General features: G+C 66.0%; 55 protein-coding genes and 1 pseudogene (1 of these 56 running past the window's edge). 33 read left to right on the top strand and 23 right to left on the bottom strand.

Annotated features, from left to right (window positions below; genetic code table 11):
• The 3 genes in view from DD559_RS12180 to DD559_RS12170 are tightly spaced (at most 9 nt apart) and all read left to right on the top strand, a layout consistent with a single transcriptional unit that may run on beyond the window.
• Positions 1-451 carry the 3' portion of a glutathione S-transferase family protein gene (locus DD559_RS12180; protein WP_116469414.1) on the top strand. The gene continues 302 nt to the left of window position 1, outside the view, so the window shows 451 of its 753 coding nt (coding positions 303-753); its start codon lies off the left edge, out of view; the stop codon is at positions 449-451.
• A 1-nt stretch (position 452) separates the two neighbouring features.
• A complete protein-coding gene (locus DD559_RS12175; RefSeq protein ID WP_116469413.1) occupies positions 453-2,015 on the top strand; it encodes an AMP-binding protein in 1,563 nt (520 codons plus the stop codon).
• A gap of 9 nt (positions 2,016-2,024) precedes the next feature.
• Positions 2,025-2,897 (top strand): amidohydrolase family protein, encoded by an 873-nt coding sequence (locus tag DD559_RS12170; protein ID WP_116469412.1) that lies wholly within the window; start codon positions 2,025-2,027, stop codon positions 2,895-2,897.
• Between the two features lie 68 nt (positions 2,898-2,965).
• Here DD559_RS12170 and DD559_RS12165 read toward each other — a convergent pair whose 3' ends face one another.
• Together DD559_RS12165 and DD559_RS12160 are read right to left on the bottom strand one after the other, a co-directional pair.
• Positions 2,966-4,633, bottom strand: a complete 1,668-nt coding sequence (locus tag DD559_RS12165) for a GMC family oxidoreductase (RefSeq protein WP_116469411.1) — start codon at positions 4,631-4,633, stop codon at positions 2,966-2,968.
• A gap of 39 nt (positions 4,634-4,672) precedes the next feature.
• Complete coding sequence (locus tag DD559_RS12160) at positions 4,673-5,335, bottom strand: glutathione S-transferase family protein (RefSeq protein WP_116469410.1); 663 nt, start codon at positions 5,333-5,335, stop codon at positions 4,673-4,675.
• 146 nt (positions 5,336-5,481) lie between these two features.
• On the opposite strand from DD559_RS12160, the gene DD559_RS12155 reads away from it, so the two are divergent.
• The 7 genes from DD559_RS12155 (at position 5,482) to DD559_RS12125 (ending at position 14,236) form a co-directional block, all read left to right on the top strand.
• Positions 5,482-6,252 carry a glutathione S-transferase family protein gene (locus tag DD559_RS12155; protein ID WP_116469409.1) on the top strand — a complete coding sequence of 257 codons (771 nt, stop codon included), beginning with the start codon at positions 5,482-5,484 and terminating at the stop codon, positions 6,250-6,252.
• The gene (locus tag DD559_RS12150; RefSeq protein WP_240610231.1) at positions 6,249-7,070 is read left to right on the top strand and encodes a glutathione S-transferase family protein; all 822 of its coding nucleotides are present in this window, start codon (positions 6,249-6,251) and stop codon (positions 7,068-7,070) included. Before DD559_RS12155 ends, DD559_RS12150 begins: the two co-directional genes overlap by 4 nt.
• A 22-nt stretch (positions 7,071-7,092) precedes the next feature.
• Complete coding sequence (locus DD559_RS12145; protein ID WP_116469408.1) at positions 7,093-8,547, top strand: aldehyde dehydrogenase family protein; 1,455 nt, start codon at positions 7,093-7,095, stop codon at positions 8,545-8,547.
• Between the two features lie 95 nt (positions 8,548-8,642).
• Positions 8,643-11,159, top strand: a complete 2,517-nt coding sequence (locus tag DD559_RS12140) for a TonB-dependent receptor (protein WP_116470881.1) — start codon at positions 8,643-8,645, stop codon at positions 11,157-11,159.
• Between the two features lie 58 nt (positions 11,160-11,217).
• Positions 11,218-12,123 carry a VOC family protein gene (locus DD559_RS12135; protein WP_116470880.1) on the top strand — a complete coding sequence of 302 codons (906 nt, stop codon included), beginning with the start codon at positions 11,218-11,220 and terminating at the stop codon, positions 12,121-12,123.
• Positions 12,124-12,152: 29 nt separating this feature from the next.
• Positions 12,153-13,265, top strand: a complete 1,113-nt coding sequence (locus DD559_RS12130) for an FAD-dependent oxidoreductase (RefSeq protein WP_240610230.1) — start codon at positions 12,153-12,155, stop codon at positions 13,263-13,265.
• An 11-nt stretch (positions 13,266-13,276) separates the two neighbouring features.
• Complete coding sequence (locus DD559_RS12125) at positions 13,277-14,236, top strand: fumarylacetoacetate hydrolase family protein (RefSeq protein ID WP_116470879.1); 960 nt, start codon at positions 13,277-13,279, stop codon at positions 14,234-14,236.
• 591 nt (positions 14,237-14,827) lie between these two features.
• On the opposite strand, the gene DD559_RS12120 is transcribed toward DD559_RS12125, so the two are convergent.
• The 5 genes from DD559_RS12120 to DD559_RS12100 form a co-directional block, all read right to left on the bottom strand.
• A complete protein-coding gene (locus tag DD559_RS12120) occupies positions 14,828-15,568 on the bottom strand; it encodes an HvfC/BufC N-terminal domain-containing protein (RefSeq protein ID WP_116469406.1) in 741 nt (246 codons plus the stop codon).
• Complete coding sequence (bufB, locus tag DD559_RS12115; protein WP_116469405.1) at positions 15,565-16,392, bottom strand: MNIO family bufferin maturase; 828 nt, start codon at positions 16,390-16,392, stop codon at positions 15,565-15,567. The genes DD559_RS12120 and bufB overlap by 4 nt, the downstream gene beginning before the upstream one ends.
• Positions 16,393-16,446: 54 nt before the next feature.
• Positions 16,447-16,707, bottom strand: a complete 261-nt coding sequence (gene bufA2, locus DD559_RS12110) for a BufA2 family periplasmic bufferin-type metallophore (protein WP_116469404.1) — start codon at positions 16,705-16,707, stop codon at positions 16,447-16,449.
• Positions 16,708-16,781: 74 nt separating this feature from the next.
• A complete protein-coding gene (locus DD559_RS12105; RefSeq protein ID WP_240610229.1) occupies positions 16,782-17,447 on the bottom strand; it encodes a DUF1109 domain-containing protein in 666 nt (221 codons plus the stop codon).
• Positions 17,444-17,977, bottom strand: a complete 534-nt coding sequence (locus tag DD559_RS12100; protein ID WP_116469402.1) for a sigma-70 family RNA polymerase sigma factor — start codon at positions 17,975-17,977, stop codon at positions 17,444-17,446. Before DD559_RS12100 ends, DD559_RS12105 begins: the two co-directional genes overlap by 4 nt.
• A gap of 221 nt (positions 17,978-18,198) precedes the next feature.
• Between DD559_RS12100 and DD559_RS12095 the strand changes: the two genes are divergently transcribed.
• The 3 genes from DD559_RS12095 (at position 18,199) to DD559_RS12085 (ending at position 19,984) form a co-directional block, all read left to right on the top strand.
• A complete protein-coding gene (locus tag DD559_RS12095; RefSeq protein WP_116469401.1) occupies positions 18,199-18,459 on the top strand; it encodes a BufA1 family periplasmic bufferin-type metallophore in 261 nt (86 codons plus the stop codon).
• A 55-nt stretch (positions 18,460-18,514) separates the two neighbouring features.
• Complete coding sequence (locus DD559_RS12090; protein WP_116469400.1) at positions 18,515-18,982, top strand: DoxX family protein; 468 nt, start codon at positions 18,515-18,517, stop codon at positions 18,980-18,982.
• Positions 18,983-19,223: 241 nt separating this feature from the next.
• A protein-coding gene (locus DD559_RS12085) for an IS5 family transposase (protein WP_116469399.1) occupies positions 19,224-19,984 on the top strand; the annotation gives its coding sequence in 2 pieces (ribosomal slippage) (positions 19,224-19,542 and positions 19,542-19,984; 762 coding nt in all).
• A 38-nt stretch (positions 19,985-20,022) separates the two neighbouring features.
• Here the strand turns inward: DD559_RS12085 and DD559_RS12080 are convergent.
• On the bottom strand, positions 20,023-20,238 hold the full coding sequence (locus DD559_RS12080) for a helix-turn-helix transcriptional regulator (protein WP_116469398.1): 216 nt from the start codon (positions 20,236-20,238) through the stop codon (positions 20,023-20,025).
• 311 nt (positions 20,239-20,549) lie between these two features.
• Between DD559_RS12080 and DD559_RS12075 the strand changes: the two genes are divergently transcribed.
• Genes DD559_RS12075 through DD559_RS12065 form a run of 3 tightly spaced genes read left to right on the top strand, consistent with a single transcriptional unit; the run spans position 20,550 to position 21,535 of the window.
• Positions 20,550-20,750, top strand: coding sequence for a hypothetical protein (locus tag DD559_RS12075; protein ID WP_116470878.1), 201 nt, complete (start codon positions 20,550-20,552; stop codon positions 20,748-20,750).
• A 10-nt stretch (positions 20,751-20,760) separates the two neighbouring features.
• Positions 20,761-21,219, top strand: coding sequence for a hypothetical protein (locus DD559_RS12070; RefSeq protein WP_116469397.1), 459 nt, complete (start codon positions 20,761-20,763; stop codon positions 21,217-21,219).
• Position 21,220: 1 nt separating this feature from the next.
• Positions 21,221-21,535 (top strand): hypothetical protein, encoded by a 315-nt coding sequence (locus DD559_RS12065; protein ID WP_116469396.1) that lies wholly within the window; start codon positions 21,221-21,223, stop codon positions 21,533-21,535.
• On the opposite strand, the gene DD559_RS12060 is transcribed toward DD559_RS12065, so the two are convergent.
• Entirely contained in the window at positions 21,532-22,203 is a 672-nt protein-coding gene (locus DD559_RS12060; protein WP_438270407.1) for an SOS response-associated peptidase, read from the bottom strand. The two genes, DD559_RS12065 and DD559_RS12060, sit on opposite strands and share 4 nt — an antisense overlap.
• 43 nt (positions 22,204-22,246) lie before the next feature.
• On the opposite strand from DD559_RS12060, the pseudogene DD559_RS12055 reads away from it, so the two are divergent.
• The 3 genes and pseudogenes from DD559_RS12055 to DD559_RS12045 form a co-directional block, all read left to right on the top strand.
• Positions 22,247-22,531 (top strand): annotated as a pseudogene (locus tag DD559_RS12055) (methyl-accepting chemotaxis protein); the annotation flags it as partial.
• A gap of 445 nt (positions 22,532-22,976) precedes the next feature.
• Entirely contained in the window at positions 22,977-23,681 is a 705-nt protein-coding gene (locus DD559_RS12050) for an SDR family NAD(P)-dependent oxidoreductase (protein WP_116469395.1), read from the top strand.
• Positions 23,671-24,612, top strand: coding sequence for a 50S ribosomal protein L11 methyltransferase (locus DD559_RS12045; protein ID WP_116469394.1), 942 nt, complete (start codon positions 23,671-23,673; stop codon positions 24,610-24,612). Before DD559_RS12050 ends, DD559_RS12045 begins: the two co-directional genes overlap by 11 nt.
• A 9-nt stretch (positions 24,613-24,621) precedes the next feature.
• On the opposite strand, the gene phhA is transcribed toward DD559_RS12045, so the two are convergent.
• Entirely contained in the window at positions 24,622-25,488 is an 867-nt protein-coding gene (gene phhA / locus DD559_RS12040; protein ID WP_116469393.1) for a phenylalanine 4-monooxygenase, read from the bottom strand.
• Positions 25,489-25,659: 171 nt separating this feature from the next.
• Here phhA and DD559_RS12035 point away from each other — a divergent pair, with 171 nt between their 5' ends.
• Positions 25,660-25,992 (top strand): hypothetical protein, encoded by a 333-nt coding sequence (locus tag DD559_RS12035; protein ID WP_240610228.1) that lies wholly within the window; start codon positions 25,660-25,662, stop codon positions 25,990-25,992.
• 200 nt (positions 25,993-26,192) lie between these two features.
• On the opposite strand, the gene DD559_RS12030 is transcribed toward DD559_RS12035, so the two are convergent.
• Entirely contained in the window at positions 26,193-26,441 is a 249-nt protein-coding gene (locus DD559_RS12030; protein WP_116469391.1) for a hypothetical protein, read from the bottom strand.
• A gap of 12 nt (positions 26,442-26,453) precedes the next feature.
• Complete coding sequence (locus DD559_RS12025; protein ID WP_240610227.1) at positions 26,454-27,455, bottom strand: glycerophosphodiester phosphodiesterase; 1,002 nt, start codon at positions 27,453-27,455, stop codon at positions 26,454-26,456.
• 123 nt (positions 27,456-27,578) lie between these two features.
• Between DD559_RS12025 and DD559_RS12020 the strand changes: the two genes are divergently transcribed.
• Together DD559_RS12020 and DD559_RS12015 are read left to right on the top strand one after the other, a co-directional pair.
• Positions 27,579-28,490: an XdhC family protein gene (locus tag DD559_RS12020; protein WP_116469389.1), complete on the top strand. Its 912-nt coding sequence runs from the start codon at positions 27,579-27,581 to the stop codon at positions 28,488-28,490.
• Entirely contained in the window at positions 28,477-29,091 is a 615-nt protein-coding gene (locus DD559_RS12015; RefSeq protein WP_116469388.1) for a nucleotidyltransferase family protein, read from the top strand. Before DD559_RS12020 ends, DD559_RS12015 begins: the two co-directional genes overlap by 14 nt.
• Here the strand turns inward: DD559_RS12015 and DD559_RS12010 are convergent.
• From DD559_RS12010 to DD559_RS11995, 4 genes are read right to left on the bottom strand one after another with little or no spacing between them, the layout of a single operon-like run.
• Entirely contained in the window at positions 29,060-30,259 is a 1,200-nt protein-coding gene (locus tag DD559_RS12010; protein WP_116469387.1) for an ABC transporter permease, read from the bottom strand. The two genes, DD559_RS12015 and DD559_RS12010, sit on opposite strands and share 32 nt — an antisense overlap.
• Positions 30,260-30,263: 4 nt before the next feature.
• A complete protein-coding gene (locus DD559_RS12005) occupies positions 30,264-30,974 on the bottom strand; it encodes an ABC transporter ATP-binding protein (RefSeq protein WP_116469386.1) in 711 nt (236 codons plus the stop codon).
• Positions 30,974-32,296 carry an efflux RND transporter periplasmic adaptor subunit gene (locus tag DD559_RS12000; RefSeq protein WP_116469385.1) on the bottom strand — a complete coding sequence of 441 codons (1,323 nt, stop codon included), beginning with the start codon at positions 32,294-32,296 and terminating at the stop codon, positions 30,974-30,976. Before DD559_RS12000 ends, DD559_RS12005 begins: the two co-directional genes overlap by 1 nt.
• Positions 32,286-33,767, bottom strand: a complete 1,482-nt coding sequence (locus tag DD559_RS11995) for an efflux transporter outer membrane subunit (protein WP_116469384.1) — start codon at positions 33,765-33,767, stop codon at positions 32,286-32,288. Before DD559_RS11995 ends, DD559_RS12000 begins: the two co-directional genes overlap by 11 nt.
• 135 nt (positions 33,768-33,902) lie before the next feature.
• Between DD559_RS11995 and acs the strand changes: the two genes are divergently transcribed.
• The 3 genes from acs to DD559_RS20295 all read left to right on the top strand — a co-directional run bounded on the left by acs (position 33,903) and on the right by DD559_RS20295 (position 38,379).
• Positions 33,903-35,840: an acetate--CoA ligase gene (gene acs, locus DD559_RS11990; protein WP_116469383.1), complete on the top strand. Its 1,938-nt coding sequence runs from the start codon at positions 33,903-33,905 to the stop codon at positions 35,838-35,840.
• Between the two features lie 181 nt (positions 35,841-36,021).
• Positions 36,022-38,052, top strand: a complete 2,031-nt coding sequence (locus tag DD559_RS11985) for a M13 family metallopeptidase (protein WP_116469382.1) — start codon at positions 36,022-36,024, stop codon at positions 38,050-38,052.
• Positions 38,053-38,244: 192 nt separating this feature from the next.
• Positions 38,245-38,379 carry a hypothetical protein gene (locus DD559_RS20295; RefSeq protein ID WP_276308184.1) on the top strand — a complete coding sequence of 45 codons (135 nt, stop codon included), beginning with the start codon at positions 38,245-38,247 and terminating at the stop codon, positions 38,377-38,379.
• 87 nt (positions 38,380-38,466) lie between these two features.
• Here DD559_RS20295 and DD559_RS11980 read toward each other — a convergent pair whose 3' ends face one another.
• Positions 38,467-40,062, bottom strand: a complete 1,596-nt coding sequence (locus DD559_RS11980; RefSeq protein ID WP_116469381.1) for a peptide MFS transporter — start codon at positions 40,060-40,062, stop codon at positions 38,467-38,469.
• Between the two features lie 124 nt (positions 40,063-40,186).
• Here DD559_RS11980 and DD559_RS11975 point away from each other — a divergent pair, with 124 nt between their 5' ends.
• The 4 genes from DD559_RS11975 to DD559_RS11960 are packed head-to-tail and all read left to right on the top strand — an operon-like array spanning position 40,187 to position 42,662.
• Positions 40,187-40,768: a nitroreductase family protein gene (locus tag DD559_RS11975; RefSeq protein ID WP_116469380.1), complete on the top strand. Its 582-nt coding sequence runs from the start codon at positions 40,187-40,189 to the stop codon at positions 40,766-40,768.
• Positions 40,769-40,805: 37 nt separating this feature from the next.
• Positions 40,806-41,168, top strand: a complete 363-nt coding sequence (locus tag DD559_RS11970; protein WP_116469379.1) for a GntR family transcriptional regulator — start codon at positions 40,806-40,808, stop codon at positions 41,166-41,168.
• Complete coding sequence (gene lepB / locus DD559_RS11965; RefSeq protein ID WP_240610226.1) at positions 41,146-42,009, top strand: signal peptidase I; 864 nt, start codon at positions 41,146-41,148, stop codon at positions 42,007-42,009. The genes DD559_RS11970 and lepB overlap by 23 nt, the downstream gene beginning before the upstream one ends.
• Positions 42,006-42,662 carry a hypothetical protein gene (locus DD559_RS11960; protein WP_240610225.1) on the top strand — a complete coding sequence of 219 codons (657 nt, stop codon included), beginning with the start codon at positions 42,006-42,008 and terminating at the stop codon, positions 42,660-42,662. Before lepB ends, DD559_RS11960 begins: the two co-directional genes overlap by 4 nt.
• A gap of 89 nt (positions 42,663-42,751) precedes the next feature.
• Here the strand turns inward: DD559_RS11960 and DD559_RS11955 are convergent, their stop codons facing one another.
• From DD559_RS11955 to DD559_RS11930, 6 genes are all read right to left on the bottom strand, one after another.
• Entirely contained in the window at positions 42,752-43,051 is a 300-nt protein-coding gene (locus DD559_RS11955) for a hypothetical protein (RefSeq protein WP_116469378.1), read from the bottom strand.
• A gap of 14 nt (positions 43,052-43,065) precedes the next feature.
• Entirely contained in the window at positions 43,066-45,906 is a 2,841-nt protein-coding gene (locus tag DD559_RS11950) for a M16 family metallopeptidase (RefSeq protein ID WP_116469377.1), read from the bottom strand.
• Positions 45,907-45,990: 84 nt separating this feature from the next.
• Positions 45,991-47,028 (bottom strand): aldose epimerase family protein, encoded by a 1,038-nt coding sequence (locus tag DD559_RS11945; RefSeq protein WP_116469376.1) that lies wholly within the window; start codon positions 47,026-47,028, stop codon positions 45,991-45,993.
• Positions 47,025-49,478: a glycoside hydrolase family 3 protein gene (locus DD559_RS11940; RefSeq protein WP_116469375.1), complete on the bottom strand. Its 2,454-nt coding sequence runs from the start codon at positions 49,476-49,478 to the stop codon at positions 47,025-47,027. The genes DD559_RS11945 and DD559_RS11940 overlap by 4 nt, the downstream gene beginning before the upstream one ends.
• Before the next feature lie 117 nt (positions 49,479-49,595).
• Complete coding sequence (locus tag DD559_RS11935) at positions 49,596-50,420, bottom strand: hypothetical protein (RefSeq protein WP_116469374.1); 825 nt, start codon at positions 50,418-50,420, stop codon at positions 49,596-49,598.
• Positions 50,421-50,621: 201 nt separating this feature from the next.
• Positions 50,622-51,383 carry a hypothetical protein gene (locus DD559_RS11930; protein WP_165831081.1) on the bottom strand — a complete coding sequence of 254 codons (762 nt, stop codon included), beginning with the start codon at positions 51,381-51,383 and terminating at the stop codon, positions 50,622-50,624.
• Between the two features lie 202 nt (positions 51,384-51,585).
• Here DD559_RS11930 and DD559_RS11925 point away from each other — a divergent pair, with 202 nt between their 5' ends.
• The 4 genes from DD559_RS11925 (at position 51,586) to DD559_RS11910 (ending at position 55,760) form a co-directional block, all read left to right on the top strand.
• Positions 51,586-52,512: a GSCFA domain-containing protein gene (locus DD559_RS11925; RefSeq protein ID WP_116469372.1), complete on the top strand. Its 927-nt coding sequence runs from the start codon at positions 51,586-51,588 to the stop codon at positions 52,510-52,512.
• 80 nt (positions 52,513-52,592) lie between these two features.
• Positions 52,593-53,387 carry an SDR family oxidoreductase gene (locus DD559_RS11920; protein ID WP_116469371.1) on the top strand — a complete coding sequence of 265 codons (795 nt, stop codon included), beginning with the start codon at positions 52,593-52,595 and terminating at the stop codon, positions 53,385-53,387.
• 80 nt (positions 53,388-53,467) lie between these two features.
• Positions 53,468-54,493: an alcohol dehydrogenase AdhP gene (gene adhP / locus DD559_RS11915; RefSeq protein WP_116469370.1), complete on the top strand. Its 1,026-nt coding sequence runs from the start codon at positions 53,468-53,470 to the stop codon at positions 54,491-54,493.
• 43 nt (positions 54,494-54,536) lie between these two features.
• Positions 54,537-55,760: a threonine synthase gene (locus tag DD559_RS11910; RefSeq protein WP_116469369.1), complete on the top strand. Its 1,224-nt coding sequence runs from the start codon at positions 54,537-54,539 to the stop codon at positions 55,758-55,760.
• Positions 55,761-55,840 lie beyond the last annotated feature (80 nt).

The raw sequence follows: 55,840 nt of genomic DNA, 5'->3' as shown, positions 1-55,840 counted from the left end.
GGCGTGGTGCCGCTGGCTGGTGGAGCGCGTCGCGCCTGCCGCCGCCTATCTCGGCACCGCCGCCATGCCGCCGCGCACCGTTCCCGTCGGGATCGCCAATGCCGACCTTGCCGAACGCTGGGAGCAGGCTGTCACGGGCCGCTGTGACGCGGCGCTGCTGGCCGATAGCCGTGCCAAGACCGCCGCCGGGGTCACCAGGGTGGAGGCGCAACTGGCGGACGGCCGCGATTGGCTGTTCGGCGCGATCGGGCTCGCTGATTTCGAAACCTATGGCTGGCTGTGCGGCATGGCGCCGCTTGCGGCCGAAGCGCTTGTCGGCCGGCCGCGGACCGCTGCTTGGCTGGCGCGCGTCAAGGCGCACCCGTCGGTGGCGCGCGCTCTTGCGCTCGCCACCGTTCCCGAGCCCGAGAAGGTCTGGGCGCCGGGGCCCGAAATCAACCGCTGGGGGTGACATGCGATCGATCGACTATTTCGACCGCGGGCATGACCGCGATCCGCAACGCGCCTGCCTGATCGATGCCGAAACCGGCGAGCGGCTGAGCTTCGCCGAAGTGAAGGCGCTGACCGAGCGGATCGCGGCGGCGATGCGGGCAGCGGGTTTCCCCGGCCAGGCGCCGGTTGCACTTTATGGGCCGAATTCGGCCGCGATCATGGTGGCGCTGCTGGCGATCTGGCGTGCCAACGGCCAGTGGGTGCCGGTCAACATGCGCAACGCCATCGAGGCCAATGCCGGCTATCTCAACTATGTGCGCTGCGGCTGGATCTTCTATCATTCGAGCACCGCCGAGGAAGTGGCGGCGCTGCGCGCGCAGGTGCCGACCCTGAACCGCTGCATCTGCCTGGACCGGCCGCTCGGCGACGATCCCTCGCTCGATCAGTTCATCGCGGGCGTGGATGCGGGAACGCTGCCCGATTTCTCCGACCCGTTCGGCCGGCCGGACGAGATTGTCGGGCTGTTCCCGACCGGCGGCACCACCGGGCCGTCAAAGGGAGTCGTCGTCACCAATCTCGGCTGGGGGACGATGATCGAAACGCTGGGCGAGGCGGTCGGCGGCCGCACCGACGATCCCGTGGCGCTGGTGGTCGCGCCAGTCACCCATGCCGCAGGGCCGGTTGCGCTGGCGACGCTGGCGCTCGGCGCGACGCAGGTGATCCTGCCTGGCTTCGATGCCGATCGGGTGCTGCGGACCATTGCGGAGCACCGGATCAGCCACCTCTATCTGCCGCCGACCGCGCTGTACGGCCTGCTGGCCTCGCCTGAGCTGGGGCGGCAGGACATGGCTTCGCTACGCATTCTCCTGCTCGTCGGCTCGCCGGTCAGCCCTGAGAAGCTGCGCCTGGCGGTGGAGGCCTTTGGGCCGTGCCTGTGCCAGGCCTATGGGCAGGTCGAATCGCCAATGATCACGACATGGCTGCCGCCGGAGATCGTCGCCGCCGCCGCCGCAGGCGACCATCCCGAGCGGCTCGCGAGCTGCGGGCGGCCGACGCGCTCCGTCCAGGTCGCGATCATGGCCGAGGACGGCACGCTGCTCGCCCCGGGGGAAACGGGCGAGATCGTGGTGCGCGGCGTGCTGGTGTCACGCGAATATTTCGAGATGCCCGAAGCGACGGCGGAAGTGCGCCAGTTCGGGTGGCACCATAGCGGCGACATCGCGCGAATGGACCGGGACGGCTATGTCTATATCGTCGATCGCAAGAAGGACATGGTAGTGTCCGGTGGGTTCAATGTGTTTACCGCCGAAGTCGAAGCGGCGGTGACCGAGCTTGCCCAGGTGCGCGAATGCGCGGTGATCGGCGTGCCCCACGACAAATGGGGCGAGGCGGTACATGCGGTGGTGGTAGCCGAGGGGATCGACGCCGCCGCCGTGATCGCCCATGCCCGCGCCCGGCTGGGCGGCGTGAAGGCGCCCAAATCGGTGCAGTTCGTCGATTTCCTTCCGCGGACCGCCGCCGGCAAGATCGACAAGAAGGCGCTGCGTGCCGAGCATTGGCACGGCGCGCGCATGGTCAACTGAGGAAGCGCAATGCCGATTGATCCCGCCAAGGTCGTCGCGATCGACGTCCATGTCCATGCCGAAGTCTCGTGCCATGACCCCGAGGATCCGGTGATGGCCAAGTTCTTCGATGCCGCGTCCACCTATTTCAAGGCGGACCGAAAGCGGCCGACCATTCCTGAGACGATCGACTATTATCGGTCCCGGAACATCGCCTTCTGCCTGTTCACCGTCGATTGCGAGAGCGGCATCGGCGCCAGGCGGGTGAGCAATTACGAGGTCGCCGAACTCGCGGCGGAGCACGACGATATCGTCATTCCTTTCGCCTCGATCGACCCGCGCAAGGGCCGCTATGGCGCACGCGAGGCACGGGATCTGATCGAGAATCACGGCGTTCGCGGCTTCAAGTTCCACCACATCATGCAGGACTGTCATCCGGCGGACCGGGTCGGCTATCCGATCTACGAAGTGATCGCGGAATATGGGCTTCCCGCGATCTTCCACACCGGCCATTCGGGAATGGGCACCGGCATGCGCGGCGGTGGCGGCATCCGGCTGAAATATGGTCAGCCCATGCTGGTCGACGACGTCGCGGTCGACTTCCCCGACATGAAGATCATCCTGGCGCATCCCAGCTGGCCCTGGACCGACGAGAGCCTGTCGATGGCGCTGCACAAGGACAATGTCTTCATCGATCTTTCGGGCTGGAGCCCCAAATATTTCCCCAAGCAGCTGATCCAGTACGCCAACACCCAGCTGAAGCATAAGATGCTGTTCGGCAGCGACTGGCCGCTGATCCGGCCCGACAAATGGCTGGGCGCGGCGCAGGAGGCGGGGTTCCGCGACGAGGTGCTGCCGCTGATCATGAAGGACAATGCGTTGGGCGTGCTGGGGCTCGGCTGAACAGAGCTGAGGGCGGCCGCAAGGCCCGTCCCCGGTTCGGCGCACGTGCCGAACCGGGGCGGCGCCCCTCAGCAAGCCAGCGCGCGTGGGAGGGCTGTGCCCAGGATCAGATCGGCGCCACGCTCGGCGATCATGATCGTCGGTGCGTTGGTGTTGCCCGATACCAGCCGCGGCATGATCGACGCGTCGATCACGCGCAGCCCCTCGACGCCGTTCACGCGCAGTTCTGGATCGACCACGGCGTTCGCGTCGCTGCCCATCCGGCAGGTGCCGACGACATGGTACAGCGTGCCCCCCGCCATCCGCGCATAGGCCAGCATCGCCGCGTCGCTGTCGCCGAATGGGTCCGGCTCGTCGATCAGGAATGGGCGGATCGCGGGCTGCGCCATTACCCGGCGGATAAGCTTCACCTGCTCGACCGCGAGCCGCTGGTCGACGGGATCGGACAGATAGTTCGCGATGATCGTCGGATATACCTCCGGATCGGCCGAGGCGATGTGCACCGAACCGCGCGATTCCGGGCGCAGCTGGCACGGCGTGCAGGTGATGCCCGGCGTCTTTTCCAGATCGAAACGCTGTACGGCGTTGAGTTTCGCAAGGTCGACCGAGGCGGCCATCAGATGGAGCTGCACGTCCGGCGAGGCGAGTTGGGGACGCGTGCGGGTGAAGGCGACGATATGTGCCACCGCATAGCTGAGCAAGCCGGTGCGGTGGATCGAATAGCGGGCCACCTCCCGCGCCAGTCGCCAGCCATGCGCCATCTGGTTGACCGTCAGATGCTCGGGCTTCACGCGCCATTGCGCGCCGATCATGTAGTGATCCTGCAGATTCTCGCCGACGCCGGGCGATTCGTGCCGCAGCGTGATGCCGTGGCGGGCGAGCACCTCGCCCCTGCCAATCCCCGAAAGCTCGAGGAGCTTGGGGGATTCGACCGCGCCTGCCGCCAGGATCACCTCGGCATGGGCGCGGGCGCGCACCAGCCGCCCGCCCTGACGGAACTCGATGCCGATGGCGCGCGCGCCATCGAACAGCACGCGGCGTGCGAGCGCGTGCGTTTCGATGCGCAGGTTCGCGCGGCCCTCGACCGGGTGGAGATAGCCGACGGCGGTAGAGCAACGCCGGCCGCCACGGGTGGTCAGCTGGAACCAGCTGACGCCTTCCTGGTGCCGGGCGTTGATGTCCGGCGAATAGGGAATGCCCGCCTCGACACAGGCGTCGAGCAGCGCCTGGCTCACCGGATTGCGTTCCGGGAAATCGGCGGTGTTGAGCGGGCCGCCGCTGCCATGCGTGGCGCATGCGCCACGTTCCTGATGCTGGGCGCGGCGGAAATAGGGCAGGACATCGTCATAGGACCAGCCGTGGCAGCCAAGTTGCGCCCAGCCGTCATAATCCTCCACCTGTCCGCGCACATAGAGCAGGCCGTTGATCGAGGAGGAGCCCCCCAGCACCTTGCCCTTTGGCCATTTGTGGGTGCGTCCGCCGCTGCCGGGATCGGGTTCGGTTTCGTATAGCCAATTGACCTTGCGGTCGTTCAGCGTCCGGCCGAAGCCGATGGGCGTGTGGATCAGCATGTTCGAAAGGAATTGCGACGGTTCGCGGAGCGGCCGGTCGTCGCCCCCCGCTTCCAGCAGCAGCACGCGATTGCCCGGCACGGCGCTCAGCCGGTTGGCCAGCACGCAGCCGGCGCTGCCGGCGCCGACGACGATGTAATCGGCCTCGATATCGTATCGCTCCATTGGCTCCTCCCCAGTTGCGAAGCCCTGCCGCCGTTGCGGTCAGGACAGGATGGTCTTCCCCTGCCGGGTGGTGCTCGCCGCCATGTCCTCGGGCGGCGGCGGCACGTTCAGCCCGCGCCGCACGGCGGGGCGCGCGGCGATCGCATCGGCCCAGCGCGCCAAGTGTCGGAAACCGGCGATGTCGATGCCGGCCCAGTCGCGGCCGCTCACCCAGGCGAAGCAGGCGATGTCGGCGATCGAATAGTCGCCGGCGAGATAGGCGTGGGACGCCAGGTGCGTGTCCATCACGCCGAACAGGCGCTCGCTTTCGCGCGTGTAGCGATCGATCACCGCCGGCAGCTTCGGATCGAAATAGCGCCGGAAGACGGTCGCCTGGCCCATCATCGGGCCCAGCCCGCCCATCTGCCACATCAACCACTGGATCGCGCGGCTGCGCTCCTCCGGGTCGGGCGAGAGGAAGCGGCCGAACTTCTCGGCGAGATAGAGCAGGATCGCGCCCGATTCGAACACCACAAAACCGTTTGCGTCGTGATCTATAAGGGTTGGGATTCGCCCATTGGGATTCAGCGCGACATACCAGTCCTGCTTCTGCTCTCGATCGGTGAGCGAGATGGCGCGAACGCGATAGGAAACACCAAGTTCTTCCAGTAAAATCGACGTTTTCCAACCGTTCGGCGTCGCCGATGTCAGCAGCTCCAGCACCGTGCCTCTCCCATCGTGGTGCGCGGACGCTAGACTCAAATTAGTGAGTAACACAAACAGATTTTAGTTGGCGACGCGAACAATCGGTGGCATGAAACCGTGCAGCCGGACGCGGCGGGCAAGCCGCGTCGCACGGGAGAGGGATCTTGCTGACGCTCTACAGTTTCGGCCCGGCGGCGAACTCGCTGAAGCCGCTGCTCGCGCTGTTCGAAAAGGGGCTGGCCTTCACGCCGCGCTTCGTCGATCCGCGCCGGTTCGAGCACCATGCGCCGTGGTTCAAGGCGATCAATCCGCGCGGCCAGGTCCCGGCGCTCGACCATGACGGGGCGATCGTCACCGAATCGACGGTGATCTGCGAATATCTGGAGGACGCGTTTCCGGATGCGCCGCCGCTGCGCCCCGCCGACCCGCTGGGGCGCGCCCGGATGCGGGTCTGGACGAAGTGGGTGGATGAATATTTCTGCTGGTGCGTCTCGACGATCGGCTGGGAGCGCATGATCGGCCCCATGGCGCGGGCGCTCTCCGACGAGGAGTTCGAAGCGAAGGTCGCCGCCATTCCCGTGCCCGAACAACAGGCCAAGTGGCGGACGGCGCGGGCCGGCTTCCCACCCGAGGTACTGGACGACGCGATGCGCAAGGTGGCGATCTCGGTCGGCCGCCTGGAGGCGCGGCTGGCGGAAAGCCCATGGCTGGCAGGCGACAGCTACAGCCTGGCCGACATCTGCAACTTCGCCATCGCCAACCGAATGACGACGGGCTTCCCCGATCTGGTCAACGCCGATGCCACCCCACACCTGGTCGCTTGGCTCGAGCGGATCAACGCGCGTCCCGCGGCGATCGCGATGTTCGCGACCTCGCAGACCGAGATGCCGACGGGGCAGGGGCAGGGGCAGGGGCAGGAGGCGGTGGCGGCATGAGCTGGGACGTCGAGCCCGCGCCGGGCAAGCTGCGGATGTATCATATCCCCGGCTGCCCCTTTTCGGAGCGGGTGGAACTGTTGCTCGACCTGAAGGGCATGGGCGAGGTGATGACGGATCATCCGATCGACATCTCCTGCCCGCGTCCAGAATGGCTGCTGCGCAAGACCGGCGGCACCACCGCGCTGCCCGCGCTGGAGCTGGAAAATGGCGCGACGCTGAAGGAAAGCATGGTGCTGATGCGCTACATCGAGGATCGCTGGCCGGAGCCGGCGGTCGCGCGGCGCGACCCCTTCGAGCATGCCGTCGAATCCATGCTGAGCGCCACCTGCGGCGACTTTACGGGCGCGGGCTATCGCATGATTCTGAACCGCGATCCGGCGAAGCGCGCGGACTGTGCGGCCGAAGTCGATGCGCAATACGAGCGGCTCGACGTCTTTCTGCGCCACTATGCGCCCGACGGCGACTTCCTGTTCGGCGGCTTCGGCTGGGCCGAGCTGGTATTCACGCCGATGTTCAAGCGGCTCCAGTTCCTCGACTATTACGAAGGCTATTCGCCGCCGCCGCGGTTGCGCCGGGTGGCGCGCTGGCGCGCTGCGTGCCTTGCCCATCCGGTGGCGCAGGGCCGCCACGGCCACCGCGAACTGATGACACTGTATTATGATTACGCCCAGGGCGGCGGCAATGGCCACCTTCCCGAAGGGCGCACCCGATCCAGCTTCACGCTGGACCCACCCTGGCATGCAAGGCCGCTGCCGCCCCGAGACAAATGGGGCACGCCGGCCACCGATGCCGAACTGGGCCTGCTGCCCGTCTGATCCGCGAAGAGGACCCCCGACCATGAAGAGCTACCCGCAGCATTATATCGACGGCGCCTGGGTCGACAGTCGCGGCGGCCGTCGCCATGCGGTCGTCAACCCGGCGACCGAGGAGATGGCGAGCGAGATCGTGCTGGGCACCGCGGCCGATGTGGAGGCGGCGGTCGCGGCCGCGCGCCGTGCCTTCGAGCGCTTTTCGCAGACCAGCCGGGCGGAGCGTATTGCGCTGCTCGAGCGGGTGATGGCCGAATATCAGCGGCGCATCCCCGCCATCGCCGAGGCGATCGCGACCGAGATGGGCTGTCCGATCGCCGTTGCGCGTACCGCCCAGGCGGGCACCGGCATGGGCCATCTTGGCGAGGCGCTGAAGGCGCTGCGGGACTATGATTTCGCTGAGCGCATCGGCGCGAACACGGTGCTGCGCGAACCGATCGGCGTGGTCGCGCTGATCACGCCCTGGAACTGGCCGATGAACCAGATCGTCGCCAAGGTCGGGCCAGCGCTGGCCGCCGGCTGCACGATGATCCTCAAGCCCAGTGAGGAGGCGCCGACCGCCGCCGCGATCTTTGCGGAGGTGATGGACGCGGCGGGCGTGCCGGCGGGCGTCTTCAACCTCGTCCAGGGCGATGGCGAGGGCGTGGGCACCGCGCTTGCCCGCCACCCCGATATCGACATGATCAGCTTCACCGGATCGACCCGCGCCGGCATCATGGTCGCGAAGAACGCCGCCGATACGGTGAAGCGGGTCGCGCAGGAACTCGGCGGCAAGTCTCCCAACATCATTCTGGAGGGCGCGTCGCTCGACGAGGCGCTTCCCGGCGGCGTGGCGGGGGTGCTGCTCAACTCCGGGCAAAGCTGCATCGCCCCCACGCGGATGCTGGTGCACCACTCGCAGGCCGAGGCGGCGGCCCGGAAGGTGGGAGCGATGTTCGCCGCCAAGCCGGTCGGTGCGCCCATGGACGAGGGCGACCATATCGGCCCCGTGGTCAATCAACGGCAATGGGAGCGCATCCAGGCACTGATCCAGGCCGGGATCGACCAAGGCGCGACGCTGGTGGTCGGCGGCACCGGACGGCCCGAGGGCATGGACAGGGGCTATTATGTGAAGCCGACGGTGTTCACCGACGTCACGCCGGAGATGGCCATCGCGAAGGAGGAGATTTTCGGCCCGGTGCTGGTCATCATGCCGTACCAGGACGAGGAGGATGCGGTTCGCATCGCCAACGACACCCCCTATGGACTCGGCGCCTATATCGCCGGCGATCCCGCCAGGGCGAAGCGGCTGATCGGGCGGCTGCGCGCGGGCGCGGTGTTCGTCAATGCCGGGGGCCTTGCCTTCGACATGCCGTTCGGCGGCTACAAGCAATCGGGCAATGGCCGTGAGTTCGGCCGCTTCGGGCTCGAGGAGTTCCTCGAGGTCAAGGCCGTGATCGGCACCCCGCTGGACGAGGCGGTGCCGGCGGAAGCCGCGGGCTGAGCGAAGCGGGGCTCACGCTCGCGCATAATTCATGGTAACAGGAATAAAAACGCTGCGCGGGCATGAACCTGCGAGCGTCGATCAAGGAGAGGATTATGAAAGGCACGCTCTGGCTGCTCGCCTCGGCCGGTATCGCGGCGATCGCCGCTCCCGCCGCCGCACAGGTCACGTCCGGCGCCGACGCCCCGACGGCGCCGGTCCCGGCATCCCCGCCCCAGGCCGATCCGCCGCCTGCCGGCGCGCAGAGCGGAACCCCATCGGAAGCCGAGCAGGGCCTTCAGGAAATCATCGTGACCGCTCAGCGCATCAGCGAAAGCGCGCAGCGCGCGCCGATCGCGATCAGCGTTATCAAATCCGACGATCTGGTGCGGCAGGCGGTCACCCGCCCGGAAGACCTGTCCCGAGCGGTGCCGGCACTGGTCGCGAACAGCGCCGGCGGCGCCTATTCCACCTTTTCGGTGCGCGGCGTCGGCAACGCCACGCTGAACGCCTATTCGGACCCTGCGGTCGCGTTCAACTATGACGGCGTCTATATTGGCCGGCCGTCTTCCACCAGCGGGACCTTCTACGATCTTGCGCGGGTCGAGGTGCTCAAGGGGCCGCAGGGCACGCTCTATGGGCGCAACGCCACCGGCGGGGCGATCAACGTGATCCCCAACCGCCCCATGCTCCACGAAACCTCGGTGGAAGGCTTTGCGAGCTATGGCAATTACAACGCCGTCATCGCCCAGGGCGCGCTCAACGTGCCGATCGGCGACTCCGGCGCCTTCCGCCTTTCGGGCAGCCATGCCTCGCACGACGCGTTCATGAACGACGCCACCGGCGACCAGAATGAGTGGGGCGTTCGCGGGCAGGTCTATGCCGAACTGACGCCCGAGCTGAACGTGCGCGTCGCCGCCGATTATGCCCATCAGGGCAATGGCAGGAGTTTCGCGACCTATCTGGGCGCGACGACGCCGACCTTCGGACCGACCGGTTTCACCGGCTATGTGTTCACGCCTTCCGGCTTTGATGAGAGCGAAGGCATTCTGAGCCCGCGTTCCCAGGCCTATCTCGCATCGCGCACCATCGCCCAGGCGGGGCGCGCCGGTGCCACGATCCAGGGCCGCCCCTATAACGATAATGGCTATTGGGGCGTGCTGCTGGAAGCCAATTGGAACGTCGGGCCGGGGACGTTGACCGTCCAGCCGGCCTATCGCGAGGCGCAGCTCAACAACCTGATCACCCCGGGGATGAGCGGCGCCGAAACGCACGAGCGCGACGAGCAGTTCAGCCTGGAGGCGCGCTATGCCGCGAGCCTGGGCGCCATCGATCTGCTGGTCGGCGGCTTCTATTTCGACGAGTCGATCAAGACCAACACCTATTTCTCGCAACTTACCCTGGTTCCGTACCAGGATTTCACCACGGGCACGAAATCCTATGCCGGCTTCGGCAAGCTCACTTGGCATGTCACGCCGAAGCTCTCGCTGACCGCGGCCGGCCGGTACACGCAGGACGACAAGCGCTTCGACGGCGTGAGCGACACCTATATCCTGTTCTGCGGCAATCCCGCGCTGGGAAACAGCTGTCCGTCAACGCCGCTCATCCCGCTGGTCCCGACGGCGGCGGACCTGCGCGCCTTTTACGCCGCACAGGGCATACCGGTCGTCAACGTGCCGCTGTTCGCGTTGCCCGCGTCCCTTGGCGGTTCGCAGACTGCGCCGTTCGTGCTGAACGCCCCGCTCGAGATCAACGCGCCGCTTAACGCCAACAAGTTCACCTACCGCCTTGCCGCCGATTACCGGATCAGCAGCGGATCGATGATCTATGCCAGCTATGAAACAGGCTATCACGCCGGGGGGTTCGCCTTCGCCACCGGCCTGGAGACGTACAAGCCGGAGACCATCCAGGCCTGGACGGTGGGCAGCAAGAACCGGTTCTTCGATAACAAGGTACAGCTCAACGTCGAGGGCTTCTACTGGAAGTATAAGGATCAGCAGTTCACCCAGTTCGGCTATGATCTCGGCACGCCGCCGACCACCGTGTTCCTGACGCGCAACGTGGGCAAGAGCACCATCTATGGCATCGACGCCGATGCGCAGATCCTGGTCACGCCGAACACCCTGTTGTCCGGATCGGTGCAGTATGTGCACACGAGGTACGACAGCTTCGTCTACGACCTGCCCGACCAGGGGCTGCCCCCGGTGACGGGCTGCCCCTATCAGCCGGCGACCATCGTCATCAACGGGATATCGGAGCCGGTGTACCGCGTCGACTGTTCGGGCCAGCCGGCGGTGAACACGCCGAAATGGACGTTCAGCGTCAATGCCGAGCAGACGATCCCGCTGGGCGATTACAAGATCGTCCTGCAGGGCGGCACCCTGTATCGCGGCAGGGCGCAGCAGGACGGCAATTTCACGCCTTATGCCTATGCGGAGGCGGGCACGCGATCGAACGCCTCGATCGGCTTCGGGCCGTCCGACGATCGCTGGTCGGTGACCGCCTTTGTCAACAATATCGAGAATTATCGGCGCCTGTTCGGTGTGTCGCAGGTGCCGTCGAACGGCCTGTTCGTCGGCTCCTACGAAGCGCCGCGCACCTATGGCCTTCGCATCGGCGGCCGTTTCCGCTGATCCCCTTTTGTTTGGCACGCATCGCGCCGCGGTGGCGGCAAGGCTGGAGACCCAAAGCATGGCACGCGTAACCGATCTTCAATATGTTGGGCTGGCGGTGCCCGATCTCGCCGCCGAGCGCGCATTCTTCGGCGGCACCTGGGGGCTGGTCGAAGTGGGCGAGCAGGACGGCAAGATCTATTTCGCCGCCGAAGGCTCGCCCCATGCCTTCGTAATCCGGCTGCGGCAGGACGAGGAACGCAAGACCGACCTGATCGGCTTTTCGGCCGAAAGCCGTGCCGATGTCGATGCGATCTTCGATCGGGCAAAGGCGGCCGGGGCGAAGACGATCGCCGCGCCCGGCGCCGCGGAAGGGCCAGCGGGCGGCTATGCCTGTCGCTTCTTCGATCCCGAAGGCCGCGCCATCGAAGTGATCTGCGAGGGATCGCGCCGGCCGTATCGCACGCTCGACAAGCACGAAGCGCTCCCGCTGGGCATCAGCCACGTCGTGCTCCATTCGCCCGACATCAGGGCGCTGCAGGCCTTTTACGAAAATGTGCTCGGCTTCCGGCTTTCGGACTGGATCGGCGAATTCATGGTGTTCCTGCGCTGCAACGCGGCGCACCACCGGCTGGCCATCCTGCCGGGGCCGCCGACGCTCAACCATATCGCCTTCGATGTCAGTTCGATCGACGCGATGATGCGCGGCCTGGCGCGGATGCACGAAACCGGCATCACGCTGACCTGGGGGCCGGGTCGGCATACCGCCGGCAACAACACCTTCAGCTATTTCCTGACGCCCAATGGCAACGCCGTCGAATATACCAGCGACCTGGAGGAGGTGGACGAGGCGACCTGGGTGCCCCGCACCTATGCGGCTACCCCGGATATCACCGATCAATGGGGCACCGGCCGTATCATTCCGGGCAATGTGCCGCATGCCGAGATGCAGCCCGACAAGGGCCTCTGGCAGGTTCCGGCGTGATGGCGGCGCAAGGGGGGCGGGCGACCGGCGTGAAATCCGTTCTGATCGTCGGCGGCGGGATCGGCGGCATGTCCGCCGCCATCGCGCTTGCGCGGCGCGGCATCGACGTGACGCTGATCGACGCGGATCCGAACTGGCGCGTGTACGGCGCCGGGATCAGCGTGACCGGCATGTCGCTGCGCGCGTTCGACGATCTCGGCGTTCTTGCCGAGGTGCGGGCACGCGGTTTTGTCGGCGCCGGCATCCGGCTCCGCTCGGTCGAGGGCCATCTGATCGCGGAATCGCCGGTGCCGGAGCATCCCACCACCGTGCAATCGGGCGGCGGCATCATGCGCCCCGTGCTGCATGACATCCTTTCGCGCCGGGTGCGCGAGAGCGGCGTGGCGGTGCGGCTCGGCGTCCAGACGACGGCGATGGCGGACGACGGGGCAGGAGTGGACGTCACCTTTTCCGACGCCGAGCGGGGCCGCTACGATCTGGTCATCGCTGCGGACGGCATCGCCTCCCGCACGCGGGCGCTGCTCTTTCCCGAGGCACCGCCGCCGCGATTCACCGGCCAGGGTTGCTGGCGGATCGTCGCCCCGCGTCCCGCGCATATCGACCGCACCGAGATGTATCTTGGCGCGCCGGTCAAGCTCGGTCTGAATCCGGTCTCCGCCGACGCGCTGTACCTGTTTCTTCTCGAGCATGTTCCGCACAATCCGCGCTATGCGCCCGAGGGCCAGCTCGACCGTGTCGCCGAGCTGCTGGCCCCCTTTGGCGGCGATATCCGGACCATCCGCGAGGGGCTGGGCCCGCAGTCACAGGTGAACTACCGCCCGCTCGAATGCCTCCTGCTGCCCGATCCCTGGTACAAGGGCCGCATCGTGCTGATCGGCGACGCAGCGCACGCCACCACGCCGCACATGGCATCGGGCGCCGGGATTGCCGTGGAGGACGGGCTCGTGCTCGCCGAGGAAATCGGAGGAGACGGGCCGGTGGAAGCTGCGCTGGCCCGGTTCATGCAACGTCGCTTTGATCGCGCACGCCGGGTGGTGGAAACGTCGATCCGGGTCGGCGAGATCGAGATGGCGGCCGGTGACCAGGCGGCCGCCACCGCCCTGATCGGCGACACGATGCGCGACCTTCAGCAACCCTATTGATCGGATCGTTCATGAACTTCGGCCTTGCTACCATCTGCTTCGACTCGGCGCCGGAAACAGCACTGGTGGTCGACGGGCGCGCCGTGCCGCTGGCGCGGATCGGCGAGCGGCGCGCTCTGCCGGCGCTGCTCGACGCGTGGGACGCCGTTCTGCCCGTAATCACGCAGGCGGCGGCCGATGCCGATCTGTTCGTGGGGGCGCCTGCGCTCGACGACCTGGCGGTGCAGGCGCCCTATCGCCCGCGCCAGATCTTCTGCACCGGCGCCAATTACAAGAAGCACGTCGTCGGCCTGATCCTGGGCGACCCGTCGATGCGGACGGCGGAGCAGGAGGCGCAGAGTCCCGCCGAGCGCCAGGCCCGGATCGAGGCGCTGATGGACGAGCGGGCCAACGGCCTGCCCTTTTCGTTCCTCAAGCTGCCGTCCTGCGTGGTCGGGCCGATGGACGACGTGATCCTGCCGCGGAACGTCGAGAAGCCCGATTGGGAGCTCGAGCTGGGGGTGGTGATCGGCCGGCGCGCTCGCCATGTTCCGCCTGAACGGGCGATGGAGCATGTCGCCGGTTTCGCGGTGGTGAACGACGTTACCGCGCGCGAACATATCTTCCGCCGCGACGGCTCCGCCATCGGTGCCGATTGGCTGTCGGGCAAATGCTTTCCGACCTTCCTGCCGTTCGGCCCGCTGATCGTGCCGCGGCAGTGCATCCCCGATCCCTATGCCCTGCAACTGCAGCTGGCGGTGAACGGCAAGCTGTATCAGGACGAAACCACGGCAGACATGCTGATCTCGATCGAGCGCCAGATCGCCTATCTTTCCGATCGGGTGGAATTGCAGCCGGGGGACCTGATCTGCACCGGCTCCCCCTATGGCAACGGCTCGGCCTTCGGTGTCTATCTGCAGCCGGGAGACAGGATGGTGGGCACGATCACCGCTCTCGGTACCCAGCGCAACCGCTGCGTCGCGGAAGCATAGTGAACCGCCCCGGGTTTGCCGGATGCCATTTGGTTCAAATTATGCGGCCATTTGGGTGTCGTCCAGCATGGCGTGGTAGCTTCCTCGGCTTGGCGCCAGAGGCTCACCTCGCATTTAGGGCGCGCGAATGGCAGTTATGTTCGGGTATTTCTTCGAAACCTGCCATTCCGCACCTAGCACAGCCTAAGCTGTTCTGCTGGCATCTCGGGCGAACGCCGGATGTCGGCTTCTCGCAGAAGCCGCCGCTCGAAACATCGCTGGCGAGCGGCAGAAATGTCCCACGAAACGTCGGTCGCGGTTTCGGTAACGGTCGACCAGATTAAGGCGTTCGCCAGAGGTGTATCGAACGGCGGATCGCACCGAAACCTGCCGTCCGCGACGTTTGTGGAGGCGGGTTTCCAACTCGCCTCCAAGAAGGGCCTTAGTTGGCAAGAAGCCGCGAATTGCGTCGGCGAGCGTTCCCAGCGAGAAATGCCGGCGTATCTCCGCGCTCGGCAGGCGTGCCCTCAGGCCTCGGCAAAGGCGGCGACGAAGGACGGATCGTTGGCGCCCCAGGCGACCAGCGTCTGCGGCCGCCGATCGAAATTGCGGTCACTGGACCGCCACGATGATTCCGTCGCGAAACCACGCCCCCAGCCAGCCGCCGACGATGGCGGCGCTGGCCGCTTCGCCATGCTCGTCGGCGAGGGCGGCGCAGAGCGCACCGAAGGGCATGCCCGCTTCCAGTTGCAGGATCGCCTCCGCTTCGCCTTGCTCGATCGTGCGGAAGCTGGGGTTGAAGCCGTCGCGCCAGAGCAGCACGGCACCGGGGGCGGGCAGGCGCTGGGCGGCAGGCGGAACGGAGCCGTCGACAAGCGACTGCCACAAGGCGGCGGCATTGGTGGTCACCGGCAGTATGGCGAGGGTGGGCAGGAAGGCGAAGCGCGCGGTCTCCCACGCGACGGCGCCGAGCGATTCCGCGGAGAGGGGGGCAAGGTCGGGCGTGGTGAACGCTGCCGCCAGCGCCCATTCGATGCGCGCCAGCTCGGCGCATTCAGGATCTTCGGGGTAGAGCGCCGCGATGGTCGCCGGGAAGTCCTCGCCGTAGACGTCGAGCGTCCAAGCGGAGGGCGGCGAGGCTTCGATATGCCGTGCGGCGGCGGCGAGGAACGCCGCTTCGCCCAGCCAGCGCTGCAGCTGCGGAAAGCCGCTCTCCAGCGCGGCGACCAGCTGGCTGCGATAATTGTTGAGATAGACGTCCAGACCCGCACCACCACCCAGCCGCGTCGCTGCATCCGTGCATTCGGCCTGCAGCCAGCGGCCGAAATCCGCCTGGAAGGCTGCCAGCATCATGCCGCCACCCCGAGCGCGGCAATGGCACGTGCGTGATCGAGTTCAGCGAGCAGCTCGGCGAGGGGTGGAATGGCGTCGTCGCGCTCGATCATCGTCGCGACCGGCCCGACACGCTCCAAGGCTCCGGCATAGAGCGCCCAGACGGGATCGGGCACCGACCGATCATGCGTGTCGATCAGCAGCGTCTCGCCCCGGCTGTGCCCGGCAAGGTGGATCTGCCGCACGCGCGCGGCGGGAATGCCGGTCAGATAGGCATGCGCATCGAACCCGTGATTGGTCGCACTGACGAAGATGTTGTTGACGTCGAGCAGCAGTTCGCAGCCGGTGCGGGCGCACAGCGCGTCGAGAAACGCCCATTCGGTCATGTCCGCGCCGTCGAAGGCGATGTAGCTCGACGGGTTTTCGATCAGCATCGTGCGGCCGAGCGCTTCCTGCGCGGCATCGACATTGTCGCACACCGTCCGCAGTGCTTCCTCGGTATAGGGCAATGGGAGCAGGTCGTGCGACTGGAAGTCGCCGAACCGCGTCCAGCAGAGATGGTCCGAGACGAACAGCGGCTCGACCGCATCGACCAGCGTACGCAGGCGCTGCAGATAGTCGCGATCCACGCCGTCCGCCGAGCCGATCGACATCGACACGCCGTGCAGCGCCACCGGATGACGCTCGCGCACCCGCCGCAAGATGTCCCGCGGGCGGCCACCGGCGACCATGAAATTTTCGGAGATGACTTCGACGAAGTCGACCGGTACCGGCGTCGCGGCCTCCAGGAAATCGGCATAAAGCGGCTTGCGCAGCCCCAGGCCGAAGCGATGCGGGTGGGGCATGCTCTTCCTCCTTCAAAACGCGGCGGCCCGGCGGGGGGCGGGCCGCCGGGCGCTTCACTTCTTTTCGGTCAGGCTGCCGCCCTGCGCCTTGCAGGCCTTGGCGGAAACCGCCTTGAAGCCTTGGCCCTTGCATTCGTTCTGGCCCTTGCAGTCATGGTTGCCCGACTTGCAGTCCGACGTGCCCTTGCAGCTGTTGATGCCGTAGCAGTGGACGACCTTGTCCGTCGAAGCGCCCGGGGCGGCGACGCTGACGCCGGAAAGTGCAACGAGGGCGGCGGTGGCGGCGATGCCGGCGCCGGTCTGGAGCGTGATCATGGAGTGGTTCCCTTCGATGGATTGTGCCGGTTCGGCCTTCCATCTACGGGCTGGCGCCGAGGCTGGTTACACGCTCACCACCGCAGGACGCGCGGGCCGAGTAGGGCCCCCAGTCCGGTCGCCAGCAAAATGCCCAGACTGTACCAGGTCAGCACGAACATGGCGGCATATTCGTCGCAATGGAGGCAGTAGATCGTCGCGGCCCAGGCACCGGCTGCCAACCCGGCCGCAGCGCCCGCCGCGCGCAGGTTGGTCGGCGCCAGCTTGCGGAACGACCAGAGCAGGCCGATGAAGATCGGCACGGCGAGCAGCAGCACACGCCACGGGCAGCTGTTCCAGCTGCCGCCCAGCCACATCGACAGCCAGTCGCGCATCGGCGTGCGCATCATTTCCTCGATGGCGAGTGCGGCGAGCAGCAGGATCGGCAACGCCAGCGGCCACAGCATGCGCAGCGATCCGCCAGCCGGACGGGCCAGTCGCATCGTGGCCGCAACCGCGACCAGCCCGAGCGACAGCGTGTAGGCCCATTTCATCCAGAAAGAAAAGCCGAACATCGCCTGGGGAAAGTCCGGCCGCATCCCGAACAGCGCGAAGACCAGCCCGATGCTCACGACCCCGCCGCCGGCGATGCCGAGCGCGATGCGGCGGCCGATGAAGCGCGGCGGGATGGGTGGTACGTCAGCGGAGAGCGCTGCGATCAGCCGCTCGGTGCTGTCGATGTCGGACTCGCGCGCCATCATTCGTGCCCCCGCAATCGGGCCGCGAGCGCCTTGAGCCCGCGATGCACGGAAATCTTGACGTCGGACTGGCCGATCCGGGCGCCCTCGGCCGCTTCGGCGACGCTCAGGCCCTCGAGATGCGTGTCGCGGATGGCGCGGGCCTGTTTGCCGGACAAGCCCGAAAGCAGACGTTCGACATCGACACGCGCGGTCACCGCTTCCTCAAATCCCTCGGTCAACAGGATCGCCTCAACCTCCTCGATCGGCACCGAAACCCGGCGCCTGCGAAAGTGGTCGATCAGACGATAGCGTGCAATTGCATAAAGCCAGGCGGTGAACGGACGATCGCGATCATAGGTGCCGCGCTTGGTGTGAATGGCAATCAGCGTTTCCTGCACCAGATCCTCGATATCCTCATCCCCCCGCATCCGTCGACGAAAGAAGCCGCGCAACAGCGGTACGAGCGCGCGCAGCAACGCCGCATGCGTAGCGGCATCACCGTCCAGTCCCGCCGTCATCAACGCTCGTAGCTCTGCTTCGCTGTGCCGCATTCCCACTCCTGGTCGGGCGTACGTGGGCGAACGGCCCCAGGTTACAGCAGCGATGCGGAAAGGGAATCGCGCGTTCGCCCCGGCCCGATCTGTAACCGCGGCATCTGCCCTATCGTAGGGCGACAGGTGACCCGGCGCCTCCGCCTTCCCCGGGGTCACCGCGCGGCGGCCGTGCCCCCCCCAGGCCGCCATGCGAGAGGCCCCTTCAACGGAGTGATTCGATGATCAAGACGTCCGCTGCGCTTGCCGCGACCCTCGCCCTTGGCGCTGTCACCGCCGCCCATGCCCAGCAGCCCAAGATGGAGAAATGCTACGGCGTGGCGCTCGCCGGCAAGAACGACTGCAAGGCGGGCGCGGGCACCAGCTGCGCCGGTACCTCGACGAAGAATTACCAGGGCAATGCCTGGAAGCTGGTCAAGGCGGGTACCTGCACCGCGATCAAGACTCCGAAGGGCAACGGGTCGCTGACTCCCAAGGCCTGATGCCTCCGCCCGGCCGCGCGTGTGGCCGGGCATACTCCGACGCCTGGAGTTTGCCATGCGATCCTTCGCCACACTCTATGCCCTCGCGGGCGATCTTGCCGCGCGCCTGCTGCCGCCGTCGCTGCTGCTCCTCGTCGCGCGGCTGGGCATCGCCGCCATCTTCTTCCTGTCCGGCCGCACCAAGGTGGAAGGCTGGCTGACGGTCACCGATTCCACCTATGAGCTGTTCCGCACCGATTATGCGCTTCCGTTCGCGCCGCCGGTCCTCGCCGCGCATCTCGCGACCTATTCGGAGCATTTCTTTCCGATTCTGCTCGTGCTCGGCCTGTTCACCCGGCCCGCGGCGCTGGCGCTGCTGGGGATGACAACGGTGATCGAGGTCTTCGTCTATCCCGATGCCTGGCCGACGCATCTCAGCTGGGCGGGACTGCTGCTCCCGCTGATCGCCGCCGGGCCGGGGGCGTGGTCGCTCGATCGGATTATCGGGCTGGAGGTGCGACCTATGTCAACGATAGATCGCTAGGATTTGCGGAAGTCACACTATCGCGCTGCGGTCACCCCCACTTGAGAAAGGCGGTGCGGCTGCCGGCGGTCTGGTGCTTTGGGCTGTTCCGCCGCCCTATCAAATGTCGGATGTCGGCTCCTGACAAGCGCTACCGTTCGACATGCCATCGCGGATCGGTAGCTAGGCTCAGGACCTATTAAATTAGTTGCGTGAAGCTCAAAGGTGTTGATTCAATGGCGGCGTCGAGGAGGCGCTGCCGATGTCCGAACCGTGGTTGCTGAGCGAGGCGCAGATGCGCCGGATCGAGCCGTATTTTCCGTTGTCGCATGGTATCCCGAGGGTGGATGACCGGCGTATCGTGTCGGGGATCATCTACGTGATCCGGGGTGGCTTGATGTGGCGGGACGCGCCCAACGCGTATGGACCGCACAAGACGATCTACAACCGGTTCATCCGCTGGAGCCGACTGGGGGTCTTCAACCGCATCTTCGCCGAGCTGGCGGCAAAGGCAGGCGAGCCCGATACGATCATGATCGACGCCACCCACCTGAAGGCGCATCGGACGGCGGCCAGCCTCTTAAAAGGGGGGCTCTTCCCCGACGTATCGGGCGCATCAAAGGCGGCCTGAACTCCAAGCTTCACGCGGTCTGCGACGACCTCGGCCGGCCGCTCGTCCTACTGCTGAGTGAAGGGCAGATGAGCGACTACAAAGGCGCTTCCCTCATGATCGACGCCTTGCCACGAGCAAGGCACCTGATCGGGGACAGGGGCTATGATGCCGACTGGTTCCGTCGCGCCCTTGCCGAGCGCGGAACCACCGCCTGCATCCCGTCGAAGCGCAACCGCAAAGTCGCCATCCCGCACGACGCCGCGCTCTACCGGCAGCGTCACAAGATCGAGATCATGTTCGGGCGGCTCAAGGACTGGCGACGCATCCACACACGCTACGATCGCTGCGCACACACCTTCATGTCCGCCATCTGCATCGCCGCAACCCTCATCTTCTGGTTGCCTCAATGAGTCCTGAGCCTAAGTCCCACACTCGGTCAATCGTTACCTCATCGCTCCGGGGGCGGGGCAGCCTCATATGTCATCGGATTATCAATCCAGCAGGTAACAGCAGACTCGCGCCAGCCGATACAGCGGGTGCTGATCTGCGTGCTAGCGGGGAAGGTGCCTGCTTCCATCTTCCGGTACAGGGTGGAACGCGTGAGGCCTGTTAGAGCGAGGACAGCCTTGAGCCGGAGGATGCGGTCCGTTGCGTTGGAGTGCATTGCTATCACCTCGCATCGTTCGGGGGTTGGTGGAGGGTTTCGACGCAAGATGGACCCGAACGGCTTGCCGGCAGAAGGGTTCGTCTGGGGCTGAAAGGGCAGTGTTCGGTGCAGGCTGGCATGTACATCGACTGGGGCCGACGGTTGTGCGAGCGGTCCGTCTGCCGTCGGGTGTCGCCGACGAGGTTGCAGCGCACCTGAGCCTGCATGGCACAAGTCAGAGACTTTGCGTTCTTGCCCTTTGTTCCCATTATGTTCTAGCTGGCAGCTCGCTGCCGATGCAGCGATTCGACATCATTGGGAGCTTCGGCATGGAGCACGACCTCCAGTTGCGCGCTGCTGCGCGCGCCTGCTATCCGAGCGAGGAATGGGCGCCGTTCGGCTTCGACGAGACCGAGCGCTTCAGGACCATCCACTATCGTCAGGCGGTCGGCGCGGCACTTCAGGCGCGCCAGGCGCTGTACGATCGTGCCGTCCAACCGACCCTGTTCGCCGAACAGGTGCGCGCCTGACGCCCGCGCGATGGATGCGATCGAACGGACCAACTGGCTGGCGCATCGCTGGCCGATCGAACTCGAAACCTTCTCCTATGGCGGATGGCTGATCCATGTGGGCAGGGTCGAAGGCCATCGCCTGGGCCAAGTCAATTCCGCTGCTGAGTTCGAGACCTGGAAGGCGGCGCAGCGACCGCTTTGCCTGGCGCGCTTCATTGCGGGGCGGCGCGAGCTTCACCCTCCAGCAGCGCTCGTGGTCGCCGGCAAGTACCGCCTGGGCCGTATTCCGCCCGAGCTGTGGTGTGGCTATGACGCGACGCTGCTGATGGATGCACCGACGGCGACGCTGCTCTCCGCCAAGGTGCGCGCGATGTTCCCGGCATGGCCGGATGCCCTCATCCGGGTGGTGCCGCGGGCGCAGGTGCCGGCGCTCGGCCTGCACCCTGCGCCTGCTGCGGCTGGGCCGCGCCTGCGCTTGGTGGGCTGATATGGCTCGCTATGACGCTGACGGCGGGCAGGTGCCCCGGACGCTGTTCGAGGCTGCGGCGTTCCACCGTTCGGTCCGGGCAGCCTGTGCGGGGTGCGGGCACATCGGCGTCTTCCACGCCGCGGCGCTCTGGCGGCTGTTCGAGCGCAGGCAATGGCCCGGCCTGCTCGCCGAGGTGGGGGCTCGCCTCCGATGTTCGCGATGCGGGCGGCGAGGCACGACGATCAGCCTGACCCGCGATCCGCCGACGATCACCAGCCTGCCGCTCCCGAGCGATGTCGAATGGCGGCGGGCGGTCAGCCGGTTTCGCGCCTAGAACAGGGCCGCCTGTTCGACAGCGCCCTTGCGCTTGACCCAGGGCTCGTCGGTACGTTCCATGACGATCAGGCCATCGGGGAAGCAGCGCGCCTGGAAGCCGAGGATGTCGTCGAAGCCGCCGTGCAGCCAGCGATCATGGTCGTCGCGGTGGAGCAGCACCGGCATGCGGTCATGCACCGGGCGGATCGCTTCATTGCAGTCGGTCATCACGCCGGAATAGACCGGACCCCATTCGGCGCTGTCCCGCCACAGTCCCGCCCAAGCGAAGATCGGCGCCTCCTTGACGCTGAACCAGGTCCGAGTCTTCGATCCCTTGGCGCCCTCTGCCTCGGCGAAACCAGTCAGCGGGATGAGGCAGCGCCATTCTCGCTTGCGCGCGAGGCCGGACCACATGGGCTTGGTGAGATCCGCGATGTTGTTGACCGGCTTCGGCTTGGCTGTCGGGCTCATTCCCTTGAGCCGGAGCGGGAAGCCCCAGACCATCGACTGCAGCACGCGCGTGCCGGCTTCCTCACGCACCACCATGCCGGGATAGCCGGGATAGACTTCCTCGCCCGCATTGGACTGCACCGGGGTATCGACGCCGAAATGCGCGGCGACTTCGGCCGCACTCTTCCGAAGCTGGTAGAGGTTGCAGATGTGGACGGCCCCTCGCTTGTAGGACACTAGCAGAATTTCTGACCCGATTGTTTGCTATCAGATGTCCGGCCATGCCTCGATCCGGACCACCGTGGCGGAGGTGCAGGAAAGCGCCGACCGCATCCGGTCTGCGATGGAGGTGCAGGCACAGACCGTGACCGCGATCACCGCGGCCGTCGACGAAACCGCGCTGGCCGCCGATTCCATGTCCGCCACGATCGGCGCGATCCGCGAGGATACCAAGAGCGTCACCGAGGAAATCGACCTGCTGCAACAGGACGTGACCGAGGTGGACGACCGATTGAACCAGCTTCGCACCGCGGCGGAGAGCTTTTCAAGCGCGGTGGCAACCTGAAACGTTGATGGCGCGGGTGTCTGCCAGCGTGTTTCGAACCGCCGCTGGGGCTATGTCGGTATGGCTTGCTGCCTCAACCTGATGCCCGCGCGCGTTTCTTCGCCGCGCTTTGCGTATCCGCGTCGAACCATCCCAGATAGTGGCAGCCATCTTCGCCGAAACGCGAGGCCCGGCGTCGGGCTCGGCGAACAGGACGAACGGGATCTCGTCGGCAATCATCGGGACGGGCAGAACAAGGTGCCCCGGATTACAGGCGTCCCATGTCGTTCGCTGCGCAATCTCGGAAGGGTGTGTTGCGTACTCCTGCAAAGGCGGCGGTGGTGCCAACGCACCAGTGCCATGAAAGTGCGGCGTCGGATCGATGTACCCGGCGCATTTCTGCGGCCCCGACCGGCCGCCATCGGCGCGGGGTGACGCTGCCGCCCGCCCGCGCTAGGGCAGCGCCATGAACACGCATATCCTCCTCACCGGCAGCAGCCGGGGTATCGGCGCGGCGACGGCGGCACTGCTCGGCGGCGACGCGCGCGTGACGCTGGTCGGCCATGGCACCGCCAGCGGCATCCCCGCCGACTTCACCGATCCCGCCACCCCGCAGGCGCTCTGGAAGCAGGCGCTCGACGCGCTCGACGGCCGGATCGATGTGCTGATCAACAATGCCGGTATCTTCGAAGCCAATCCGCTCGACGCCGCGCACGGCGATTGGGTGGAAAGCTGGGAGCGGACAATGCGGGTGAACCTCACCGCCTCGGCCGAGCTGTGCCGGCTGGCGGTGCGGCACTGGCAGGATCGGGCGAGCGGCGGGCGGATCGTCAATGTCGCCAGTCGCGCCGCCTATCGCGGCGACAGCCCGGCGCACTGGCATTATGCCGCCTCCAAGGCGGGTATGATCGGCATGACCAAGTCGATCGCCCGCGGGTACGCCGCGCAGGGCATTCTTGCCTTCGCGATCTGCCCCGGTTTCACCATGACCGGCATGGCGGAGGAGTATCTGGAAAGCCGTGGCGGCGACAAGCTGCTCGCCGATATCCCGCTGGGCCGCGTCGCCATGCCCGAAGAGATTGCCGCGATCGCGAAATTCTGTGCGCTCGAGGCCCCCGCCTCGATGACCGGCGCCGTTCTGGATGCCAATGGAGCAAGCTATGTCCGCTGAGATCGACAGCTGGAAGGTAAGCCTTCCCTGCACCCGTGCCGAAGCCGAGGCGATCGACGCCGCGATGATCGAGATCGACGCGGTGCTGATGACCACCGAGACGGTGGAGGACGATGTCGAGCATTGGCGGCTCGATGCCTATCTGGAAGCCGAGCCCGATGCGGCGATGCTTGCGGCGCTGAAGGCGCTGGTGCCGAGCGCGGCGGGCGCCGAGCCGGTGGTGGAGGCACTGACCGCGCAGGATTGGGTGACGCTGAGCCAGGAAGGGCTGGAGCCGATCCGCGAGGGCCGGTTCGTCGTCCATACCAGCGCGCATCCGATCGAGGCACCGGCTGGTGGGCGCGCCTTCCTGATCGACGCGGGCCGCGCGTTCGGCACCGGGCACCACGCCACCACCTCGGGCTGTCTGGCGATGCTCGACGGGCTGGCGGGCAAGCGGTTCGGCAACATCATCGATGTCGGCACCGGCACCGGCCTGCTGGCATTTGCCGGTGCCCATCTGTGGCCCGACGCGGCGATCATGGCGACCGATATCGATCCCGCCGCCATCGACGTGACGCGCGAAAATGCGGTGGCGAACGGCATTGCCGGCGTCGAGCTGATCGTGGCCGATGGCGCCCTGTCCGATGCGATCACGGCGCGCGCGCCCTATGATCTGGTGATCGCGAACATCCTTGCCGGGCCGCTGGTATCGATGGCGCCGGAGCTGGCCGCGATCGCCGGGCCGAACGCCACGATCGTGCTTGCCGGGCTGCTGGAGACGCAGCGTGCGGCGGTGGTCACCGCGTTCGAGGCGTGCGGCTGCACGCTGGAGGCGGTGGACCGCCGCGGCGACTGGACGATCCTGCGGCTGGCCGCCGGGGCGACCCGCTATGTCCCCGTCACGCCGCCCGATCCCAAGGGCCGCGACGGCTGGGCGCTCGATATCTGACCCGGCGGCTCAGGCCTTGCCGTTGGCATGGGCCTGGGTCCCGCGCGTGATCACGCGGTCCTCGGGCAGGATCGCGGCGATCGGTATATCGGGTTGCGGCAGGATTTCGGCATAGAGCGGCGCGAAATCGGTCTCCACCGTCTGGCGCAGCAATTCCTCGAAGCTGGGAATGACGAAGTAGTTCTGCTGGAAATCGTCGATCCGATAGTCGGTGCGCATCACGCGCTTCATGTCGAAGCCGATGCGGTTGGGGCTGTCGCTGTCCAGCGCGAACACGCTCTCCGCCGAGCTGGAGACGATGCCGGAGCCATAGATGCGCAGGCCTTCGGCCTCCTCGATCAGGCCGAACTCCACCGTGTACCAATAGAGCCGCCCGAGCTGCTTGAGCGCACCCAGTTCCAGCGCGCGCATACCCCCGCGGCCATAGGCTTCGAGATAATCGGCGAACACCGGATCGGCGAGCATGGGGACATGGCCGAAGACATCATGGAACACGTCGGGTTCCTGGATGTAATCGAGCTGATCGGGGCGGCGGATGAAATTGCCGGCGACGAAGCGGCGATTGGCCATGTGATCGAAGAACACGTCGTCCGGTACCAAGCCTGGCACCGCGACCACGCGCCATCCGGTCAGCCGCATCAGCCGATCGGACAGTTCCTCGAAATCGGGAATACCGTATTCGGACAGGCGCAGCGCCTCCAGGCCCTTCAGATAGGCGGCGGAGGCGCGTCCTGGCAGCAGCTTTGCCTGCCGCGCGAACAGCGTGTCCCAGGTCGCATGTTCCTCGGGCGTGTAGGCGTTCCAGCCTTGCGGAATCGTCCAGTCCGGTGCGGCGCCTTCGGGGGGGCGATCCAGCACATGTGTTTCCTTCTTCATGGCGACGCCATAGCATCGCGGGCGGGGCCGCGAAACGACCAGTGCGTCGCCGTCATCTCACGCTAGAATGCCCTGCATTTCGCACGGCTTTTCTGAATAGTCGTGCCAACGGTTCGGCGCGTTTCGAAGAAGCGCGTGTCGAGGCGCTGGAACCAACGCCGCGCTGATCGATTGCACGACATCGATAAAGCGCACGCTTTTCCGATTGTATCAACGACAGGGCGAAAGATGATGAAGAACAAGATGCTCGTGCTGAGCGCTGCGGCCGGTTTGATCGCACTTTCCGCTTGCAACAATACGCCGCGCGAACAGGCTGCCGACAATATCGAGGCGAATGCCGAGAATGTTGCCGACAGCTACGATGCCGCGGCCAGCAACGCCGTTACCCCGGCTGCCGAGGATGCCTTGGAAAACAAGGCGGAAGCGGTGCGCGAGGAAGGCAAGGCCAAGGCCGAAGACATGCGCAAGCACGATCCGGATACGAACCTGCACAACGGCATGTAACCTAGAGCATTTTCAAGTTGACCGTTTACGGTCAACGGCTCGGAAAATGCGGCAATCAACAACTTAGAGCGTCTTCGCCCAAGGTGAAAACGCTCTAGGCGGTTCGGCATCGGGTCAGGCTGTTCCCACGCAGGCAGCCGGACCCGGAGGGGCGTTCGCAGCAGGCGGGCGCCCCTTTCTGCGTCCGCGCGGGGCGATGGTCAGTTTCCGCAGCGTTCCGGGTGCTTGCGGCATTCCTTTTCGCGTTTCCGCTGCTCCCGGCCTTCCCGCTCTTCCTTCTCTCGCATCTTCCGGCCGTAGTTCCGATCGGATTCGTCCTGGCTGGTCGTCGCCCAATCGGCGGCCTGGCCGGCGGCTTTCACCGGCAGGGTAACGATATTGGCCGCGGTCTTCACCACGCATCCTCCGCTCAGCAGCGGCAGAACCATCAGGACGGGGAGGATGCGCATGAAGATTGAGCCTTAGTTGCCGTTGGTTTTCAGGAAACTATCCCGAGCCGGCACGCCGATGGAAGGGAAATCGGTGAAGAAGCCGTCGATCCCCGCCTTCAGGAAGGTATCGATCTCCTCTGCCAGCCGGCCATGCGTAGCCGGATCAGTACCGGTGCGATAGGCGGGCATCAGGAAGTAATTCTCGGCCCGGAAGGTCCAGGGGTGGAGCTTCAGCCCCACCGCATGGGCATCGGCGACCAGCGTCGAGGGGGTGCCGTCGGTCGCGATGATCTGGGTCAGTTCCGGGCCGATGCCGGTGGCATAGGCTGCGATCGCCTTCAGGCCCTCCGGCGTGGCCATTTCCCGATAGCTTGCATAGGCATGGTCCGCCGGCCCCTGGCTGCCGGCCATCAGCTGGATCAGCGGCACCTTGGTCATGGCGTGGAGCTGCTTGAGGTTGTTCACCTCGAACGACTGGATGAACACCGGCGCATCGGCGCGGTCCCAGCCGGCGGCCTTGAGCTTGGCGACGAGGCGGCCTTCCAGCGGCAGGCCGATCGACGCGAAATAGCTGGGGTGCTTGGTCTCGGGATAGATGCCGATCACCCGGTGCAGCCGCGCCGATTCCTTCTTCGCCAGCGCGATGATTTCGTCGAGCGTGGGGATGGTCGCCTGGCCGTCATAGGCGGTGTTGCCGGGGCGGAGCTTGGGCAGCCGCTCCTTGGCGCGGAGCGTCTTGAGCTCGGCGAGGGTGAAGTCCTCGGTGAACCAGCCGGTGATCGTCTGGCCGTCGATCGTCTTCGTGGTCTTGCGATCCGCGAACTCGGGATGCGCCGCCACGTCGGTGGTGTCGGTGATGGCGTTCTCGTGCCGGGCGACGAGTTCGCCGTCCTTGGTGGGGACAAGATCGGGTTCGATGAAATCCGCGCCGAGGTCGATCGCGCGCTGGTAGGAGAGCAGCGTATGTTCGGGCCGCTCGCCACTGGCGCCGCGATGGCCGATCACGACGATGCGGGGCATGGGCTTCTGCATGGTTCGATCCTGTCCGAAAGCGGTGGCCGGCGCCAGCAGGGCCGCCGCCAATAGCATCCATCTCGTCACGAAACTCTCCTTCGGCTAGGCGGTTAGGCAGCGGATGTGACGGGAGCGCGACAGATGGCCGACAACGACAGCGTGCTGGCAGCCGCCGAAGCCTGGCGCGGTGCCAGGATGGCGCTGGCCACCGTGGTGACGACCTGGGGTTCGGCACCGCGCCCGCGCGGCAGCCATCTGCTGGTCCATGCGGATGGCCGGTTCGAGGGATCGGTCTCCGGCGGCTGTGTCGAAACCGATATCCTGCAGACCGCCGCCGAGGTGATCGCCGGCGCGCCCGCGGTCGTGAAGGACTATGGCGTCGCCGATGCCGCCGCCTGGGAAGTGGGCCTGCCGTGCGGCGGGCAGATCGCGGTACTGGTGCAGCCGGTCGCCCCCCATGGCTTCCCGCCCGAACTGTTCGACGCGATTCGTGCGGCGCGCGGCGAGGGTCGTCCGATCGAAGTCGGCACCGATCTCGCCACCGGGCAGAGCGCGATCGGCGGCGCCGGTTTCGTCAATCGCTATGATCCGCCGCGGCGACTGCTGATCGTCGGCGCGGTGCAGATCGCGCAGGCGCTGGCCGGGCTCGCCCGCGAGCTGGGCATCGCGACGACGGTGATCGATCCGCGCGGACGCTTCCTGACCGAGGAGCGTTTCCCCGGCGTAACGCTCGACGATCGCTGGCCGGACGAGGCGGTGACCGCGCTAAAGCCCGATCCGGCGACCGCGGTGGTGACGCTGAGCCACGACCCCAAGATCGACGATGCCGCGCTGATTGCCACGCTCGCCCACCCGACGGGCTATGTCGCCGCGCTGGGTTCGCGGCGGAGCCATGCGGCGCGGCTGGAACGACTTGGCGCCGCGGGCGTCTCAGCGCAGGATCTCGCGCGGATCGAAGGGCCGGCGGGGCTTTCGATCGGCGCGATCGGTCCCTCGGAGATCGCGCTTTCCATCGCCGCCGCCATGGTGAAAACCTTTCATGCTCACACCTGAAAAAACTGCACTCGTGCTGCTCGCCGCCGGCCGCTCCGAACGCTTTGCCGACGGCGACAAGCTGACCGAGGACTATCTCGGTCAGCCGCTTGCCTTCCATGTCGTGACGGCGCTGGAGAAGGTGCCGTTTCTCGCGCGGATTGCGATCGTGTGGGACACCGTGCTCGATTTCTCCGCGCGCGGATTCCAAGTGGTGGAAAACCCCGATCCGGCGCTCGGCCAGGCACGATCGGTGCGCTACGGCGTCGAGGCGGCGGAAGCGGCGGGTGCCGCGGCGGTGCTGATCGCGTTGGCGGACATGCCGCGCGTCACCGCCGCGCATTGCTACCGGCTGTTCGACGCCTCGGACAATGGCGCGACACTGGTCGCCTCCAGCGACGGGGTGCAGCCGATGCCGCCGGCGCTGATCGGTCGCGACCATTTCGCCGCATTGCGCGGGCTGGACGGCGATGCCGGCGCGCGCACGCTGATCCTGCGCGGCCACCATGTCATCACCCGTCCCGAGGAACTGGTAGACATCGACACGCGCGAAGACCTCGCCGCCCTGCGCGCGCGCGAGGCCGCCGCGGCTATTCGTGCCGCAAGGCGTCGATCGGGTTGAGCGCGGCGGCGCGCCGGGCCGGGAAGAAGCCGAACACGATGCCGATCAGCGCGGAGATGCCGAAGCTGATCAGGTTGATCGACAGGTCGAACTGGAAGGGCAGGGTGGCCAGCGTCGCCAGGCCCCAGGAGGCGAAGAAGGCGAGTACCATCCCGATCATGCCGCCCAGGCACGACAGCGCCACCGCCTCGACCAGGAATTGCAGCAGCACTTCCTTGCCCAGTGCCCCGATGGCGAGACGGATGCCGATCTCGCGGGTGCGCTCGGTTACCGACACCAGCATGATGTTCATGATGCCGATACCGCCGACGAGCAGGCTCACCGCTGCGATGGCGGCGACGAAGGTCGTCATCTGCGCCATCTGGTTCTGGATGGTGGCAGCGAACTCCGCGCTGTCGAAAATGTCGAAATTGTTGGGCTGGTCTGGGGTAAGGTGGCGACGCTCGCGCAGCAGGGCGGTCAGCGACTGCTTGACGACTGCCGTATCATAGCCCGGCGCTACCGCGACTTGAATCGCCAGCACATTCTGATTGCCGACGAAGCGACGCTGCACCGTCTTCAGCGGCAACACCACGGTGGAGTTCGGGTCGCTGAAGCCGGCATTGTCGCGCTTCTTCAGAACGCCGATCACTTCGCAGCTGACCGTGCCGAGGCGGAAGCGTTGGCCGACCGGATCGTCGTTGGCGAACAGGTTGGCGCGGATCGTGTCACCGATCACGCACACCGATTTGCCGGCGGTCTGTTCCGCGTCCGTGAAGCGCCTGCCGCCAGCGAATTCCAGATTCTGCGCATCGAAATAGTCGTTGCTGGAGCCGGTGACCGAGGCCTGCCAGTTCTGCGCGTTGCGCACCGCCAGCGCCGACGCGGAGGCTTGGGGCGCGACCGCGCCGACGCCGCTCACCTGCTGGCGGATCGCCAGGATATCCGCATTCTCGAACTGGGGCGGGGCGTTCCCGCCCCCGCGCCGGCCGCCACTAGGGAACACCGTCAGCGTGTTGTTGCCGAGCGAACTGATCGACTGCTGCACCGAGACCGAGACGCCATTGCCCAGCGTCACCATGGTGATGACCGCGGCCACGCCGATGATGATGCCCAGCGTCGTCAGGAACGAACGCAGCAGGTGCCGGCGGATTTCGCGGAGCGACAGGAGCAGGGTGGTGAACAACATCGGCTCAGGCTCCTGCGCCCGCGCCGGCGGCGATCTCGGTGCGTTCCACCAGCCCGTCCTTGAAATGCACGATCGTCTTGGCGAAGGCCGCCATGTCCGGCTCGTGGGTGACCATCAGCACGGTGATGCCCAGATCGGCGTTCAGGCGCTGGAGCAGCTTCATGATCTCCACCGAGCGTTCGCTGTCGAGGTTGCCGGTCGGTTCGTCGGCCAGCAGCACGTCGGGCTGGGTCACGATCGCGCGGGCGATGGCGACGCGCTGCTGCTGGCCGCCGGAGAGTTCGGCGGGCGTGTGGTCCGCCCAGCGATCGAGCCCCACCTGTTCCAGTGCCGCCATCGCCGCTGCCCGCCGCGCCTTGCGGTGCTCGCCGCGATAGAGCAGCGGCAGCTCGACATTCTCCAGCGCGGTGGTGCGGGCGAGCAGGTTGAAGCCCTGGAACACGAAGCCGAGATAGCGGCGGCGCAGATAGGCGCGCTGGTCGCGGTCCAGCTGCTCGACATGCACGCCGCGGAACCGGTAGCTGCCGCCGGTGGGCACATCGAGGCAGCCGAGGATGTTCATCGTCGTCGACTTGCCCGATCCCGATGCCCCCATCACCGCCAGGAACGCACCGGCCTCGATCGCGAGGTCGACGCCCTTCAGCGCCTGGAACGCGGTCGGCCCTTCGCCGAACGTCTTGGTGATGCCCTCCAGCTGGATCAGCGGCTCGACCATCAGTCCTGATCGTCCTTGGCGGGCTTGGCCGGGCCGTTCGCCTGCACGCCGACGATCAGCTTCATGCCGGGCTTGAGCTTGGCACTGGTGACGGCGGTGCGGCTGCCGTCGCTGGGGCCGGTGACGACCTCCACCTGCTCCGGCTTGCCGTCCTTGCCAACGATGTAGACGATCTGCTTACTCCCCCGGCCAATCGCCTTCTGCTGATCCTGCCGGCGGGGGCCGAACTGAATGCTCGCACCGGGCTTGGCCCCGCTTGCTTCGGGGGTGAAACGCAGTGCGCCGTTGGGGATGAGCAGTGCGTTGTCGAGCTTCTCGACGCCGATCGTCGCGGTGGCGGTCATGCCGGGGCGCAGCGTCATGTCTGGATTGGCGACCGACAGGATCGCCGCATAGGATACGACCTGGTTTGCGGTGGTGGTGGTGGTCGACGCGCTGGTCGAGGCGGTCGATGCGGTGAGATTCGACCCGAGGTCGACGCGGGTGATCTGCGCCGGGAAAGTGCGGCCGGGGAAGGCGTCCACGGTGAAGCTTGCCGGCAGGCCGACCTTGACTGCGCCGACATCGGCCTCGTCGATCGCCACTTCCAGCTTCATGTGCGTCAGGTCCTGCGCGATCACGAACATGGTGGGGGTATTGAACGAGGCGGCGACGGTCTGGCCGGCATCGACCTGGCGAGCGAGGACCACGCCGTTCACCGGCGAGCGGATGATCGAGCGGGTGCGCTGCGTCTGGTTCGAGGAAAGCGATGCCTGGGCGGAGACCACGTTCGCTTCCGCCGAGCGCAGATTGGCGCGGGCGCGGGCCACGGCGGCGCGGGCGGTATCCAGTTCGGTCTGCGCCGGCACCTTGCCTCCCGAGAGGCGACTGACTTCCTCCATGCGGCGGAGTTGCGCAGTCGCCTCGTCGAGCGTCGCGCGGGTCTGTGCCACCGCCGCCTGGTTGGCGGCGAGCGTCGCGCGGCTCTGGGTGATCGCGTCGTCCAGCCGGGCTGGGTCGATGATCGCGATCGGCTGGCCTTCGGTCACCTGGTCGTTGACGTCGACGAGCACCTTGAGGACGAGACCGGAGATTTCGGAGCCGACCGTCACCTGCCGGATCGGCGCGAGCCGGCCGGTCGCGGAGACTGTTACCGCAAGTGCGCCCTTCTCTGCCGGCATCGTGATGTAGCTGGGCGGCGGCTTGGGCGCGAAGCAGCGCGAGACGAGCAGGCCCAGCACCACCACGACCAGCGCGATGACGATCCAGCGCAGGTTCCGCCGCCACCAGGGGCGCCGTTTCGTGCCTAGAAAGGCGTTGAGGTCCTGAGGTTCACTGGCCATCGGTGGCGCTGCCTGTCGTTGGAGGAAGGGGCGGGATAGGCGCGGCTTCGTCCCAGCCGCCACCAAGCGCGACATAGAGTTGGATCAGCGCGGTCGCCTGTTCGGATTCGGCCTGGGCCAGACCGTTCTTGGCCGAAAGCAGCGCGCTTTCGGCCTGGTTGAGGGTGGTGAAATCGGTAAGGCCGGAGCGGTAGCGCATCCTTGCGAGCAGCGCCTGGTTGTTGGCGGCCTCCAGCGCGGTGCGGAATTCGGATTCGCGGAAGCGGGATGCCTGCAGCGCGACGATCGCATTCTCGATTTCCTCCAGCGCCTTCAGCACGCTGGACTTATAGGCATAGAAGGCGCCATCGGCTCCGGCGCGGGCCGAGCGGACCTGGCTGCGCAACCGGCCGGAATCGAAGATCCTCTGCGCGACATTGGCGAAGGCGCGGCCGGTGATGAGGTCGAACAGCGAGCGGACCGAGCCGCTGCCCGAACTGATGCTGCCGCCGAGCGACAGGGCGGGGAAAAGCTGGGCGCGGGAAATGCCGATCTGTGCGGTGGCTGCCGCAAGGCTGCGTTCAGCGGCCCGCACGTCCGGCCGCTGGCGCAGCGCATCGGCGGGGATGCCGGCGGCGACGTTCAAGGGCCCGCGCGGGATCGGCTTCGGCGCCTCCATTGCTCCGCGCAGCGCGCCGGGGGCCTGGCCGGTCAGTACGCCGAGCCGCGCAACATTGGCGGCATAGTTGCTTTCCAGCTGCGGAATGGTCGCGGCGGTTTGCGCGCGCTGGGCGCGAGCCTGTTCGGAATCGAGCGAGGAGACGAGGCCTGCCTGCACGCGCCACCGGGCGATGCTCAGATTCTCATCCTGGATGGCGAGGCTCTCGCGCGCATTGGCAAGCTGGGCCTGGGAAAGCCGCGCCAGCACATAGTTGCGCGCGGTTTCGGATTCGACCGACAACAACACGGCCGCGCGATTGAACACCGTCGACTCATAGGTGGACCGTGCGTTGCGGATGCCGCTGCGGACACCGCCGAACAAATCGACCTGATAGCTGGCGTCGAGCCCAAGCGAAAAATTGCTGCTGCCGCCCTGCGAGAAGGAACCGATGGTGCCATCCGGCAGCTGCGTCGTGATGCTGCCGCCCCGCAGCGGCTCGTTGCGCGAATAGCCGGCCGAACCGTTGACCGTGGGCAACAACGACGAACGCGACTGGACCAAGGACTCACGCGCCTGACGCAGCCGGATCACCGCCTGGGCGATGTCGAGGTTGGCGGTCTGCGCCTGGCCGATCAGCTTGCCCAGCATCGGATCGTCGAACCGGTCCCACCAGCGGGACAAGTCTTCGCGCGCTTTCTGCTGTGGATCGACTGAGAAGCGATCTGGAAGATCGATCGCTGCGGTCGTCTGCTGCGGATGGGCGGAACCGGTTGAACAGGCTGCCAGCGGCAGCGCCGCACAGAGCAACAGAGCAATCGCAGGTCGTGCCATAGCGTCTTATATGGCTGATACGGTTGTGCCGATCCACTAAAAAAGTATCGGTCGTCGTAACGATCGTGCGTGGTCCTGCACCTTGCCTAGCCACCCCTTGCGCTCCTAGATGCCCGCTGACCAGGAGGGGTCTTGATGAGCGACAATCTGTATCCGGTGCCGGAAGCCTGGGCGCGCCATGCCCGCGTCGACGCCGCAGCGTATGAACGTCTCCACGCCCAGTCGCTGTCCGATCCGGACGGCTTCTGGCTCGAACAGGCCAGACGGCTCGACTGGATCGTGCCGCCGCAGACGGCCGGCGACTGGTCGTTCGACGAGGCCGATTTCCGCATCCGCTGGTTCGCCGACGGCAAGCTCAACGTCGCCGCCAACTGCCTCGACCGGCATCTGGCCAGCGGCGGCGGCGAGACCGCGATTCTGTGGGAACCGGACGACCCCAAGGAAGAGGCGCGCCGGATCACCTATCTGGAGCTATACGAAGCGGTCTGCCGCTTCGCCAATGTGCTGAAGGCCGAGGGGGTCAAGAAGGGCGACCGCGTCACGGTCTACATGCCGATGATTCCCGAGGCGGCGGTTGCACTGCTCGCCTGCGCGCGGATCGGCGCGATCCATTCGGTGGTGTTCGGCGGCTTTTCTCCGGAAGCTTTGGCCGGCCGCATCGTCGATTGCGAAAGCCGCATCGTCATCACCGCCGACGAAGGCCGGCGTGGTGGCAAGCGCGTCCCCCTGAAGGCGAATGTCGACGCAGCGCAAAAGCACGCACCCGTGCTCGAAAAGGTCATCGTGGTGAAGGCCACCGGCGGCGAGGTGGCGATGCAGCCCGGCCGCGACCTCTGGTATCACGAGGCCGCCGCCAAGGTTTCCGCCGACTGCCCGGCCGAGCCGATGGACGCCGAGGATCCGCTGTTCATCCTCTATACCTCGGGTTCAACCGGCAAGCCCAAGGGCGTGCTGCATTCGAGTGGCGGCTATCTGCTCTGGGCGGCCTATACCCATGAAGTGGTGTTCGATTATCGGCCGGGGCAGGTCTATTGGTGCGCGGCCGATATCGGCTGGGTCACCGGGCACAGCTATATCGTCTATGGCCCGCTGGCGAATGGCGGTACCACGCTGATGTTCGAAGGTGTGCCGACCTGGCCCGATGCCGGCCGGATGTGGCAGGTGGTCGATCGCCACCAGGTCGAGATCCTCTACACCGCCCCCACCGCGCTGCGTGCGCTGATGAAGGAGGGCGATTCCTACGTCACCTCTACCAGCCGGAAATCGCTCAAGCTGCTGGGCTCGGTTGGCGAGCCGATCAACCCGGAGGCGTGGCGCTGGTATCATGACGTGGTGGGCGAGGGGCGCTGCCCGATCGTCGACACCTGGTGGCAGACCGAGACCGGCGGCCACATGATCACCCCGCTGCCCGGCGCGACCGCGCTCAAGCCCGGCTCGGCCTCGATGCCGTTCTTCGGGATCGAGCCGCAGCTGGTCGACGGCGACGGCGCGCTGCTGGAGGGCGCGACCGAGGGCAATCTCGTCATCGCGCGCAGCTGGCCGGGGCAGATGCGCACGGTGTGGGGCGATCACGAGCGCTTCTTCCAGACCTATTTCACCACCTATCGCGGCAAGTATTTCACCGGTGACGGCTGCCGCCGTGACGCCGACGGCTATTACTGGATCACCGGCCGCGTGGACGACGTGATCAACGTCTCGGGCCACCGCATGGGCACCGCCGAGGTGGAGAGCGCACTGGTGCTGCACGACAAGGTGGCCGAGGCCGCCGTGGTCGGCATGCCGCACGACATCAAGGGGCAGGGCATCTACGCCTATGTGACGCTCAACGCCGGCGAGGAAGCCAGCGAAGCGCTGCGCAAGGCACTGCGCGACTGGGTGCGCACCGAGATCGGCCCGATCGCGACGCCCGATGCGATCCAGTTCGCCCCGGGGCTTCCGAAGACGCGATCAGGCAAGATCATGCGGCGCATCCTGCGCAAGATCGCCGAAGGCGATGTGAGCAGCCTGGGCGATACCTCGACACTGGCCGATCCGTCGGTGGTCGACGACCTGGTCGCAAACCGCATATCCTGACCCTCGTTCCGCGCCATGCCCGGCGCTGAATGCCCATGCCCACACTCCCGCTATCCTCGCCGGTTCGGTGCGCGATAGCGGGCGCATGTGGCAGTTTCATCTGTAACAAAATGCCATTGCGAGCGACGGTCCCCCCCGTTACATTCCCGTAATACACATCGAGGTGGGGGTTCCCAACACCATGAAACTACGTCGTTCTTTGTTGCTTGCTAGCGTTGCTGCGCTGCTCGTTTCCGCGCCCGCGCTCGCCCAGACCGGCAAGCCGCGCTACGGCAGCTTTGGCGTGGACCTTACCGCGCAGAAGCCAGGCGTGAAGCCGGGCGACGATTTCTGGACCTACGCCAATGGCGGCTGGGCGGAGCGCACCCAGATTGCGGCCGATCGAACCTCGGCAGGGCCGTTCGTCGACCTCGCCGTCGCGGCCGAAACTAATGTACGAACCCTGCTGGATGAGATGGCCGTGGACCCTGGTGCTTTTGGTGCCAGTGGTAAGCAGATCGGCAACTTCTATGCGAGCTGGATGGACGAGGCGGGCATCGAGGCACGCGGCGCCGGGCCGTTGAAGCCCTATCTCGATCGCATCGCCGGCGTGCAGGACAAGGCTGCATTGCAGGTGCTGTTCGCCAGCAACGGCTATGCCAGCCCGGTCGATGTCGACATCATGCCGGGCTTGGCCGATCCCACCCGGTATACGGCTGCCGTGGGCCAGGGCGGGCTGGGGATGCCGCGTGACTATTTCCTCAATCCGGGCGAGAAGTTCGACGCGTTCCGCAAAGCCTATCGCGCCTATGTGCAGCAGATCCAGGAACTGGCCGGTATTCCGGACGCGGCCGCGAAGGCCGACGCGATCGTCGCGCTCGAAACCGCGATGGCCAAGGTGCAATGGTCGCCCGAGCAGAGCCGTGACATCGCCGCGCTCAACGATCCGCAGACGATCGCGGGTCTGAAGGCCAAGGCGCCGGAGTTCGATTGGGCGCTGATGCTCAAGACCGCGGGCCTCGATAGCTCGCCGCAGATCCTGATGACGCAGAACACGGCCCTGATCGCCCTGGGCAAGATCTTCGCAGAAACGCCGCTGCAGACGTGGAAGGATTATGTCGCCTATCGTTTCGTCAGCGATCACGCGACGTTCCTGCCAAAGGCGTTCGATCAGGCGCGCTTCGATTTCTATTCGAAGACGCTATCGGGCGTGCCGATGCAGCGGGAGCGGTGGAAGCGCGGCGTTCAGCTGGTCAACGGGGCGCTGGGCGAGGCCGTGGGCCAAGCCTATGTCGCGAAATACTACCCGCCGGCAGCCGAAAAGCAGATGGCAGAGCTGATCGAGAATCTGCGCGAAGCCTATCGCGAGCGGATTGCCGCGTCGTCCTGGATGGACGATGCGACGCGCAAGGCGGCGCTTGCCAAGCTGGCAGCGTTCGAGCCGCGGATCGGCCACCCCGAGAAGTATATCGACTATTCGGCGCTGCAGGTGTCGCGTGACGATCTGCTCGGCAACGTGATGCGTTCGGGCGAGTTCCAGCATGAACTGGCACTGTCGCGTTTCCCCAAGCCGGTCGATCGCACCCTGTGGGCGATGACGCCGCAGACCGTGAACGCCTATTACAATCCACTGTCGAACCAGATCACCTTTCCAGCGGCGATCCTGCAACCGCCTTTCTTCGATCCCAACGCCGATCCGGCGGTCAATTACGGGGCGATCGGCGCGGTGATCGGCCATGAGATGGGCCATGGGTTCGACGATCAGGGCAGCATGTTCGGCCCGACCGGCAAGTTCGAGAATTGGTGGACGCCGGCCGCCAAGACGGCGTTCGGTGCCCGCACCAGCGCACTTGCGGATCAGTACAGCAGCTATGAACCGGTGCCGGGGACCAAGATCAACGGCAAGCTGACGCTGGGAGAGAATATCGGCGATCTCGGCGGTGTTGAGGCGTCCTATTCGGCCTATCAGAAGTATCAGGCCAAGCACGGCAAGGCGAAGATGGTCGACGGGCTGAGCGGCGATCAGCGCTTCTTCCTGGCCTATGCCCAGGCCTGGCGGGCGAAGGTTCGCGAAGATGCCCAGCGTCAGGCGCTGCTCACCGATCCGCATTCGCCGGCTACGGCGCGCGTCAACGGAATCGTCCGAAACGTGGATGCCTGGTACAAGGCCTTCGACATCAAGCCGGGCGACAAGCTGTACCTGCCGCCGGAAAAGCGCGTCCATATCTGGTAAGCGCATCCCGTATTTCTACGGAAGCGGCCCGGCGGGAACGCCGGGCCGTTTTGCGTTAAGGAGAAGGGAAAGGAAGGCGGTTGCAGGAAATGCAATCAGTCGGGTTTGGCTTTGCAGTTGCGGAATCACCGTTGGGAAACCAGATGCGCCGCCACGCTGCATTGCAGCATGAAGCCATTTCCGAGGTCCGCGATGTTCTCCCTTATTGCTCTCTATTTCGCCCATCGTCGTCTCGCCGGCGAAGCCGTGCGCGAAGAGATCGATACGCGTGGGGCCGCGGTTGCCGCCAATGAGCAGGACATGGTGCCGCTGCCGCTGGCGGCCTGAACCGGATCGTCCGCCCTTCCACCCCCTCGGGCGGACGTAAGGGGCGCCGCACACCCTCCCATCCTGCTGCGGCGCCCCGTCCCTCTTCTAGCTGCGCTCGTTCCGGGTGCGGGTGCCGGGCGCGGCGGGTTCTGCGAGCGTCGTTTCGCCAGCCAGCGCATGGCCGGCATCGTCCTTGCCGATGGTATCGAGATGCATCAGCCTGGTGATCCACCAGCTGATCGGCATCGCGATCACGCCGATGACGATGATGTACCAGCCGATCGACCAATAGACGTTGAGCACGCGTTCGGGACCGGCGCCTTCGCCGCCGGTCGCCTGTGCGATCTTGGCTGCCAGGAAGTTGCCCGCGGCGGTGGACAGGAACCACGTCCCCATCATCAGCCCCACCATCGAGCCGGTTGACAGCCGCGTCATGCTCGACAGGCCGACCGGCGAGAAGCACAGTTCCGCCGTCGAGTGCAGCAAATAGAGCAGGATCACGAACAGCATCGGCGTCATCGTGCCGTTCTGTCCGGCCCCCAGCACCAGCACGACGAAGCCCAGGCCAACCTGAATCAGGCCGAGCGCGAATTTCAGCGGCGCGCTCGGCTCCAGCCCGCGCTTGCCCAGCTGCACCCACAGGATGCCGAATAGCGGCGCGAGCGTGATGATCCAGAAGCTGTTGACCGACTGGAACCAGGATGCCGGCATTTCCCAGCCGAACAGGTGCCGGTCGACCCGCTGGTCGGTGAACACGTTGAGCGACGAGCCGGCCTGTTCGAACAGCGCCCAGAACAGCGGGCAGAGCGCGATCAGGTACAGCGCGCCGAAGATGCGCATCCGCTCCACCTTCGGCAGGGTGAACAGCGCGCGATAGAAGATGTACAGGAAGGTGATGCCGAAGGTGGCGAGCAGGAGCGTGCCGACCACGCTTTCGTCGCGGATCAGCAGCCACGAAATGCCCACCGCCGCGATCGAGCCGAGGTAGATCAGCCATTCGCGCGACACGCCCAGCGGGGTGCGGGCGGTGAGCAGGGCACGATCCGCCGGCGCGCCGGCATCGTGCAGATCGCCGCGGAACAGCACGAACACAACCAGGCCGAGCAGCATTCCGATGCCCGCTGCGCCGAAGCCCCAGGACCAGCCGACCCGCTCGCCGAGATAGCCGACCAGCAGCGGCCCGGTGAACGCGCCCAGGTTGATCCCCATGTAGAAGATCGAGAAGGCGCCGTCCCGCCGGGCATCGTCGCGGCGATAGAGCTGGCCGACCAGCACCGAGATGTTCGCCTTCAGGAAGCCGGTGCCGACGATGATGCAGGCCAGGCCGGCATAGAAGCCCTGAAGATAGCCGGCCTGCTCGCCGGGCGGCCCTTCGACCAGCGCGATCAGGAGGTGGCCGGTCGCGATGAACACGCCGCCGGCCAGTACTGCCTTGCGCGCGCCGAGATACTTATCCGCCAGATAGCCGCCCAGAACGGGCGTGATATACACCATCGACGTATAGGCGCCGTACACCGCATAGGCGGGATTTTCGGCAAACAGGAAATGCTTCGTCAGGTAGAAGACCAGGATCGCCCGCATCCCATAGTAGGAGAAGCGCTCCCACATCTCGGCGAAAAACAGCATGAACAGGCCGCGCGGGTGCCCAAGAAATGTTTTTGCCGTAGCGGGTACGCCCCCGCCGGTCGCAGTTGTCGCCATGCGGCCGATGCTTCCTTACATTGCAAATGCGGGGCAGTGCCCGCGAAAGCGGGGCAGACTAACGATCCCTGCGCCGCTGTGAAGAGCGGTTGTTGCAGCGGAGACCAGTTGGTAGGGATCCGCCATGACCTTCAACGACCGTACGACGCCGCTTTCGCTGCTCCAGACCCGCCGTTCCGGCAAGCCGCGCGATCTGGCTGCACCGGGGCCAAGCCCGGATCAGCTCGACCAGATTGTGGCGATCGCTGCGCGCACGCCCGACCATGGCAAGCTTTCCCCCTGGCGTTTCGTGATCGTGCCCACCGAAGCGCGCCCGGTGCTGGCGCAGAAGCTGGTGGAAATCCTGCGCGCCGAGAACCCGGATGCGACCGCGCGCGACGAGGAAGCCGCCGCCCAGTTCGCCACCCAGGCGCCCGCGCTGGTGGTGGTGCTTTCGGCGCCGGTGCAGCCGCACAAGATCTCGGTGTGGGAGCAGGAACTGTCTGCCGGTGCGGCCTGCATGAACCTGCTCCATGCCGCCCATGCGATGGGCTTTGCCGGAGGTTGGTTGACCGGCTGGCCGGCCTATTCGGATGCGGTGCGCGATCTGTTCGGCCAGGCGGGGCAGCGCATTGCCGGCTTCGTGTTTCTGGGCACGCCATCCCGCCCGCTGGAGGAACGACCGCGCGGTGAACTGTCCCAGATCCTCCATCGGTGGAATCCCTGACTATGGACTCCCAGGGTATCTGCTGTATTATGCCAGCATGACAGCCCTGGAGCACGAAGACAGCCCGGTATACCTGAAGTTGCGGGCGACGATTGCCGCCGCGATCCTGCGCGGACAGTTCCGTGCGGGGGATCAGCTTCCCTCGGTTCGGGCGCTGGCGGCCGAACATGGCGCCAATCCGCTGACGGTCGCCAAAGCCTATCAGAGTTTCCAGGACGACGGCTATGTCGAGGTACGCCGCGGCGTGGGCATGTTCGTGCTGCCCGGTGCCGTGGAGCGGCTGCGGCTTGCCGAGCGCGAACGTTTCCTGACCGGCCACTGGCCAAGGGTTAAGGATCACATCGCGCTGCTCGGGCTGGACGTTCGCGAACTGCTGGATGGCAGCCACGAAGTCGCCTGAGCCGATGGCCGCCGCCAAGCCAGGATGGAAGCGCACCGTCGGCGGCTGGGCCGTGACGTTTGGCGTTTTCTTCCTGTTCCAGAGCGCGGTGGCGCGGCCTTATTATATTCCGTCGGGGTCGATGATGCCGACGCTGCGCACCGGCGATCGGCTGGTGGCGAGCAAATTCCCGTACGGCTTCTCGCAGGCATCGCTGATGATCCATGGCAAGGATATCGCCGCGCTACGCCTGTTCGGCGGCACTCCGGCGCGCGGTGATATCGTGATTGTCGTGCGCCGCGGCGACGGGGAGGACCTGATCAAGCGCGTGATCGGCCTGCCGGGCGATACACTGGAAGTGCGCCATGGGCGGCTGATCCTGAACGGCAAGGCCGTGCCACGCACGGCCAGGGGGCGGGCGATGATCCCGGTTGATGCCGCATTGCCCTGCGACGAAGGACCGATTGCCGCCTTTCGCCGGAGAGGGCCGGACGGCAAGCTTTATTGCCAGCCGCCGCTGTACCGCGAAACGCTTCCGGGCGGCGTCAGCTATGATGTGATCGATTTGGGGGATACGATCCTGCCGAACGGTTATGTCAGCCCTGGGGATAGCTATGGCCCGATCACGATACCTGCAGGCCATGTTTTCCTGATGGGCGACAATCGTGACCAGTCGGCCGACAGCCGCTTTGCATCGGCGCACAAGGGATTGGGCGGCCCGGTGCCATTGCAGACCATCGCCGGGCGTGCCGAATTCGTGACGCTCAGCTATGACGGGGAGGGAGCATGGCTCAATCCGCTTAGCTATATCACGTCGATCCGCTGGGCTCGGACCGGCACGACCCTACGGCCGGCGCAATGATGCAACTGCAGGGCGACTATGCGCGCGACGGGTATGCGCTCGTGCGGCGGCTATGCGCGCCTGAGACGTGTAACGCGCTGCTGCAGCAGTTGCAGGCTGACATGTTGTCGCAGGGCGCCGTTCGGCGGCTGATGCGACATCCCAACCTCCTGCAGCGGGAGGCGGTGGAAATATACGGATTCCATTATCCCCCGTTGCTCAGCTTCCTCTGGGGCCTGACGCCCAGCATCGCCACCGCGCTGGGGATGGATCTGCTGCCCAGCTACAGCTATTTTCGTATTTATCGCGAAGGGGATGTCTGTCGCGTTCATAGTGATCGCTATGCGTGCGAAGTCAGCCTGTCGTTAACGCTGGATTATAGCGATGGTGTCCCCTGGCCGCTGGAACTGGCGGGTGTGGCGTCGGAACCGTCCGCGCTGGTCGAGGAGGGGTTTGGCGATCAGCCCTACCAGGCGATCGCGATGGAGCCGGGCGATGGTGTTCTCTACCAGGGGGTGAATCGGCGGCATGGGCGCATCACGCCCAATCCCAATGCCTGGTCGGCGCATCTTTTCTGCCACTGGGTACGCCGGGGCGGCGTCTATGCGGACCATGCCTTTGACGGGCAGGCATCGATGACGCGGCCGGTGAACTTCCAGTTGGAAGGCGCGTGACCTGCGGTCGACAGCGCAAGGACCAAGCCGGGCACAATGGCGCCTGAACGCCCGGCCCCTCCCCGGTGTGGGGAAGGGCCTGCGGCCGATCAGGCGCGGGTGCCGGTGATCGGGAAGCTGCCAAATGCCCCGGCGGTGACGGTGCCGGTGAGGGTGTCGCCATTGACGGTGGCTTCGCAGGTCAGGGTCATCGGCATCGGCACCGAAATGTTGAGCGACCAGCTGAGCGTATCCCCGCGCACCTTGCCGTCGGTGATCTCCGCCTGGCCCATTGCGCCATTGAAACTGCCGGTGAAGCTGTCGCCATTGCTGGTGACCGCAAGCACCGCCTGCTGATCGCCCAGCGGCGACTGGGTCACGGTGTTCCAGTTGCCATCCACATTCGCCATTCGCTCTCTCCTGCTCACTTGCCGGCCGGCGGAGACGTCTCCGCCAGCGAGGTCGCCGTCACCACCTCGACAGGGAGGCCGAGGCTGTCAAGCTGCGGGCGAACCTTTGCGGCATCGCCCACCACCACCCAAACGAAGCGATCGACGTCGAGTGCCCCGCGTGCCGCAGCGTCAAGCTGGGCTGCGGTGAGCATGCGATATTTTTGTGCGATCGTATCGTAATAATTGTCCGGCCGGCGGCGCAGGTCGTTCTGCTGCATCGCGCTCAATACCGCGCGGGCGGTTTCGAATCGCCCGGCGAGTTCGCGGGTCGCGCCGTTGATCTCGCGGGTCAGCTCCCCCTCGGTGACCCCCTTGGTGGTCAGGAAATCGCGGACCTGTTCGCGGATGGCACGGATGGAATCGCCAGTCTTGTCCGCCTGCACCGGCGCGCTCACGGTGTAGGGCACGGCATGTTCCATCCAGTTGAAGCCGCCGCCCGCGCCATAGGTCCAGTGCTTGGTCTCGCGCAGGTCCATGTTGATTCGGGAAAGGAAGCCGCCGCCCAGCACCTGGTTGGCGGTGATCGCCACCAGCAGGTCGCCGGTCGGATCGAGCGGCGTCATCTGCCCGGCCGCGATCGTGGATTGCGGCGAATTCGGGCGATCGACCAGCACGATGCGCGGCGTCGCTTGCTGGGGTGCGCTGCCGAATGCCTTGGCGCCGGCCGGGCCTTCGCCCTGCCAATCGCCGAAGCCGGCGTCGAGCGCGGTCTTCACCGCCGCCAGGGGAAGATTGCTGACCACGAAGATCTTGGCCTTGTCCGGCCGAATCCAGGCACGGTGGAAGGCAAGAAGATCGTCCCGCGTCAGCTTCGCCACTGCCGACGGGCTTCCCGCGCCGTTGCCGAGCTTCGCATAGGGATTGGCCGGGCCATAGAGCAGGCCCGGCAGCGCGCGGCCCGCCAGTCCGTTGGGGTCGCTCAATTCGAACTGGATCCCGGTGAGCGTCGTTGCGCGCAGCCGCTCGATCTCGCCGGGGGCGTAGGCCGGATGGCGCACGATATCGGAAAAGAGCTCGACGCCGCCGCCCAGATTTGCGCTCGGTACGCTCAGGCTCAGATAGGTGCGGTCGGCGGAACTGCCCGAGCCGATATTGGCACCCAGCCGTTCCTTTGCTTCGGCGATGGCGATCGAGTCGCGATGGGTGGTGCCTTCGCTCAGCAGGGAAAGTGCGAGATTCTGCGTGCCCGCCTTGCCGTTCGGATCGGCGGTGACGCCGGCGTCGAAACTCATCGCGACCTGCGTCACCGGAATCGATGCCTGCTGCGCGTAGATCAGCTCGATTCCATTGGCGAGCCGGGTGCGCTCGACCTTGGGAAAGTGGATGTCGCGGACCGGGCCCACATCGGGCAAGGGGCCGCGATCGCCCTTGGCAACGGGTTCCTCGGCTGCGGGCTTGGGCGCGGCGACGGCCTGCGCTTCCACATAGGCCTCTCGTTTGCCGGGATCGACCTGGATGGTGAGGGAAGGGCGGGTCAGCCACTTGGCGGCTGCGGCTTTCGCCTTGGCCGGCGTCATCGTCGCGACTGCCTGCAGCTGCTTGTGGAAGAAGCCGGGATCGTTCGAATAGAGCGCCCCCTCGGCCAGGGTGGACGCCTGCGCGCGTGCCGATTCCAGGCCGGAGATGGTCTGCGAGACATTGATGGTGGCAACGCGCTGGACCTCGTCTGCCGTTGGTCCCTTGGCGATGAGATCGGCCAGGATTTCGTCGATCCGCTTGCGAACCAGCGCCGGATCGATGCCGGGCTTTACCATGGCCTGGATCTGGAAGATGCCCACCTGTGCCATCGAGTCGGTTGCGGCGGAGACGTTCACCGCCAGCTTTTCCTTCCGCACCAGCGCATTGTCCAATCGCGAGCTGCCCAGGCCGCCCAATACGCTGCCGAATACGTCCAGCGCCGCGGCATCCGCATCGTTGAGGCCCGGTATCGCCCAGCTGCGCACCACCACGGTCGTCGGCACCGCATCCTTCAGCAGGACGGTCTTGGCGGCGGGAAGGCTGGGGATGCTGACCTCGGGCAGCACGCTTTTCGGTCCCTTGGGGATGCCGCCGAAATATTTCTCCACCAGGGGCTTCGCCTCGGCCGCATCGATATCGCCGGCAAGCACCAGCACGGCGTTGTTGGGCCCGTAGTGATCGCGGAACCAGCCCTTCACATCGGCGAGGCTCGCCTTGTCCAGATCGGCCATCGATCCGATCGGCGTGTGGCCATAGGGATTGCCGGCGAACAGCGTTTCGAACAGCGCATATTGCAGCAGGCCGAAGGGCTGATTGTCACCCTGACGCTTCTCGTTCTGGACGACGCCGCGCTGCTCGTCGAGCACGGCCTGGGTAATCGCCGGGGTTAGCCAGCCCATGCGATCGCTTTCCAGGAACAGCGCGCGTTCCAGCGCCGGCTTGGGCACGGTTTCGAAATAGTTGGTGCGATCGAAGCTCGTCGTGCCGTTGAGATCGGTGGCCCCGACCTGCTTCAGCGGTTCGAAGAAATCGCCGGGTGCGTTCTGCGATCCGTTGAACATCAAATGTTCGAACAGGTGCGCGAAGCCGGTCTTTCCCGCCGGTTCGTGCTTCGAGCCGACATCGTACCAGACCGATACCGCCACCACCGGCGCCTTGCGATCGGTGTGGACGATCACGCGCAGGCCGTTGGCGAGCGTGAACGTCTCATAGGAGAGCTTGACCTGCGCGACCAGCTCGGAGACCGGCGCGGGGCGCGTGGCGGTGGTGGCAGGTGCCTGCTGGGCGATGCCGGGCACGACGGGAACGGTGAGCGCCAGCATTGCAGCGCCGCAGAACAACCGGAACGACTTCATGAAATCGGAATCCCCGTTTGATGATGCGGGCGAGCATAGCCACCCGCGGACGCGCTGCAAGCGCGGCGCGCACGGGGGGCTCCGTCAATCCTCGAACGCAGCCTCCACCCCGTCGGCCGTACGGAAGCGAAAGGCCATGTTGTGGCGATAGACGTCCCCGGCCGCGATCCGCGCCGTGGGAAAGCCCGGCTGGTTGGGGCTGTCCGGAAATTTCTGCGGTTCGACGCACAGGCCGCCGCGCCCCGGATAGGTGCCGCCGCCGGTGCCCGGCGCACCATCGGCGAGGTGATTGCCGGTATAGAACTGCACGCCCGGCTCGGTCGAATGCACGTCCAGTACGCGGCCGGACTCGGGATCGAACAGCGTGGCGATGCGGCGCTCGAACCCGGCGGGGCCGTCGAGCACGAAATTATGGTCATAGCCCTTGCCGAGCGCCAGTTGCGCATTGTCGGCATCGATGTCGCGGCCGATCGGTTTCGGGAGGCGGAAATCGAACGGCGTACCCGCCACCGGTGCAAGGTCTCCGGTCGGGATCAGCGCATCATTCACCGGCGTGATAGCGCCAGCCGGGATCTGCAGAACATGGTCGAGGATCGTCGCGCCGCTCGCCTCACCGACCAGGTTGAAATAGGCATGCTGCGTCAGGTTCACGATGGTTGTGCGATCGGAGGTAGCGGCGAAGCGCACGGCGAGCCCGTCTTCCTCCAGCGCATATGCCACGCGCACGGTTAGATTGCCCGGAAAGCCGTTCCAGCCATGCGGCGTGTCCAGCCGGAAGGTGACGGAGTCGTCGCTCTGTGCCTCCACCGTCCAGAATTGCCGGTCGAACCCGTCCGGCCCCGAATGCAGGCTGTTGCCGCCTTCGTTGGTGGTCAGCTGAAAGGTCTCGCCGTCCAGCGTGAAGCGGCCGCCGGCAATGCGGTTGGCGTATCGCCCCGCCACCGCGCCATAATAGCGCGGCGGCTGGCGGCGATAGTCTTCGAGATCGGCATAGCCGAGCACGACGTTTTCCGATCGCCCGTGGCGATCGGGCACTTCAAGCCGGTGCAGCGTCGCGCCCAGATTCAGGAACTGCGCATGGAAGGCTCCGCGCGCAATGTCGACGACCTCGATCGCGCTCATTGGCCCGGACAGACCGAGTTGGCGGGATCGGAAACGATCTTCGCCTCGGCCAGGGAGAGCGTGAACGGCCCGCTTGCCTGCAGCACGACCGGTGCGCTCACCTTGGTCACATCGATACCGTTCTTCTGGTAGCACTTCAGCAGCACGTTGACCGTCTGCCAGCCGCCCTTGGCAGTGAACAGCCCGGTCGCGTCGATCGTCCCGCTGTTCTTGCCGCCCTCCATCGACAGCCGCACCGAGCCGCTGGGCGCCGTATCGACGCGATAGACGAGGCGCAGCGACAGATCGCCATTGGTCTCGCGGCTGAGGTCGAGGTCGCCGCCGCCGATCCGCAGCGTCGCCGGACCCGCAGGCCAGGCCAGCTGCTGCGCGCCTTCCTGCGTTGCCGGACCATCGACGGTCTTGCGGGTGATGCCGCTGTCGGTCGCGAAGGAGAAGGGCGCGGGGGTGACACCCCTGGCGAAGAAGGTGCTGGTGTTGCCGAGGGACGCATCGACACCCGACACTTCGCTGAGCGCACCGACCGCGCCGGGCTTGGCGTAGCGGAGGCCATAGCCGAAGGCGAACAGCGGGTCATAGCCCGGCTCGCCGTGGTTGAGTGTGAACTGGCCGGCGGTCTTCGGCCAGCTGAACGACAGCGTGCCGGTGAAGTCGCGGCGCGGCTTGCCGGCCTTGTCGCCGATCAGCACGTCGGCCACGCCCCCGCCTTCGCTGCCCGGCAGCCAGGCGGCGACGAACGCATCCGAGGCGTTGAGCTCGGGATTCACCCAGAGCGGGCGGCCCGACAGGAACACCGAGACGACCGGCACGCCCGCCGCCTTCAGCTTCTTGAGCAGCGCCAGTGCCTGTTTGTCGCCCGGCTGGAATTCCAGCGTGCGCACGTCGCCGCGCATCTCGGCATAGGGTTCCTCGCCGAACACGACGATCGCCACGTCCGGCTTCTTGGTGAAGCTGCCGTCGGCCGAGAGCGTCGCCGTGCCGCCACCGGCCTTCAACGCCGCCTGAATGCCCGCGAAGATCGTCTCGCCATTGGGGAACATCGCATTGGGGTTGCCGTCGCCCTGCCAGCTGAGCGTCCAGCCGCCCGACTGCTGCGCCATCGAATCCGCGCCCGGCCCGGCGACCAGCACGTTGGCGCTCGCCTTCACCGGCAGCACGCCGCTGTTCTTCAGCAGCACCAGCGACTTGGCCACCGCCTCGCGGGCGATCGCGCGATGCGCGGGGGAACCGATCAGTTCGGGTTTGGCCTCATAGGGGCGCGCGGCGTTGAACAGGCCCATCTGCACCTTCACGCGCAGGATGCGGCGCACCGCATCGTCCATGCGTGCCATCGGAATGGTCCCGTCCTTCACATGGGCGACGGTGGTTTCGTACAGCCCCTTCCAGCTGTCCGGCGCCATGGCCATGTCCAGCCCGGCGTTGAAGGTCGCGGCGCAATCGGTGGCGGTGCAGCCGGGAATCTGGGCATGGCCGTTCCAGTCGCCGACGACGAAGCCGTCAAAGCCCATGCGGCCCTTCAACACATCGGTGAGCAGCGATTTGTTGCCATGCATCTTGGCGCCGTTCCAGCTGCTGAACGATGCCATCACCGTCATCGCGCCGGCATCGATCGCACCCGGATAGCCGGCATTGTGGATGCGGATCAGCTCTTCTTCGGAAACGCGGGTATCGCCCTGGTCCTGCCCGCCGAAGGTGCCGCCGTCGCCGAGGAAATGCTTGGCGGAGGCCGCGACATAGCCCTTCTGGAAGCGATCCTTGGTGCCCGGCGCGCCCTGAAGGCCCCGGATCATCGCACCGGCATAGCTGCGCACGACCTCGGGTTCTTCGGAATAGCCTTCATAGGCGCGGCCCCAGCGTTCGTCCTGCGGAACCGCCAGCGTCGGGCCAAATGCCCAGTCGATGCCTGCAGACGCCGTTTCTTCGGCGGTCGCGCGCCCGATCTTCTCCATCAGTGCGGGATCGCGCATCGCGCCCAGCCCGACATTGTGCGGAAAGAGCGTCGCGCCGACGATGTTGTTGTTGCCGTGCACCGCATCGATGCCGAACATGATCGGAATCGGCGTATGGTCCACCTTGCGGGCGAGTGCGGCCTTCTGGAACGCCTGCGCCGTTGCCAGCCACGGTCCGCGGGGCGAGCGATCGGGCGCACCGATCGGCGGCGAGCTGCCGCCCGCCAGGATCGATCCGAGCGGATAGATCGCCAGATCCTCGGGCTTGATGCTGCCGATATCGGCCTGGATCATCTGGCCGACCTTTTCCTCCAGCGTCATCTTCGCCAGCAGATCGGTGACGAACGTCTCCGTGGCCGGGTCGATCAGGCCCTGGCTCTTGGCCGCCGGCCACTTCTCGGGATGCGCGGCGGAGGACAGCGTTGTCGGCGCCTGCTGCGCGACGGCGGGCGTGGCGGCAAGGATGGTGGTGGCTAGCAGCAGCGTCAGGCCCTTGGGCATCGTATCTCTCTCCCGTACCGTTTGTGGTAGCGTTACCCGAAAGCGCTGTACGAAGTCTATGACTCGAAGCACAATCGGGCGCGGGGACGCTGCCGGAGCCTTGGATGCGCGCTGCTGTTACCGCAGGCGCGCGTTGACCGCATCCACCGAGCGATCGAGGATGGCATGGCCGGTCCTTCGCAACGCGGTGTCGCCGTCATGTAGCCAGTGGAAATGAAGCACACGCGGAGCGATGTCTTTGTCCGGGGGGAATCGGTCGGCCAGGTGGAGCGGGAAATTGTCCTCAATCGGCAATGCGTCAACGTCCAGGCCTAGATCGAGCATCGCCATGGCGAACGAGATCTGATCGATATTGTGGCTATAGCCTCCCAGGAAAGCCCGTTCATTATATAGCGTCTCTGCGTGCCGCCGCCATGCGGCGGCGATCGCCGGGGCCAGTATAGAGGGCAGCAAGTACAGGCCTCCGTTGCAATTCGATGCCCAAGTGCTTGCCGCGTCGCAACTGGTGGATACGATCGGCTGCATACCGTGCAGGCCGCAGACGTCGCGCGCTTGCTCCAGCAGTGCAATCGGCGGGTTGGGCAGATCCACCGGCTTCGCCCGCACGGTCGTGGAGCTCGCCACGGTTTCCAGGCTTTCCAGAAAGGCGAGATCGGTGTCGCACAGGGCGATGCAATCCGCACGGTCCAGCGGTAGCGCGCTCAACTGGACCAGCTTGTTACAATAGGTGCCATCGAGAAAGGGCTGAAGATCGTGCAGCACGATGCCATAGGCGGCCAGCATCGTGACCAGCCCGTCCCGTGCGCGCGCGGCAGGCGTTACATGCGCATGGATGGATCCGGCGGGCACGCCAGTTGCCAGCAAGCTTTTCAGAAAGATCCGCGCCTGCTGCTCGAATTTGGGCGCCCCGTCGACGATGAAGGAGTATAACAGGCGTGTCACTGCAAGCTTCTCTTAGAAACAACCTTATGTACCCGATGACAGATAATACCAAATCCTATGGGTGCAGATTCCACCTTGTTTCAGTTTCCCTGCGGCAGTCGCAGGTGCACCGAAAGCCGCGTTTACGGAAGGGGCCTGCCCTGCTTCGTCAGCAGCCTTGGTATATGGTGCGGGAAGTCGGGATGCCGGTGTGTGCGTCGATCAGCTGATATCGAGATTATAGAGGCGCGCAAACGCGGCGACGCTTTCTGCCGAGAGCGCGTGAATCCGTTGGATGGTTTCTGGCGCCAGCTGCAGGGGGCGCCTATAGCCATCGGCGAGACGGTCGAGCTTCTCGATGAGGCCGACCGCCTGCCATTTCTCGTCCACCCCTAGCGTGCGTTGGTTGATTTGCCGCAACAGCGATACGCCCCATTCGCCGACGGAACGATTTTCCGCCGGCATGTCGGGCGCGAGGTCGGTGATCCCCAATGCCTCCAGCATGTTCGCCACCGTGTTCCCGGTGTATCGGAATGGCCGCACCTTGCCGGCGCCCAGCACGGCTTCGACGGTGCGGATGTAGCCGATATAGTCGAGATGCAGGGAAAATCGGGGTTCGTCCAATAGCGCGTCGATGCTGGCATCGAGCCCATAGCACGGTCCGAGTCCGCGCGGATTTTTCAGCATCTGAACGTAGAAGCTGCGCGTGAATGCCACCGGCTCGCGAAAAAAGGCCCAGAGTTCGAGCTCTGCCCGTGCGGCAAGCAGGTGCAGCGCTTCCAACCCTGCGGGCGAGAAATCCCACCAGCGGTGGAACAGCCCTTCGGAAGACAACAGAACAGTATGCGTATCCGGCCGTGCCTCCTGAAGGGCGGCGTGGAGCCTTTCGGTGAAGGGGGCGGGATTTTCGCCCATCAGGTCTCGAATCATCCATTGATGCTTCGGTTCGAATAGGTCGGTGATACCTGTTTTGGGGTACAGCACGCCGCGGTCGAGCAGTGCGTCGCGATGGTTGTGGAGAAAAACCTGCAGGGATGAGGTCCCGGTCTTGGGCGTACCGGCGTGCAGGATGATCTTCAGCGCAAACTTCCTTGTTTTCGGTGTTCCGATAGTGATCGGGCTACGACCCTATCGCGATCGCCCGAACTCCGCTAGCCGTCCCTTTCGGACGAAATGAGAGCTTCCTATGGCGGACCTGGAACAAATCGTCAGCGAACGCGATGGCCACAGGGCGGTATTCAACGGTTCCTGGTATCGGGGACCGCACACCAATTTCATCGCATCGAAGGAGGAGATCGAATATAGCGCGGCCGGCGTCGACCGATGGATCATGCATGGCTGGTCACCGCCACAACCCTTCATTCGCCCGGATACCCGGCTGACGGCTTTCGGCAGCTGTTTTGCTGGCTATATAACCAAATACCTCATGGAAAAGGGGTATGATGTGGGTGGGGGGCATTTGTCCAACCAATCGCACATCATCCGATTCGGAGAGGGAATGGTGAATAGCTTCACCATTCTCCAGCAGTTCGAATGGGCAATGGAGGGCAAGGAGTTCCCGGAGAATCTTTGGTTTTCCGAGGGCAAGGAAATTGCTTCGATCGATCCGGCGGTGCGAGCGGAAACGCGAGGCGTCATCCTCGGAACCGATCTATTCATCATCACGCTCGGACTGTCCGAAATCTGGTACGACAAGCGGACGGGGGACGCCCTTTGGCGGGGCGTGCCGGCATATCTGTTCGACGAGAAGATCCACGGTTTTCGGATATCCTCGCATCAGGAAAACCTCGATAATCTGCGGCGCATTTGTGCGATCATCCACACTGCGAAACCCAACGCCCGGATCATCTTCACGGTGTCGCCGATACCATTGATGGCCACTTTTCGTCCCATCTCCTGCATGACGGCCAATTCCGTATCCAAAAGCATTCTACGCTCGGCGGTTGATGAAATGCTCCGGGAAAGCAATGACGAAAGAATATCATATTTCCCATCGTTCGAGATCGTGAAGGACTTCTTCGTTGATCCATTCGAGCGCGACAATCGGCATCCGAAACCCGAGATTGTCGACTTCATCATGAAGACGTTCGAGCGTCATTTCTGCTGTCCCTGACAAATTGGTGCTGGCGTTGCCGCTTCCTGTGCGGAATGCTGGGTGAAGACCTAAGGGAAAACGAGCGGAGGTGCAGCGCTATGGGCGATCGGGCAATCTTCATCACCGGCGGCGCATCGGGCATCGGCCAGGCAGTGGCGCAGCTGTTCGCGGCGCGCGGCTGGCGGGTCGGGCTCGCCGATGTGAATGCCGCCGGGCTGGCGACGACGCAGGCGATGCTGCCCGAGGGCATGGCGACGACACACCTGCTTGACGTGCGGGATCGCGATCAATGGGTGGCGGCGCTCGCGGATTTCGCGGAGGCCAGCGGCGGACGGCTGGACGTGCTGTTCAACAATGCCGGCATCGGCACCAGCGGCCCCTTCGCCAGCGCCGATCCCGCCGAGCTGGAGCGGTGCATCGCGGTGAACTTCACCGGTGTGGTCCACGGCGCGCATACCGCCTTCCCGCTGCTTTCCGCGACACCCGGATCGGTGATGCTGATCACCAGCTCGGCAGCGGGCATCTATGGCACGGCGGGCGCCGCGATCTACGCCGCCACCAAATTCGCCGTGCGCGGGCTGGCCGAATCGCTCGACGGCGAATGGGCGCCCGCGGGTGTGCAGGTGCGCACGCTGATGCCGGCCTTCATCGATACCCCCTTGCTCGATCAGCCGAGTGGCGGATCGAACCAGGTGATCCGCGAACGGGTGCAGCGGGCGGGGCTGGAGATTTCGCCGGTGGGCGATGTAGCTGAAGCGGCATGGCAGGCGGTGCACGGCCATGTGCTCCACACCCGCGTGGGGAAGACTGCGCGCAAACTATGGTTCGCCGCGCGGTGGATGCCGGGGGCGCTTCGCAAGCGGGCGCAACGGAGCCGGCCGGAGCGGCGCTGAGGAAGGCTACGCAACTATCCCAATAGGGCGCGAGCGTCTGAAGGGTCATGCCGATCCCATTGTCCAAACAGGAGCGATCGATGTCCAAGACGATGAAAGCTGCCGTGGTCCGCGAATTCGGCAAGCCGCTCGTGATCGAGGAGGTGGCGGTGCCGGAGGTCGGCCCCGGCCAGATCCTGGTCCGCATCGCCGCCAGCGGCGTGTGCCATACCGATCTCCACGCTGCCGAGGGCGACTGGCCGGTACGCCCCAAGCCGCCCTTCATCCCTGGCCATGAAGGCGTCGGCCATGTCGCGGCGGTGGGTGCGGGCGTCAGCCATGTGAAGGAAGGCGATCGCGTGGGCGTGCCGTGGCTGTACAGCGCCTGCGGCCATTGCCCCCATTGCCTGGGTGGCTGGGAAACGTTGTGCGAAAGCCAGCAGAATACCGGCTACTCGGTGAATGGCGGCTTTGCCGATTATGTGCTGGCCGATCCCAACTATGTCGGCATCCTGCCGGACAATATCGGCTTCGTGGAGATCGCGCCGATCCTGTGCGCGGGCGTAACCGTGTACAAGGGGCTGAAGGTCACCGACACCAAGCCGGGCGACTGGGTGGTCATTTCCGGTATCGGCGGGCTAGGTCATATGGCGGTGCAATATGCCAAGGCGATGGGGCTGAACGTTATCGCCGTCGATATCGACGATGCCAAGCTGGCGCTGGCGAAGCGGTTGGGCGCCGAACTGACCGTGAATGCGCTGCACGAGGATCCTGCCCGCTTCGTGCGCAAGGCCGTGGGCGGTGCGCGCGGCGTGCTGGTGACGGCGGTGTCGACCAAGGCGTTCCAGCAGGCGCTGGGCATGGTCGGGCGCGGCGGCACCGTCTCGCTCAACGGCCTGCCGCCCGGCGATTTCCCGCTCTCGATCTTCAACACGGTGCTGAACGGTATCACCGTGCGCGGATCGATCGTCGGCACGCGGCTCGACCTGCAGGAGGCATTGGATTTCGCCGGCCAGGGCAAGGTCCGCGCGACGGTGGCGACCGAGAAGCTCGAGAACGTCAACGCCGTGTTCGATCGGATGCGCAAGGGCGAGATCGAGGGGCGTATCGTGCTCGACATGGCCTGAGGCGCCATCGACAGGGGCGGCGGCGGTTCCTAAGCTGCCGCCCATGCAGGACAATATCCGGGTCGAGCGGCCGAGCTTCGTCACCCATCTCGAATGCTCGATGACGGGCGAGACCTATGCGGCGGACCAGCTGCACCAGCTCTCGCGCGTCGGGCGGCCGTTGCTGGTCCGCTACGATCTGGCGGGCGCCGGCGCGGCGCTCACCCGCGATGCGCTGGCAGCGCGGCCGACCGATCTGTGGCGCTGGCGCGAGCTGCTCCCGGTGCGGCGGGCAGGGAACATCGTCTCGCTGGGCGAGATCGAGACGCCGCTGATCGCCATCCCCAAGTCCGGCGGTCCCGGCGCGATCGTCAAGGATGAGGGGCGGCTGCCGACCGGCTCGTTCAAGGCACGCGGGCTGGTGATGGCGGTGAGCATGGCGCGCGAACTGGGCGTCACCCGTATCGCCATGCCGACCAATGGCAATGCCGGCGCCGCACTCGCCGCCTATGCCGCGCGCTGCGGCATCGAAACGGTGATCCTCTGTCCGGAAGAGACCCCGGAAGTGAATGTCCGCGAGATCGCCGCGCAGGGCGCGCGGGTCTACCGGGTCAACGGCCAGATCGACGAATGCGGCGCGATCGTCGGGCGCGGCGCCGCCGAGGGGCGCTGGTTCGATTTCTCGACGCTCAAGGAGCCCTATCGGATCGAGGGCAAGAAGACGATGGGGCTGGAACTCGCCGCCCAGTGCGGCTGGGAGCTGCCTGACGCGATCTTCTACCCCACCGGCGGCGGTACCGGGTTGATCGGCATGTGGAAGGCGTTCGACGAGCTGGAGCGGCTCGGCTGGATCGGATCGAAGCGGCCGCGCATGTATGCGGTGCAGGCTTCGGGCTGCGCGCCGATCGTCCGCGCCTATGAGGCGGGCGAGGAACATGCCGAGCGTTGGGAGAATGCCGCGACGGTTGCGGCGGGCATCCGCGTGCCGCGCGCGGTGGGCGACTTCCTGATCCTGCGCGCGGTGCGCGAGAGCGGCGGGCGCGCGCTGGCGGTGGGCGATCCGGCGATCCTTCAGGCGGTGGACGCGTGCGCGCGCAAGGACGGGCTGCTGCTCTGTCCGGAGGGTGGCGCGACGCTGGCAGCCTATCACCAGGCGATGCGCGACGGGCTGGTCGATCCGGAGGAGCGCACCGTGCTGTTCAACTGCGCAACGGGATTGAAATATCCGTTGCCGGAGGCGGGGGCGTGGCTGGACAAGGATGCGGTGGGGGATTTGGGGGCGCTGTGATGGCTCGCGCCCATTAGGTGAGTCGCCTACCTCCCCCTCCGACCCGCTGCGCGGGCCACCTCCCCCTGGCGGGGGAGGAT

The sequence above is a fragment of the Sphingomonas pokkalii genome (genome assembly GCF_003096275.1).
GTDB classification, from domain to species: domain Bacteria; phylum Pseudomonadota; class Alphaproteobacteria; order Sphingomonadales; family Sphingomonadaceae; genus Sphingomonas; species Sphingomonas pokkalii.
This window is presented reverse-complemented; position numbering and strand designations above follow the sequence as displayed.

Bases quoted from the DNA above. Each gene is read 5' to 3' on its own strand.
- DD559_RS12175 (WP_116469413.1), top strand. From the start codon at position 453: ATGCGATCGATCGACTATTTCGACCGCGGGCATGACCGCGATCCGCAA.
- DD559_RS12170 (WP_116469412.1), top strand. From the start codon at position 2,025: ATGCCGATTGATCCCGCCAAGGTCGTCGCGATCGACGTCCATGTCCAT.
- DD559_RS12165 (WP_116469411.1), bottom strand. From the start codon at position 4,633: ATGGAGCGATACGATATCGAGGCCGATTACATCGTCGTCGGCGCCGGC.
- DD559_RS12150 (WP_240610231.1), top strand. From the start codon at position 6,249: ATGAGCTGGGACGTCGAGCCCGCGCCGGGCAAGCTGCGGATGTATCAT.
- DD559_RS12145 (WP_116469408.1), top strand. From the start codon at position 7,093: ATGAAGAGCTACCCGCAGCATTATATCGACGGCGCCTGGGTCGACAGT.
- DD559_RS12140 (WP_116470881.1), top strand. From the start codon at position 8,643: ATGAAAGGCACGCTCTGGCTGCTCGCCTCGGCCGGTATCGCGGCGATC.
- DD559_RS12135 (WP_116470880.1), top strand. From the start codon at position 11,218: ATGGCACGCGTAACCGATCTTCAATATGTTGGGCTGGCGGTGCCCGAT.
- DD559_RS12125 (WP_116470879.1), top strand. From the start codon at position 13,277: ATGAACTTCGGCCTTGCTACCATCTGCTTCGACTCGGCGCCGGAAACA.
- DD559_RS12120 (WP_116469406.1), bottom strand. From the start codon at position 15,568: ATGATGCTGGCAGCCTTCCAGGCGGATTTCGGCCGCTGGCTGCAGGCC.
- bufB (WP_116469405.1), bottom strand. From the start codon at position 16,392: ATGCCCCACCCGCATCGCTTCGGCCTGGGGCTGCGCAAGCCGCTTTAT.
- bufA2 (WP_116469404.1), bottom strand. From the start codon at position 16,707: ATGATCACGCTCCAGACCGGCGCCGGCATCGCCGCCACCGCCGCCCTC.
- DD559_RS12105 (WP_240610229.1), bottom strand. From the start codon at position 17,447: ATGATGGCGCGCGAGTCCGACATCGACAGCACCGAGCGGCTGATCGCA.
- DD559_RS12100 (WP_116469402.1), bottom strand. From the start codon at position 17,977: ATGCGGCACAGCGAAGCAGAGCTACGAGCGTTGATGACGGCGGGACTG.
- DD559_RS12095 (WP_116469401.1), top strand. From the start codon at position 18,199: ATGATCAAGACGTCCGCTGCGCTTGCCGCGACCCTCGCCCTTGGCGCT.
- DD559_RS12090 (WP_116469400.1), top strand. From the start codon at position 18,515: ATGCGATCCTTCGCCACACTCTATGCCCTCGCGGGCGATCTTGCCGCG.
- DD559_RS12080 (WP_116469398.1), bottom strand. From the start codon at position 20,238: ATGCACTCCAACGCAACGGACCGCATCCTCCGGCTCAAGGCTGTCCTC.
- DD559_RS12075 (WP_116470878.1), top strand. From the start codon at position 20,550: ATGGAGCACGACCTCCAGTTGCGCGCTGCTGCGCGCGCCTGCTATCCG.
- DD559_RS12070 (WP_116469397.1), top strand. From the start codon at position 20,761: ATGGATGCGATCGAACGGACCAACTGGCTGGCGCATCGCTGGCCGATC.
- DD559_RS12065 (WP_116469396.1), top strand. From the start codon at position 21,221: ATGGCTCGCTATGACGCTGACGGCGGGCAGGTGCCCCGGACGCTGTTC.
- DD559_RS12050 (WP_116469395.1), top strand. From the start codon at position 22,977: ATGAACACGCATATCCTCCTCACCGGCAGCAGCCGGGGTATCGGCGCG.
- DD559_RS12045 (WP_116469394.1), top strand. From the start codon at position 23,671: ATGTCCGCTGAGATCGACAGCTGGAAGGTAAGCCTTCCCTGCACCCGT.
- phhA (WP_116469393.1), bottom strand. From the start codon at position 25,488: ATGAAGAAGGAAACACATGTGCTGGATCGCCCCCCCGAAGGCGCCGCA.
- DD559_RS12030 (WP_116469391.1), bottom strand. From the start codon at position 26,441: ATGCGCATCCTCCCCGTCCTGATGGTTCTGCCGCTGCTGAGCGGAGGA.
- DD559_RS12025 (WP_240610227.1), bottom strand. From the start codon at position 27,455: ATGCAGAAGCCCATGCCCCGCATCGTCGTGATCGGCCATCGCGGCGCC.
- DD559_RS12020 (WP_116469389.1), top strand. From the start codon at position 27,579: ATGGCCGACAACGACAGCGTGCTGGCAGCCGCCGAAGCCTGGCGCGGT.
- DD559_RS12015 (WP_116469388.1), top strand. From the start codon at position 28,477: ATGCTCACACCTGAAAAAACTGCACTCGTGCTGCTCGCCGCCGGCCGC.
- DD559_RS12010 (WP_116469387.1), bottom strand. From the start codon at position 30,259: ATGTTGTTCACCACCCTGCTCCTGTCGCTCCGCGAAATCCGCCGGCAC.
- DD559_RS12005 (WP_116469386.1), bottom strand. From the start codon at position 30,974: ATGGTCGAGCCGCTGATCCAGCTGGAGGGCATCACCAAGACGTTCGGC.
- DD559_RS12000 (WP_116469385.1), bottom strand. From the start codon at position 32,296: ATGGCCAGTGAACCTCAGGACCTCAACGCCTTTCTAGGCACGAAACGG.
- DD559_RS11995 (WP_116469384.1), bottom strand. From the start codon at position 33,767: ATGGCACGACCTGCGATTGCTCTGTTGCTCTGTGCGGCGCTGCCGCTG.
- acs (WP_116469383.1), top strand. From the start codon at position 33,903: ATGAGCGACAATCTGTATCCGGTGCCGGAAGCCTGGGCGCGCCATGCC.
- DD559_RS11985 (WP_116469382.1), top strand. From the start codon at position 36,022: ATGAAACTACGTCGTTCTTTGTTGCTTGCTAGCGTTGCTGCGCTGCTC.
- DD559_RS20295 (WP_276308184.1), top strand. From the start codon at position 38,245: ATGTTCTCCCTTATTGCTCTCTATTTCGCCCATCGTCGTCTCGCCGGC.
- DD559_RS11980 (WP_116469381.1), bottom strand. From the start codon at position 40,062: ATGGCGACAACTGCGACCGGCGGGGGCGTACCCGCTACGGCAAAAACA.
- DD559_RS11975 (WP_116469380.1), top strand. From the start codon at position 40,187: ATGACCTTCAACGACCGTACGACGCCGCTTTCGCTGCTCCAGACCCGC.
- DD559_RS11970 (WP_116469379.1), top strand. From the start codon at position 40,806: ATGACAGCCCTGGAGCACGAAGACAGCCCGGTATACCTGAAGTTGCGG.
- lepB (WP_240610226.1), top strand. From the start codon at position 41,146: ATGGCAGCCACGAAGTCGCCTGAGCCGATGGCCGCCGCCAAGCCAGGA.
- DD559_RS11960 (WP_240610225.1), top strand. From the start codon at position 42,006: ATGATGCAACTGCAGGGCGACTATGCGCGCGACGGGTATGCGCTCGTG.
- DD559_RS11955 (WP_116469378.1), bottom strand. From the start codon at position 43,051: ATGGCGAATGTGGATGGCAACTGGAACACCGTGACCCAGTCGCCGCTG.
- DD559_RS11950 (WP_116469377.1), bottom strand. From the start codon at position 45,906: ATGAAGTCGTTCCGGTTGTTCTGCGGCGCTGCAATGCTGGCGCTCACC.
- DD559_RS11945 (WP_116469376.1), bottom strand. From the start codon at position 47,028: ATGAGCGCGATCGAGGTCGTCGACATTGCGCGCGGAGCCTTCCATGCG.
- DD559_RS11940 (WP_116469375.1), bottom strand. From the start codon at position 49,478: ATGCCCAAGGGCCTGACGCTGCTGCTAGCCACCACCATCCTTGCCGCC.
- DD559_RS11925 (WP_116469372.1), top strand. From the start codon at position 51,586: ATGGCGGACCTGGAACAAATCGTCAGCGAACGCGATGGCCACAGGGCG.
- DD559_RS11920 (WP_116469371.1), top strand. From the start codon at position 52,593: ATGGGCGATCGGGCAATCTTCATCACCGGCGGCGCATCGGGCATCGGC.
- adhP (WP_116469370.1), top strand. From the start codon at position 53,468: ATGTCCAAGACGATGAAAGCTGCCGTGGTCCGCGAATTCGGCAAGCCG.
- DD559_RS11910 (WP_116469369.1), top strand. From the start codon at position 54,537: ATGCAGGACAATATCCGGGTCGAGCGGCCGAGCTTCGTCACCCATCTC.